The 48,734-nt window shown below is 66.5% G+C and carries 30 protein-coding genes, 1 tRNA gene and 1 pseudogene; 12 read left to right on the plus strand and 20 right to left on the minus strand.

Features of this window, described 5'->3' with window-relative positions:
* The coding region (locus ACK4S9_RS18700; protein ID WP_409728766.1) for a glucoamylase family protein at positions 1 to 7,666 on the minus strand (7,666 nt) is incomplete at its 3' end.
* Between the two features lie 157 nt (positions 7,667 to 7,823).
* Complete coding sequence (locus ACK4S9_RS18705; RefSeq protein WP_409728769.1) at positions 7,824 to 9,788, minus strand: aminotransferase class V-fold PLP-dependent enzyme; 1,965 nt, start codon at positions 9,786 to 9,788, stop codon at positions 7,824 to 7,826.
* Positions 9,789 to 9,934: 146 nt separating this feature from the next.
* Here ACK4S9_RS18705 and ACK4S9_RS18710 point away from each other — a divergent pair, with 146 nt between their 5' ends.
* From ACK4S9_RS18710 to ACK4S9_RS18740, 7 genes are all read left to right on the plus strand, one after another.
* Positions 9,935 to 10,420 (plus strand): Lrp/AsnC family transcriptional regulator, encoded by a 486-nt coding sequence (locus ACK4S9_RS18710; RefSeq protein WP_409728772.1) that lies wholly within the window; start codon positions 9,935 to 9,937, stop codon positions 10,418 to 10,420.
* Between the two features lie 87 nt (positions 10,421 to 10,507).
* Complete coding sequence (locus tag ACK4S9_RS18715) at positions 10,508 to 11,644, plus strand: branched-chain amino acid ABC transporter substrate-binding protein (protein ID WP_409728775.1); 1,137 nt, start codon at positions 10,508 to 10,510, stop codon at positions 11,642 to 11,644.
* 39 nt (positions 11,645 to 11,683) lie between these two features.
* On the plus strand, positions 11,684 to 13,474 hold the full coding sequence (locus ACK4S9_RS18720) for a DUF885 domain-containing protein (protein WP_409728778.1): 1,791 nt from the start codon (positions 11,684 to 11,686) through the stop codon (positions 13,472 to 13,474).
* 443 nt (positions 13,475 to 13,917) lie between these two features.
* The gene (gene wecB / locus ACK4S9_RS18725) at positions 13,918 to 15,054 is read left to right on the plus strand and encodes a non-hydrolyzing UDP-N-acetylglucosamine 2-epimerase (RefSeq protein ID WP_409728781.1); all 1,137 of its coding nucleotides are present in this window, start codon (positions 13,918 to 13,920) and stop codon (positions 15,052 to 15,054) included.
* Complete coding sequence (wecC, locus tag ACK4S9_RS18730; RefSeq protein WP_409728784.1) at positions 15,038 to 16,315, plus strand: UDP-N-acetyl-D-mannosamine dehydrogenase; 1,278 nt, start codon at positions 15,038 to 15,040, stop codon at positions 16,313 to 16,315. Before wecB ends, wecC begins: the two co-directional genes overlap by 17 nt.
* 17 nt (positions 16,316 to 16,332) lie before the next feature.
* Complete coding sequence (locus tag ACK4S9_RS18735) at positions 16,333 to 17,544, plus strand: TIGR04063 family PEP-CTERM/XrtA system glycosyltransferase (protein ID WP_409728787.1); 1,212 nt, start codon at positions 16,333 to 16,335, stop codon at positions 17,542 to 17,544.
* A 258-nt stretch (positions 17,545 to 17,802) separates the two neighbouring features.
* Complete coding sequence (locus ACK4S9_RS18740) at positions 17,803 to 18,525, plus strand: choice-of-anchor K domain-containing protein (RefSeq protein ID WP_409728790.1); 723 nt, start codon at positions 17,803 to 17,805, stop codon at positions 18,523 to 18,525.
* A gap of 49 nt (positions 18,526 to 18,574) precedes the next feature.
* Here the strand turns inward: ACK4S9_RS18740 and ACK4S9_RS18745 are convergent, their stop codons facing one another.
* Genes ACK4S9_RS18745 through ACK4S9_RS18760 form a run of 4 tightly spaced genes read right to left on the minus strand, consistent with a single transcriptional unit; the run spans position 18,575 to position 23,386 of the window.
* On the minus strand, positions 18,575 to 20,263 hold the full coding sequence (locus ACK4S9_RS18745; protein WP_409728793.1) for a M14 family zinc carboxypeptidase: 1,689 nt from the start codon (positions 20,261 to 20,263) through the stop codon (positions 18,575 to 18,577).
* Between the two features lie 17 nt (positions 20,264 to 20,280).
* Positions 20,281 to 21,795: an ATP-binding protein gene (locus ACK4S9_RS18750; RefSeq protein WP_409728795.1), complete on the minus strand. Its 1,515-nt coding sequence runs from the start codon at positions 21,793 to 21,795 to the stop codon at positions 20,281 to 20,283.
* The gene (locus ACK4S9_RS18755; protein WP_409728797.1) at positions 21,792 to 22,724 is read right to left on the minus strand and encodes a hypothetical protein; all 933 of its coding nucleotides are present in this window, start codon (positions 22,722 to 22,724) and stop codon (positions 21,792 to 21,794) included. Before ACK4S9_RS18755 ends, ACK4S9_RS18750 begins: the two co-directional genes overlap by 4 nt.
* 8 nt (positions 22,725 to 22,732) lie before the next feature.
* Entirely contained in the window at positions 22,733 to 23,386 is a 654-nt protein-coding gene (locus ACK4S9_RS18760; RefSeq protein WP_027867316.1) for a response regulator transcription factor, read from the minus strand.
* Positions 23,387 to 23,716: 330 nt separating this feature from the next.
* Between ACK4S9_RS18760 and ACK4S9_RS18765 the strand changes: the two genes are divergently transcribed.
* The 3 genes from ACK4S9_RS18765 to ACK4S9_RS18775 all read left to right on the plus strand — a co-directional run bounded on the left by ACK4S9_RS18765 (position 23,717) and on the right by ACK4S9_RS18775 (position 28,528).
* The gene (locus ACK4S9_RS18765) at positions 23,717 to 24,382 is read left to right on the plus strand and encodes an energy transducer TonB (RefSeq protein WP_409728799.1); all 666 of its coding nucleotides are present in this window, start codon (positions 23,717 to 23,719) and stop codon (positions 24,380 to 24,382) included.
* Positions 24,383 to 24,486: 104 nt separating this feature from the next.
* A complete protein-coding gene (locus ACK4S9_RS18770; protein ID WP_409728801.1) occupies positions 24,487 to 26,814 on the plus strand; it encodes a M28 family peptidase in 2,328 nt (775 codons plus the stop codon).
* 64 nt (positions 26,815 to 26,878) lie between these two features.
* Positions 26,879 to 28,528: a M28 family peptidase gene (locus ACK4S9_RS18775; protein ID WP_409728803.1), complete on the plus strand. Its 1,650-nt coding sequence runs from the start codon at positions 26,879 to 26,881 to the stop codon at positions 28,526 to 28,528.
* A 125-nt stretch (positions 28,529 to 28,653) separates the two neighbouring features.
* Here the strand turns inward: ACK4S9_RS18775 and ACK4S9_RS18780 are convergent, their stop codons facing one another.
* Both ACK4S9_RS18780 and ACK4S9_RS18785 read right to left on the minus strand, forming a co-directional pair.
* Positions 28,654 to 30,165: an acetyl-CoA hydrolase/transferase family protein gene (locus tag ACK4S9_RS18780; protein ID WP_409728805.1), complete on the minus strand. Its 1,512-nt coding sequence runs from the start codon at positions 30,163 to 30,165 to the stop codon at positions 28,654 to 28,656.
* Positions 30,166 to 30,189: 24 nt separating this feature from the next.
* The gene (locus ACK4S9_RS18785) at positions 30,190 to 31,131 is read right to left on the minus strand and encodes a bestrophin family protein (protein ID WP_409728807.1); all 942 of its coding nucleotides are present in this window, start codon (positions 31,129 to 31,131) and stop codon (positions 30,190 to 30,192) included.
* Between the two features lie 144 nt (positions 31,132 to 31,275).
* On the opposite strand from ACK4S9_RS18785, the gene hpaR reads away from it, so the two are divergent.
* Positions 31,276 to 31,728, plus strand: a complete 453-nt coding sequence (gene hpaR / locus ACK4S9_RS18790) for a homoprotocatechuate degradation operon regulator HpaR (protein ID WP_409728809.1) — start codon at positions 31,276 to 31,278, stop codon at positions 31,726 to 31,728.
* 107 nt (positions 31,729 to 31,835) lie between these two features.
* Here the strand turns inward: hpaR and sodC are convergent, their stop codons facing one another.
* Both sodC and ACK4S9_RS18800 read right to left on the minus strand, forming a co-directional pair.
* Positions 31,836 to 32,357 carry a superoxide dismutase [Cu-Zn] SodC gene (gene sodC, locus ACK4S9_RS18795; RefSeq protein ID WP_409728811.1) on the minus strand — a complete coding sequence of 174 codons (522 nt, stop codon included), beginning with the start codon at positions 32,355 to 32,357 and terminating at the stop codon, positions 31,836 to 31,838.
* A gap of 112 nt (positions 32,358 to 32,469) precedes the next feature.
* Positions 32,470 to 35,154, minus strand: coding sequence for an ATP-binding protein (locus ACK4S9_RS18800; protein WP_409728813.1), 2,685 nt, complete (start codon positions 35,152 to 35,154; stop codon positions 32,470 to 32,472).
* 320 nt (positions 35,155 to 35,474) lie between these two features.
* Here ACK4S9_RS18800 and ACK4S9_RS18805 point away from each other — a divergent pair, with 320 nt between their 5' ends.
* A complete protein-coding gene (locus tag ACK4S9_RS18805; RefSeq protein ID WP_409728815.1) occupies positions 35,475 to 35,858 on the plus strand; it encodes a hypothetical protein in 384 nt (127 codons plus the stop codon).
* A 116-nt stretch (positions 35,859 to 35,974) separates the two neighbouring features.
* On the opposite strand, the gene rpoC is transcribed toward ACK4S9_RS18805, so the two are convergent.
* The 10 genes and pseudogenes from rpoC to ACK4S9_RS18855 all read right to left on the minus strand — a co-directional run.
* A complete protein-coding gene (rpoC, locus tag ACK4S9_RS18810; protein ID WP_409728817.1) occupies positions 35,975 to 40,222 on the minus strand; it encodes a DNA-directed RNA polymerase subunit beta' in 4,248 nt (1,415 codons plus the stop codon).
* Between the two features lie 226 nt (positions 40,223 to 40,448).
* Positions 40,449 to 44,558 (minus strand): DNA-directed RNA polymerase subunit beta, encoded by a 4,110-nt coding sequence (gene rpoB, locus ACK4S9_RS18815; RefSeq protein ID WP_409728819.1) that lies wholly within the window; start codon positions 44,556 to 44,558, stop codon positions 40,449 to 40,451.
* A 299-nt stretch (positions 44,559 to 44,857) separates the two neighbouring features.
* On the minus strand, positions 44,858 to 45,235 hold the full coding sequence (gene rplL / locus ACK4S9_RS18820; protein WP_027868024.1) for a 50S ribosomal protein L7/L12: 378 nt from the start codon (positions 45,233 to 45,235) through the stop codon (positions 44,858 to 44,860).
* A gap of 69 nt (positions 45,236 to 45,304) precedes the next feature.
* Positions 45,305 to 45,829: a 50S ribosomal protein L10 gene (gene rplJ, locus ACK4S9_RS18825; protein ID WP_312550424.1), complete on the minus strand. Its 525-nt coding sequence runs from the start codon at positions 45,827 to 45,829 to the stop codon at positions 45,305 to 45,307.
* A gap of 329 nt (positions 45,830 to 46,158) precedes the next feature.
* On the minus strand, positions 46,159 to 46,857 hold the full coding sequence (gene rplA / locus ACK4S9_RS18830) for a 50S ribosomal protein L1 (RefSeq protein WP_409728822.1): 699 nt from the start codon (positions 46,855 to 46,857) through the stop codon (positions 46,159 to 46,161).
* Positions 46,857 to 47,288 (minus strand): 50S ribosomal protein L11, encoded by a 432-nt coding sequence (rplK, locus tag ACK4S9_RS18835; RefSeq protein ID WP_281912150.1) that lies wholly within the window; start codon positions 47,286 to 47,288, stop codon positions 46,857 to 46,859. The genes rplA and rplK overlap by 1 nt, the downstream gene beginning before the upstream one ends.
* A gap of 110 nt (positions 47,289 to 47,398) precedes the next feature.
* Positions 47,399 to 48,013, minus strand: coding sequence for a transcription termination/antitermination protein NusG (gene nusG, locus ACK4S9_RS18840; protein WP_277485774.1), 615 nt, complete (start codon positions 48,011 to 48,013; stop codon positions 47,399 to 47,401).
* Positions 48,013 to 48,402 carry a preprotein translocase subunit SecE gene (secE, locus tag ACK4S9_RS18845; protein ID WP_409728824.1) on the minus strand — a complete coding sequence of 130 codons (390 nt, stop codon included), beginning with the start codon at positions 48,400 to 48,402 and terminating at the stop codon, positions 48,013 to 48,015. Before secE ends, nusG begins: the two co-directional genes overlap by 1 nt.
* A 36-nt stretch (positions 48,403 to 48,438) precedes the next feature.
* Positions 48,439 to 48,514 (minus strand) — tRNA-Trp (locus ACK4S9_RS18850).
* A 100-nt stretch (positions 48,515 to 48,614) separates the two neighbouring features.
* A pseudogene (locus tag ACK4S9_RS18855) lies at positions 48,615 to 48,734 on the minus strand (elongation factor Tu); the annotation flags it as partial.

A 48,734-nucleotide genomic window follows, 5' to 3' on the forward strand; every position in this document is an offset into this window, starting at 1 on the left:
CCTGCCCGGCCAGGGCCAGCGCCGCCCAGGCCAGCGTGCGCCCGTCCTGCTCGGCGCCGGCGTCGAGCGCGGCCAGCACCGCCTTGACGCGCGCCGGGGCGGCGCCGGCCATGGCGGCCCAGGCCTGGGTGGCGGCGCCGCCGTCGCCATAGGCGGCGCCGTTCCAGCCGTATTCCTCGGCCTGCGCCTTGAGCGCCAGCGCCGCGCCGCGGCAGGTGGTGGCGAAACCGAAATCGGCGCGCCGGTCGGCCACCTCGGCAAAGCGCTGCAGCACCGCGGCCAGCTGGAAGGCCAGCAGCACGCTTTCGGGCCGGGCGTCCAGCTCCTCTTCGCCCTCGTGCATGCGCGCCTGCCGCAGCGGCATGCCGTGCACCCCGAAGCGCAGGCAGCCACGCAGGCCGTGCACGCACACCTGGTACAGGTCGTCGCGCGCCAGGCGGGTGCCACTGGACGGGTCGCCGCCGGCCGGCTCGCGCAGGATGCCGTAGTCGCCCGTGATGCCGGCGTAGCGGTGCAGCGCATAGGGCAGCCACAGGAAGTCTTCCACCGGCCTGCCTGCGGCGCCGATGTCGGCGCGCGCGGCGCGCAGCAGCGCCTCGCGCAGCACCGCCGGGCTGCCGTGCGCCGCCGCCAGCGCGCCCTGCAGCTGCTGCGCCGGGGTGCCGCCCATGGCGCCGGCCACCGCCGCATAGGGCAGCCAGGCGTTGGCGTACAGGTCGAAGGCGGCATCCGGCGTGGACACGCGCTGGCTGCCGAGCAGCTCGTCCCAGAAGGCGTGCACCTGGCGCAGCGCCAGCGCCGCCGCCTTGGAGCCGCCGTACTGCTGCACCGCGCGGCTCGCCGCCAACGCGTCCGGTCCGGCGACGCCGAGCAGGAACACGAGTTCCAGCGCGGCGCCCGGCGCCAGTTCCACCTGCGCCTGCAGGGCCGCGCAGGGGTCGAGCGCGGCACCATGCGCGCCGGACAGTCCCTTGCGCTCCAGCGCCGCCGGCCGCGCCAGGCTGCGGTGGCGGCCGACGAATTCGCGCCGGTCGCAGGTCGACGCCACCTGGGGCGCATCCAGGTGGAAGAAGCCGAGCCGCTGTTCGCCCGCCCCGCCGAAGCCCTCGCCGAAGGCGTTGCGCGCCACCACCGCGCCGCTGGCCACGTCCACGCTGGTGACGACCTGCTGGGCGGAGCCGGCGGCGGCATCGTCCATCCACCACCGCACATAGCCGGTGACCGACAGGCGGCGCGGCGCGCTGGAGGCGTTGTGCAGCTTGATGACCGCGTACTTCAGCGGCGCACCGGGCGCCACGAAGCAGCGCAGCTCGGAACGGATGCCGTGCGCCACGTGCTCGAACAGCGTATAGCCGAACCCGTGGCGCGTGCGGTAGGGCGCGCCGGACGGCATCGGCCAGGGCGTGGGCGACCAGGCCGCGCCGCTGTCCTCGTCGCGCAGGTAGAAGGCTTCGCCTTGCGGTGCGCTCAAGAGGAGCGTGCGCCGGCCGCACCAGGTGCTGCCGGGACCGCCGTGCGGCACGACGGCGCCGAACCCGCCGTTGGCGAGCGCGTTTTCCCATGGCGCGCCGGCGCCCCCCTCGCTTCCGATGAGCAGTTCGCGCCCGTCCTGGGTGAAGCCGCCGCCGTCCTGGCCGGGCGGAAGCGCCTCGTCATCGCCAAGACGCGCCTCGCTAGTCCAGGCTTGCGGCTGTTCGCGCGGCGCGAAGGGCGCCGGCAGCGCGGGCAGGCCCGGCGCCGCGCGGCGCAGCTGGTCGAGCAGGCTGCCGCGCTCTTCGAGCAGCAGCACCTGCGCCGCCGCGCGCAGCAGGATGCGGTCTTCCTGCGGCACTTCAGGCAGCAGGTGCAGGTGGATGCCCGGCGCGTCGCCTGGCGCCAGCGCCGCCACCTGGTCGAGCACGGCGCGGTCCTCGCACAGCACCAGCACGTCCGCGTCGAAGCCGCGCGCACGCCAGTAGCCGTGCGCCTGCAGGACCTCGCGCGCCAGGGCGCTGTCCGGGCCGGGCTGCAGCACCAGCAGCGGGCGGCTGCCGTCCACGCCGTAGGGGCGCAGGGCGGCGCGCCCGCGCACGTTGCGCTCGATCACGCCGGCCTCGGCCCGCAGGCCGGGCACCGGGTCGAGCAGGCAGCCGGCCAGGCGGTTGTAGAGCTGGGCCTGCGCTTCGCCGATGCCGGCCGCGCGCAGGAAGGCCTGGCCGTGGGTCCATGCCGCCTCCAGCGCCTGCCCCACCGCCTGGGTGCCCGCATAACGCGCGGCCAGCTCGCGCGCGGCGGCGGGGGTCGGGGCCACGCCCAGCATCAGGTCGATGCGCACTTCCTGGCCCGGCGCCAGGGTGATGCCGCGGCGGATCGCCAGCGCCGGCTCGGCCGGCTGCGCCGCTTCGTCGAACGGCGGCAGCGCGGCAAGCGGGTCGCGGCATTCGGCGCTGTATTGCGGCGCGCCCGCCTCGGCGCGCACCGCCATCAGGTGCAGGACGGTCGGCGCGCCCGGTCCCAGGCTGCAGAGCAGGGCCTGGGTCGGCGCATCGATACGCAGCTGCGCCCCCTGCCCCGCGGACGTGCACAGCGCGACCTGGCTCGTCACTTCCAGCGTGCGCGGCGCCGCGCCCGTGTTGTGGATGCGGATGCAGCGCAGCTCGATGTCGTCCTCGGGCGCCACCACCACCTCGCTCACGATCGCCAGCCCGCGCTCTTCGCGGCGGAAGCTGGCGCGCCCCTCCGCGAACACCGCCTCGTAGCGCTGCGGTTCGCCGTGGATGGGCGCCAGCGTGGGCGAGAACAGTTCGCCGGATGCGCTGTCGCGCAGCACGCAGGCCAGGCCGCCCCTGGCGCCGAGCGGGTCCGGCTGCCAGCGGCTCAGGAGCTGTTCGCCCCAGCGGCTGTAGCCGGCACCAATGCTGTCCACCAGCACGTGGTAGCTGCCGTTCGACAGCAGTTGCACATCCGGCGTCGACGCATCCGCGCGGTCGATCACCCGGCCCCGGGCGGACCCCGGGTGCGGCTGCGCGCCGTCCTGGGCCGCCCCGAGGGAGGCGCCGCAAGCGGGCACCGGCTCCTGCAGCAGCGGCAGGGCCGCGCGCAGTTCGGGATCGAGGCTGAAGCGGCGCTGCATCGGCGCCCCGTGCAGCACTTGCAGCAGCGCGAGCAGGCCCATGCCCTGGTGGCGCGCGACGACCGTGCGCACCACGTGGCGGCGCTCGCCGTGCGGCAGCCTGCCCGGGGTATGGTCGACCGCATCGTAAAAGCCGTAGTCGCCGGCCAGGCCCTCGTTCGCCATGCGCTCCAGGTTGCCGAGGGCCAGGGCCGGCGCCACCGGCAAGGCCAGCATGGCGGCATGGGGCGCCGCCACCAGGCCCGCATCCTGGCTGCGCTCCAGGCTGGCTGCGGGAATGCCGAAGCGGCCGGACTGGAACAGCAGCTGGGCGTCCACCGCGTTGCAGCTCGACTCGGAAAAGCCCCAGGGCATGTCGTGACGCGCGCCATGCGCCGCCTGGGCGCGCACGGCGGCGCGGCCGGCGTGGTCGAGCAGGGTCTCGCGCCACGTGGGCATCAGGAGCTGCGGCGCCAGATAGTCCGACAGGCTGCCCGTGCGCGACAGCAGCAGCTGCTCCGCCCCGGCGATGCGCAGCGGCCGCCCCAGTGCCCACCAGTGGCGCTGCCCGAGCTGGCCCTGCGCCACCGCCAGGAAGCTGGCCATGCGGCCCTCGGCAGCCAGGAGGTCGCAGCTGGCGCCGTCCAGGCGCCCGTCGCGCACGTGGCAGGCGGCCGCCAGCAGGCCGGTCTCGGGCGAAAGCAGCGCGCCGAAATCCATGTCGGAGAACTCGCGCGCCTGGCCGGCGAGGCGGGCGCACTCGGCCAGCAGCTTCTGCGCGTGCTGGCGCCCTTCGCGCACCAGCCTCACCAGGCCGTGGTGGCTGCCGGCAGGCGCTTCCAGCGTGGCCAGTTCGCGCAGCGTCGGGATACGCGTCAGGCTGGCCTCGAGCACGTATTCCTGCTCGGCGCGCATCCACGGCGCCAGCGCCAGCAACTCGTCCTGCTGCGCATGGCATTGCGCGGCCAGGCGCGCCGCCCAGCCGCGCAGCGCGGCATCAGCGGTTTCCGGCAGGCCGGCTTCCAGCGCATCGGCGGCGGCGGCCACGTGGCGCAGGCACTCGGACAGCCCCGGCAAGGTGTCGGCCGCGCGGCAACGCTGCGGGTCGAGCGCGCCCCAGACCTCGGCCACCATCGCGCGCACGCCGTGCGCCTGGTGCTGGACCAGTTCGTCCACCACGTGCACGGTCGCGCGGATCCCGTCCAGGACCGGCGGCCCGGCAAGCTTCGCATCCGGCAGTTCGTCCAGCCCGACGGCGAGAACGCGCAGGCCGAGCGCCAGCCAGCCGCTGTCCCGGGTCGACACGCAGGCCGGCTCGACCGGCGCCAGGGTGGCGTTGTCGTAGGCGGCCAGGAAGTGGCCCTGCCAGCGCTCGAGCAGGGCCATCGAGGCCAGCGAGGCATCCAGGCGCCGCAGCAGCTCGCCCGGGGCGATGAAACCGAGATCGCGCGCCGCCAGCGTGGACAGCAGGAAGATCGAGATGCCGCCCGGGGTGGTGCGGGCATCGACCAGCGGATGGGGATGCTCCTGCACGCTTTCCGGCGGCAGCCAGTTGCCGGCCGGGCCAGCGTGGTCCTCGAAGAAGCTCCAGCTGCGCCGCGCGAGGCGCTGCAGGCCGGCCAGGCGCGCCGCCGGCAGGCGCACCTGCGCGCGTTGCGGCAGGCTGGTCCACCAGGCCAGCAGCGGCGACAGGAACCACACCAGCAGGACCGGCGCCGCCGTGAACAGGGAATACGGGTTGGCGAAGGTCAGCAGCAGGCTGGTCGCCACCGCCAGCGCCGGCGCGAACCACATGGTGAGCCAGTTGTTGGCCACCACCCGGGCGGGCCGCGCCAGCGCCGCAGGGCGCCATTCCAGCTGGCGCCGGCGCGACACCCGGCTGCGCCACAGCGCGCGCACCACGGCGTCGAGCTGGCACCAGGCCGCATGCGGCAGGAAGCTGGTGGCCAGCGCCGCGCGCACCAGCGGCACGCGCGCGCCGCGCGCCCAGCTGTCGAGGTGCTGGCGCCAGGGCGCATCGTGGGAACGGTCGACCAGCGCCACCAAGCTGCCCAGCAGGGCCGGCAGGAAGAACACCGACAGCACCACGGCGGTCCAGAACGCGGGCGCCGCCAGCCGGCTCCAGCACAGGACCAGCAGCGCCGCCAGCGCTGGCGCCACCAGGCTGTCGCGCAGGGTATCGAACAGCTGCCAGCGGGCGCCGGCGGTCATCGGGTTGGCTTCGCGCTCGCCCCTGGCCTTGCCGATGCGCGGGCGTATCCAGCCCGCCGCCTGCCAGGCCGTCCGCACCGCGCGGTGGCGGCGCACGGCATGTTCGCCGTAGCTGCCGGGGAGCGCTTCGGCGAGCCTGGTCTCGCAATCGCGCTGCGCATGCAGGCAGCCTTCGTCGACGATGCCCGGCGCCGGCAAGGCGTCGTCGGGCAGGCGGCCGCGCAGCACCCGTTCGTAGGCATCCACCTCGTAGATCGCGGACCAGCCGAACATGCCCTGCGCTTCGCCTTCACGTACGGCCAGGCCGGCGGCCCAGGTGCCGGGGGCTTCGAGCCACATGCGCTGGTAGCGGCAGGCCTGCGGGCCGGGCAAGGCGCCGCCGACCGCCGGACGCAGCATGGCATGCCCTTCGGCCACGCGGGTGCCGCCGGCATCCAGGGCGGGCTGGTTGAGCGGATGGGCCATGGCGCCGACCAGGCGGCGCGCCGCGTCGCGTGGCAGGTCGGTGGCGGCGTCGAGCGTGATCACGTAGCGCATCTCGGCCAGCCCGGCCGCGTTGCCGGCCACTGTCGCGAAGCGCTCGCGCCCGGTACCGGCCAGGAAGGCGTTCAGGTCGGCCAATTGGCCACGGCGCCGCGCGCGTCCGATCCATGCGTGCTCGCCCTCGCTCCAGGTCCGTGGACGCTGCAGCAGCAGGAAGGGTTCGACCCGCACCCGGCTTGTCGCGGGCTGGCCGTCTTCGTCGAGCGTGGGAAAGGCATGGTCGCGCGCATGCTTGCGGTTGAGTGCGTCGATGGCGGCGGCGGCATGCGCCACCAGCGCCTCGTCGCCCGCCATGGCCTCGAGCCGGGCGTCGTACAGGTCGGCCAGCAGGCAGAAGCGCAGGCGCGGATCGCGGTTGGCCAGGTAGCGCACTTCGAGGTCGCGGCACAGGGTATCGACCTGGGCGCTGTTGACCAGGTGCGCCGACACGGCCACCAGGGCCTGTTCGCCGGCCGGGATGCCGTCGCCGAAGTCCATGCGCGGCGTCGGGCTTGGGTTGGCCAGCCAGGCCGCCATCATGTCGACCAGCGAGCGCGCCAGGCCGCTCGCGCCGACCAGCGCGAGCAGTCCGATCAGCACCTGCAGCCCCGCGCCGGCGCCCTGCTGGCGTGCGGCGACGACGACCGCCGCCGCGAACAGCAATGTAAACAGGCTCACGCCGGCGATGCGGGCCGCCAGCGGGGCGTGGCGCAGGCGCTGTCCCAGGCCCGCGGCCAGGCCGGGTTGTGGCTGCAGCCGCGCTTCCAGCGCCGGCAGGCCCGGACCGGCCAGGTAGTAGCCGATGTGGCGGCGGCGTGCGTCCAGCCCGCCCTCGCCCGGCGTCAGGTTCCGGCCCGCAAGCGCCAGCGCCTCCTGCGCCACCTCGGCCTCGCTGCGTCCGCTGCGGCGCGCCAGCTTTTCGACGGCGAGGCGGTACAGGTCGCGGGTGGCGCCGTCCATGCGCGGATAGCTGCCGTCCGGGTCGGCACGCAGGATGGGTTCGACGCTGCTGGCACCCTCGAGCAGCTCGCGCCAGTCGATCCCGCCGAGCAGGCGCAGGCTGGCCAGGGTGTTCGCCACCCGCGTGCCGTCCGCCGCCATGGCGTCGCGCTCGGCCGCGACCATCTGGCCGATGCCGGACCCCTGGTCCGCCAGGCGCGCATCGATCCAGGCCAGCGCTTGGGCGACCACCGGCCCCTGCCCTTGCAGGCGGCGCGCCAGTTCCGCCACGAAGCTGCCGCCCAGCGGCTCCACCTCGCGCGCCATGTCCGCCACCAGCAGGACCAGGTCGCCGGAGCGGTGCGCGGCGCTGTCGAGCAGCCTGCCGGCCCAGGCGGCGGCGAGGATGCGTTCCTCGCAGGCGCGGGCGGCGCGCACGGCCACCTGGCGCAAGCCGTCGAGCAGCGCCAGGCGCAAGGCGGCGGGAAACAGGCGCAGCTCGGCCAGTCGCAAGGGAGCCTTGTGCTGGAAGGTGGCGAGCAGGCTTGCCAGGCTGGCGCGTTCGAGGCGGCCGTCGTCGCGGCCCGCCGCGTCGCGCGCCAGCGCCAGGATGCGGACCTGGCCGGCATGGACCGGCAGCGCGCCGCGGTCGTGCAGGCCGAAGGCGGCCTGCACCTGGCGCAGCTGGGCGTCGATCAGGGGGCTGTTGTCGAGGATGACGCCGGCGGCGGGCGGCAATTCGCTGCCCTCGCGGCGAGCGCGCTCGAGCGCGTCGCAGGCGGCGTCGAGTGCGCCGGCCAGTTCGGCCAGCTGCGCCCGCAGGCCGAGCGCGCCGTCATCGCGCGCATTGCTCGTGACTGCGGCGGCGCCGGATTCAGCCTTCGGGTTCTTCTCTTGCTTCAACAGGGACCTCGACACAGAGGCGCGCGCTGTCGACCGCTGGCGCGCAGCGCGCCTGAAGCAGGTCGATGGGAAGGGAAACGCAGGGCGCGCACGGCCACCGCCATGCTAGAAGAAGCCAGCGGTAGCTACTGTGCGGTGGCGTACACAGGCGCGGGTTTCAACCCGCCAGTGCCAGCCCGCCAGCCACGTGCCAGGACTGGGCATGGCCGAGGCGGCGCAGCAGGCGCGCGGCGCGGGCGCTGCGGTTGCCGCTGCGGCACAGGAACACCAGCGGCCGCGGTTCGCGCAGCCAGTGCGCCGCCTGGCCGGCCAGTTGCGACAGCGGCACGTGCTGCGCGCTGCGTCCATGCAGCTGCGCACAGGCCGCCGCGTGCTCCGGCAGCTCGCGCACGTCGACCAGCAGGGCGTCGGGGTGGGCCGCGAGATAGGCGGCGGCGGTGGTCGGGTCGAGGTCGATGCCCTCGTCCGGCAGCGCAGCGGCGCCGGGGCGCGACACCGCGGGTTCGCCGATCCGGTGGCAGCACAGGGCATCGAGGCCCTCATGCGCGGGTGCCGCGCCGAACACGAAGCGCACCGCGCCAGGGTCCAGCACGCCGCTTTCCGGACGCCCCAGCAGGTAGCCGTCGCCGGCTTTCGCCAGCACGTCCCGGCCCAGCGCGATGGCGTCGAGCATCCGGCCGCCGAACCGCACCTGCTGCGCCCCGCCCGGCCAGCCCGGACGCGCGCCGAGGATGTCGCACAGCGCATCGGCGCCGGCGGCGCCGTGGCCGGTGGCGAAACAGGCCAGCAGGCGGCAATCGCGCGTGCCCAGGTCGGCGGCGATCCGCGCCGCCAGCGCTTCCGGCGGGTCGATCGCGATGCAGTGGCGGCCCTCGTCGTCGAACAGCAGCCAGCCGCTGGCGCCGCCCGCCTCCAGCTGCTGCAGGCGCGCCGCCGGCCTTGCCTGCGCCAGCGCGCGGCCGCAGTGCACGATCCGGGCGCAGGCCGCATCGATGAAGGCGTCGTCCGCCAGCGGGCCGAAGGACAAGCGCACGGCCGACGCGCTGCGCGCCGGGGGCACGCCCATCGCATCGAGCACGTAGCTGGGCGCCGCCTTGGCGGCCGAACAGGCCGACCCCGCGCTGACGCGCACGCCGGCGGCGTCGAACAGGTCGAGCAGTTCCTTGCTGCCCAGGCCCGGCACCGAGAAGTTCAGCGTGGTCGGCAGCGCGTGCTCGAGCGGGGCGTTGAACACCAGGCCGGGGAAGGCTTGGCGCAGGGCCGCCACCAGACGGTCGCGGTAGCCGCGCATCTGCGCGTGGCTGCAAAAGCGCGTGCCCTCCTCCAGCGCGCCGAGCACCGCCCCGAGGGCGGCGATGCCGGCCATGTTCTCGGTGCCGGAGCGCTGCCCGGCTTCCTGGCCGCCGCCGCACATCAACGGCGTGTAGGGCGCGCCTTCGCGCACGTACAGCAGGCCCACGCCCTTCGGCGCATACAGCTTGTGGCCCGAGAAGGGCGCATAGTCGATGCGGGTGGCGTCGAGCGCCAGCGGGAGTTTGCCGAGCGCCTGCACGCAGTCGACCATCCACAGCGCCGGGCTGTCGGTGTCAAGCAGCACGCGCGCGATGCCGCCCAGGTCGGAGACGACCCCGGTTTCGTTGTTGGCGGCCATGGTGCAGACAAAAGCGGCGCGCGGCGCCAGTTCGCGCAGCACCTCCAGGCGATGGTGGCCGTCGCCGTCGACCGGCAGCGCGCGCAATTCCAGCCCGGTGCCGAGCAGGCGGTTCCAGTGCGCCAGGCTTTCCGGCACCGCCTTGTGTTCGGTGGCGCCGTAGAGCAGCAGGTCGCCGCAGGCTTCGCCGCGCGCACGCCGCTCGCGCACGGCGCACAGGGCCGACAGCACCGCGGTCTGGATGCCCTCGGTGGCGCCGCTGGTGAACATCACCCTCCCCTCGGCGGCGCCCAGCACCCGGCGCGCGCGCGCGCGCGTGGCTTCGAGCAGGGCCTTGGCGCGCAGGCCGCAGGCGTGGCTGCTGCTCGGGTTCCCGAAACAGGCCTGCATGCTGCCGAGCGCCGCTTCGATGGCTTCCGGGAGGACCGGCGAGGTGGCGTTGGCGTCGAGGTAGACTTCGTTGTTCATCATCACATTACAAAAAAGTAATTAGTTGCTGCGGATCGTGTTATTGTTGATGAGTATGTTACGGAGTCGCGCCGGTAAACATATACTAATTTATCCGCGTCATGGCGCGAAATTGGCATATACGTTCTTGATATACCGATATAGTGAAAATGAACTCACTCGACAAGTTTGATTGCGCCATTCTTGCCGCATTGCAGGCGGATGCCACCCTCTCCATTTCCGGCCTCAGCGAAAAGGTCGGCCTCTCCAGCACGCCCTGCTGGAAACGCGTCAAGCGCCTGGAGGAAGAGGGCTATATCGAAAGCCGGGTCAGCATCGTCAACCGCGAGAAGGTCGGGCTGCCGGTAACGGTATTCGTCAGCGTGCGCACCACCGAACACGACGAAAAATGGCTGGCGCGCTTCGCCGCGGCCGTGGTCGCGCTGCCGGAAGTGCTCGAATTCCACCGCATGAGCGGCGACGTCGACTACCTGCTCAAGGTCGTCACCACCGACATCGCGGGCTACGACCGCTTCTACAAGAAGCTGATCAAGACGGCGCGCCTGACCGGCGTGTCCTCGGCCTTCTCGATGGAGCAGATCAAGTGCACCACGGCGCTGCCGCTGGAATTGATCTCGCACGGGCTGGCGGCGTAAGCTTGTAAGCACACGTTGCGCTGCTTAACCGGCGCCGGGTTTCATGTCATGATGGCGTCCGTTTCGAACATAACGGAGACCCAGGGAATGCCATCCAAACTGCACATGGCGCCGCTCGCGCTGGTCGCGCTGCTCGCCATCGACGTCAATACCGCCAACGCCGCCGAACAGGTCGTCAAGATCGGCGTCAGCGGCCCGCTGTCCGGTTCCAACGCCTTTGCCGGCAAGGACAACGAAAACGGCGTGCGCCTCGCCATCGAAGAACTCAACGCGCAAAAGCTCCAGGTCGGCGGCAAGACGATTCGCTTCGAGCTGCAGTCCGAAGACGACCAGGGCGACCCCAAGCAGGGTGTCAACGTGGCGCAGAAATTCGCCGACGCCAAGGTGAAGTTCGTGCTCGGCCCGTACAACTCGGGCGTGGCCATTCCCGCCTCGCGCGTCTACAACGACAACGGCATCCTGATGTCGACCGTCGGCACCAATCCCAAGATCACGCAAGCCGGCTACCCGACCGTGTTCCGCATCGTCGCCAGCGACACCCAGGTGGGCGGCTCGGTGGCGGCCTACGCGGCCAAGGAGCTGAAGGTCAAGAACGTCGGCGTCATCGACGACCGCACCGCCTTCGGCCAGGGCGTCGCCATGGAGTTCAAGCGCCAGGCGACGGCCAACGGCATGAAGGTCGCCGGCCACGAATACACCACCGACAAGGCGACCGACTTTGCCGCCATCCTCACCTCGCTCAAGGCCAAGCGCGTGGATGCCGTCTTCTTCGGCGGCTACGCCCCGCAGGCCGCGCCGATGGCGCGCCAGATGAAGGCGCTCGGCCTGAACGTGCCGCTGCTGGGCGGCGACACCCTGTGCAGCCCCGAAATGGCCAAGCTGGGCGGCCCGGCGGTCGGCGAGAACGTGCGCTGCGCCCAGGCCGGCGCCATCGTCGCCAAGCAGCCGGGCGGCCCGGCCTTCATCAATGCGTACAAGGCGCGCTTCAAGCGCGATCCGGACGTGTATGCGCCTTCGTTCTATGACCAGACCAAGTTCATCGCCCAGGCCATGAAGTCGGCCAATTCGATCGACGCGGCCAAGGTCGGCGCGGCCATGCACAGCATCAGCTACCAGGGCGTGGTCGGCACCTACGGCTATGACCCGAAGGGCAACCTGAAGAAGACGGCCGTCACGGTCTACACTTTCAAGAACGGCGCCTTGACGCCGCTGGCCAGCTACTGATTCGCAAGGAAACACCATGAACGCACGCTTCAAGCCGGCATGGCCCGCCACTGCGGCCGTGGCCGCGCTGCTGGCCTGCGGGCCGGCGGCAGCGGCCCAGGTCGACGCACCCAAGCCCGCCGCTGCCGCCGCGACCCAGGAAAGCCGCCAGCTCAATACCCTGGCCGACGAGTACTACAATCGCTGGCACGTTTCGAGCCGGTATGGGCCACCGAGAACGGCGACAGCCGCTTCAACGACAAGCTCGGCCTGTCGATCTCGCCCAAGCTGCGCGAGCAGCAGTTCGCGCTCTACCGCGGCTACCTCAAACGCTTGTCGAACATCCCGCGCGAGCGCCTGGGAGGGCGCGACCAGACCAGCTACGACATCCTCAAGTTCGAGCTCGACAGCGCGCTGCGCCTGGCCGCCTTCCCGGAACACCTGATCCCGATCGACCAGATGATCAGCATGCCGGTGATCCTGGCGAACTACGCCGGCGGCCAGGGCGCCCAGCCCCTGAATACCGTGCGCGACTACCGCGCCTACCTGAGCCGGCTGGCCCAGCTGGTGCCGCACATCGACCAGTCGATCACGAACATGCGCGAAGGGGTCAAGCGCGGCGTGGTGCAGCCGCGCGAGCCGATGCAGTCCGCCCTGCCGCAATTCAAACAGCTGGTGGCGGGCAAGACCGAAGATAGCATCTTCTACACGCCGATCAAGAACATGCCGGCCAGCTTCACGGCCGCCGAGAAGCGCAGCCTGACGCAGGCCTACCGCAAGACGATCGCCAACAAACTGAATCCCGCGCTCAAGCGCCTGGCGACCTACCTGGAAAAGGACTACCTGCCGAAGACGCGCACCAGCGCCGGCTGGAACGCCCTGCCGGATGGCGCCGCCTGGTACGCCGCGCGCGTGGCGGCGATGACCACCACCAGCCTCACGCCCGACCAGATCCACGAGATCGGCCTGAAGGAAGTGGCGCGCATCCAGGGCGAATACGCCGTGACCGGCCCGAAGATGGGCTATACCGGCCCGGCGGCCGGCCTGCCGCGCTGGGTGGCCCAGCAGCCGAAGTACAAGCCCTTCACCTCGGACCAGCAGGTCATCGACGTGTACCGCGAGCTGGACACCAAGGTGCGCGCCAAGCTGCCGGCGCTGTTCACCCTGATGCCGAAGGCGCCGCTCGACCTGAAACTGGAGCCGGAACTGTCGCGCGCCACCGCCTCGGACCATTACACCCCGCCGGCCGCGGACGGCTCGCGCCCGGGCGTGTTCTGGTCGGTGGTGAACGATCCGAAGCAGTACGGCAGCACCGGCATGGTCACGCTCTACCTGCACGAAGGCCAGCCGGGCCACCACTTCCACATCGCGCTGGTGCAGGAACTGGGCCTGCCGAACTTCCGCAAGTTCGGCGGCAACAACGCCTTCACCGAAGGCTGGGCGCTGTATGCCGAGACCCTGGGCAAGGAGATGGGCCTGTTCGAGAAGCCGGAGGATTACTTCGGCCACCTGAACGACGAGATGCTGCGCGCGGCGCGCCTGGTGGTGGATACCGGCCTGCACGCCAAGGGCTGGAGCCGCGAGCGGGCCATCCAGTATTTCCAGGACACGCTGGGCTACTCGGAGCACGAGGCGCGCGCGCAGATCGAGCGCTACATGGTGTGGCCGGGCCAGGCGCTGGGCTACAAGATCGGCTCGCTGAAGATCATGGAGCTGAGGAAGCGCGCACAAAGCGCCTTGGGCGAGAAATTCAGCCTGCCGAAGTTCCACGAGATCGTGCTGGGCGAAGGCACGCTGCCGCTGGCGGTGCTGGAGGCGAAAGTGGATCGCTGGATTGCGGAGTCGAAGTAAATACCGCTTGAACAGTAATGAAACCGGGGCTCGCCCCGGTTTTTTTTTGCCCGCTCGAGTACGGTCCTCTGTGGAACAACTAACATCTCCGGGTCGAAGCAGGTGCGAAGACGCCACAGCCGCGCACGCGATGGAAACGAAATACGCCTGCTTGTGCTGCAAAAACCTTATAGTGTTGAGATGCAATTCAACTAATGGACTGTTCTGGCTTCTCAGGTCAAACGTGTGCGTCCTTGCGTGGAAAACAGTGTAGGCTACACCGATATTATTGCCGCACGGAAATGGAGTGGTGCTTTTGACAAATTGCATATTTGTAAGGGACAATGTTGCAGTAACTTGACATAAATGCACGAAACGCAACATTTTTAGGCAGTTGAACTGTGACCCAAGCTTCCAAGCACCTGCACCCATCCGGAACGCACAACAGTAAGAAGTAAGAGCAGATGACCCTCAAGATCCTTACCGTCTTCGGCACCCGGCCGGAGGCGATCAAAATGGTGTCGGTGGTGCGCGAACTTGCCGCCGCAACCGATTTCGACGTTAAAGTCTGTGTCACCGCCCAGCACCGGTCCATGCTGGACCAGGTACTCGAGCTGTTTGCGATCAAGCCTGATTTCGATCTCGACATCATGACACCCGGGCAAGACCTGTCCGATATCACAAGCAAAGTCCTGGCCGGGATGCGCACGGTGCTGCGGGAGTGGCGACCGGATTACGTGCTCGTGCATGGCGATACCACCACGACCATGGCCACCAGCCTGGCGGCGTATTACGAACGGATCGCTGTCGGCCACGTCGAAGCGGGCCTGCGCACCGGGAATATCTATTCGCCCTGGCCGGAAGAAATCAACCGCAAGCTGACCGGGGCGATCGCCAAGGTGCATTTCGCGCCGACCGAGCATGCGAAACAGAACCTGCTCAAGGAAGGTGTTCCCGCCAAAAATATTTGCGTGACCGGCAATACCGTCGTCGACGCCCTGCTCGACGTGGTCCGGCGCCTGGAAACCGACGGGGCGCTCCGGCGCCAGATGGAATCGCAGTTCAGCTTCCTCGACAGCAAGAAAAAACTGGTGCTGGTCACCGGCCACCGCCGCGAAAACTTCGGCAGCGGCTTCGAAAACATCTGCCATGCCTTGAACGAGATCAGCCAGCTCGACGACGTCGAGGTGCTGTACCCGGTACACCTGAATCCGAACGTGCAGGAACCGGTACAGCGCATCCTGAAGGGCAATCCCCACATCCACCTGATCGATCCGGTCGGCTACCTGCCTTTCGTCTACCTGATGAACCGCGCCTCGATCCTGCTGACCGACTCCGGCGGCATCCAGGAAGAAGCGCCGTCCCTGGGCAAGCCGGTGCTGGTCATGCGCGACACCACCGAGCGTCCCGAGGCCGTGGCCGCGGGCACCGTGCGCCTGGTCGGCACCTCGGTCCGTTCGATCGTCGACGGCACCCGCATCCTGCTGAGCGACGCCGCCGAATACTCCCGGATGAGCAACGCCGCCAATCCCTACGGCGACGGCACGTCCGCTTTGCAAATCGTAAACTTTTTGAGGGAAAATCATGAGCAGCTCGTTTGATACTATCGCAATGATCGGCTTGGGATACATCGGTCTCCCAACGGCTGCCATGTTTGCTTCACGCAAGAAGAACGTCATCGGCGTCGACATCAACCAGCACGCGGTCGACACCATCAACGGCGGCCACACCCATATCGTCGAACCCGACCTCGACATGATCGTCAGCGCCGCGGTCAACCAGGGCTACCTCAGGGCCACGACCACGGTGCAGGCTGCCGATGCCTTCCTGATCGCGGTGCCGACGCCGTTCCACGACGATCACGAGCCGGACCTGACCTATGTCGAGGCGGCGGCGCGCTCGATCGCGCCGGTGCTGAAAAAAGGCGACCTGGTCATCCTCGAATCGACCTCGCCGGTCGGCACGACCGAAAAGCTGGCAGGCTGGCTGGCCGAAGAGCGTCCCGACCTGAAGATTCCCCAGGGCCCGAACGACACGGCCGACATCAACCTCGCCTATTGCCCCGAGCGCGTGCTGCCCGGCAAGGTCATTCACGAACTGGTCTCGAACGACCGCATCATCGGCGGCATCACCAGGCAGTGCTCGCAGCGCGCCATCGAGCTGTACCAGACCTTCGTGCAGGGCGAGTGCATCGAGACCAATTCGCGCACCGCGGAAATGTGCAAGCTGACCGAAAACTCCTTCCGCGACGTGAACATCGCCTTCGCGAACGAACTGTCGATCATCTGCGGCAAGCTGGGCATCGACGTGTGGGAACTGATCGCGCTGGCCAACCGCCACCCGCGCGTCAACGTGCTGCGTCCGGGTCCGGGCGTGGGCGGACACTGCATCGCCGTGGACCCGTGGTTCATCGTGCACAGCGCGCCGGAAGAGGCGAAGCTGATCAAGTCGGCGCGCGAGGTCAACGACCACAAGCCGCACTGGGTGCTGGAGAACGTCAAGCAGGAAATCGACCGCTTCCTGGCCGCCCATCCGGGCCGCCAGGAATCCGATGTGACGATCGCCTGCTTCGGCCTGGCCTTCAAGCCGGACATCGACGACCTGCGCGAAAGCCCGGCACTGGACATCGTGGCGGCCATCACGTCGGCGCACAGCTGCCGCGTCATCGTGGTCGAACCGAACATCTCGGCGCTGCCGGCCAGCCTCGACAAGGGCGAACTGCGCACGCCGCAGGATGCGCTGGCGCGCTCGCAGATCGCCGTCATGCTGGTCAACCACAAGCCTTTCCTGGCCCTCAAGCCGGAACTGTTCGAAGGCAAGGTCGTCATCGATACCTGCGGGTTCGCCAGCACCCGCAAGTAAGTCAAAGGGAACAAAACATGCGTGTCCTCCACGTCCTGGATCACTCGATTCCGCTGCATAGCGGCTATACCTTCCGTACCCGTTCGATCCTGCGCGAGCAGCGCGCGATGGGCTGGGAAACCTTCCACGTCACCGGGTCGAAGCAGAATTCCGGCGACGCGCTGGAAGACACCGTGGATGGCCTGCACTTCTACCGCACCCCGGTCGAGGACGGCTTCCTGGGCAAGCTGCCGGTGCTGAACCAGAAACAGGTCATCGACGGCCTGGAGCGCCGCCTCGCGGAAATCATCCCGACGGTCCGCCCGGACGTGCTGCACGCGCATTCCCCATCGCTGAATGCGATTGCCGCGCTTCGTGCCGGCAAGAAATTCGGCATCCCGGTGGTGTATGAAGTGCGCGCCTTCTGGGAGGACGCCGCGGTCGACCATGGCACGGCCACCGAGAACGGCGTGCGCTATCGCCTGACCCGGGCGCTGGAGAGCTACGCCCTGAAGCGCGCCGACGCCGTGACCACGATCTGCGAAGGCCTGCGCCGCGACATCGTCGCGCGCGGCATCCCGGCCGACAAGATCACGGTGATTCCGAACGCCGTCGATATCGACAAGTTCGCCGTCGGCGGCGTGGCCGACCAGGCCCTGAAGACGAAGCTGGGCCTGGCGGACGCGCGCCTGATCGGCTTCATCGGCTCCTTCTACGCCTACGAAGGCCTGGACATCCTGCTGCGCGCGGTGCCGGCGCTCACCGCCGAGCGGCCGGACCTGCGCGTGCTGCTGGTCGGCGGCGGCCCGGAAGACGCGCGCCTGCGCCAGCTGGCCAAGGATCTCGGCATCGCCGACAAGGTCGTCTTCACCGGCCGCGTGCCGCACGACCAGGTGCAGATGTACTACGACCTGCTCGACGTGCTGGTCTATCCGCGCCTGTCGATGCGCCTGACCGACCTGGTCACGCCGCTCAAGCCGCTCGAAGCGATGGCCCAGGGCCGCGTGCTGGCCGCGTCCGACGTGGGCGGCCACCTCGAACTAATCGTCGACGGCAAGACCGGCGTGCTGTTCAAGGCGGACGATCCCCAGGCACTGGCCGACAAGGTCGGCCAGCTGGTGGACGCCCAGACCGAGTGGCCGAAGCTGCGCGCCGCCGGCCGCCAGTACGTCGAAACCGAGCGCAACTGGAAAGCCAGCGTCAGCCGTTACAAGAGCATTTATGGCCGCCTGACCGGAGCCGCCGCCTGATATAGATCCTGACGTTCTCCACACTGTTCCGAACGGCGCAAGGCCGGGCAAGGGTATGTTCTTCCGGACGCGGACGTGCTTCGGCTTGCGGGCCGGGCACCCGTCCTGGGCTTCCATTGCACAAGCTGATCATAAATTCTGTCGGAAAACTTTACATTCCTCCTGGCTACAAAAATTCTTGTTGTGATTAATCAATGACTTATTTCTCTGGCACGGTTTTAGCTTATAAAATGATAAGTCTAATTAACCGGGGGAAATATGAGTTTCTTGCGATCCATATTGCTGGCTTCTACTTGCGCTATTCCAATGGTGCTCGGTATGGGCACTGCGAATGCGGCCCTCATCCAGGGCAGTTCCACGGGTAGTTTCTCTAACATTTCGAATTGCTGGGGCACCTGCTATGTATTCGATGGCGTCAAGCAGCCAGACACGGTGCTCGAATGGGGTTTCGGTTTCTTTACCAATGGATCGACCTTGGTGGCGCAGCAAAGGCAGTGGAATGTCGACGTGCAGGACGCGAATGACGTGGTCCTGGCCGAACTGGTGTGGACGAACCGTGCCACCCTGGACTTGCTGACCCCGGATATGTTCGCGGTCGATTACTCGCTGAACATCAAATTCAGCCAACCGAACGCCGTCAGCGACGCCGAAGTCTTCAATTTTTCGATCTTCAATACCAAAAACCCGGCCGGCGACAAGTTGCTGGGGCTGACAATGGCCGACCTCGCCGGACTGTCGTTTGCCCTGAACGGCATTGAAATGTCCGACATCAAGTACCAGCTCGCAGGGGCCGGCAGCTTCGACGGAAACTACTGGACCACCCCGGAAGGCAAGACCTCGAAGATGTACATCACCGCCGACTTCAAGGCAAGTGCGCCACCGGACAGCGATCCGGTGCAGGTGCCGGAGCCCGCCTCCCTGGCACTGCTCGGCGCCGGCCTGGTCGGCATTGGTTTCCTGCGCCGCCGCAGAACCGCCTGACAACAGCGAGGCAGGACGGGGGCACGCCTGTCCTGCCGGTGTCGCGATCTCAGCGCATCATGAACACGGGATAACGCCTCCACTCCGGTTCACGATACCGCTCGCAATTCGCGAAGATGAAGTCCAGCACCGCCTCCTGGTTCGACAGCAGCGCCGGATTGGCTTCCTTCCACGCTTCGAACTTCGCCGCCAGCGCCGGTTCGTCGTTGAGCAACTCGGCTGCGTGGTCCTCGAACACGTAATCCGAATACGCTTCCTTCTTCTCCAGCACGCTGTTGAAGAAGCCCCAGCGGAAGAAGCTGTCGTGTCCCAGCGGCTCGAGCGTCTCGACCGCATAGCGCGCATTGTCCTGGTCGAGCGGCACGATGTAGTCGCCGGCGCGCAGCTGGACCTGGGCACGGCGCCGTTCCAGCACCATGTCGTCGTGGAACATGTGGCCCTCGTAGGCGTTCGGGCGCGAGGACACCGAGACGATGTGGTAATAGTCCACCTCTTCCATGCGATCGGCGTCGACGCGTTCCATCCGCACGCCATTCCACTGCAGGCGCTCGACGACTTCGCGCCACTGCTGCGGCAGCACGTAGGCGCGCGGCGCCGGCACGTGGATGTCGGCCGGGAAGCGGTTGTACCAGGCGATGTCGCGCTCCCAGGGCTTGCTGCGGTCGTACCACAGGCGCGAATAGGTGCCCAGCACGCTCGGCTTGTACCCGGCCTCGTAGCCCTTGAAGCGGAAAGTATCCGGGTTCGCCTCGTCCATCGCCCAGTGGATCGGCCATTCGGCGCGGGTGCGCCCGAGCTGCTTGGCGGCGCGGCGCAGCGCCTGGATCTGTTCCGCGTTCCTGATCGTGAAATCGAGCGCGCACTCGACCAGCGCGCGCATCGACGCGTAGCGGTCCTTGAAGGGCTTGAGCATGTGCGTCTCGGGCATGAAGCCGATGGTGTGGTGCAGGGCCGCGTAGCCGGTCGAGAAGCGCGCCGTCTCGAGGAAGTCGGCGATGCCGTGGTCCGGGCTGTCCTTGACCGGGTTCACGTAGGGGCAGGTCGGCCAGCCGCGCGCTTCCATGTCGGCATACATGGCCGGCAGCATGGTCGAGCGCAGGAACTCGCCCAAATCTCCGCCCAGCTTGTCCGGCTGGGTGTGGATCAGGGTCATGGTGTAGCTGTAGTCGGCGCCGTTGGAGGTGTGGGTGTCGACCATCACGTCCGGGTCCCAGGCCGTGAACAGCTTGTTGAACACCTGCGCCGTCAGGCTGTCGCACTTGATGAAGTCGCGGTTCAGGTCGAGGTGGCGGCTCATGCCGCGGAAACCGAACTGCTCCGGGCCGTCCTGGTTCACGCGCGAGGTGTCGGCGCGATTCAGGCTGCCGTCCACGTTGTACAGCGGGACGAACAGGAACACGGTCCTACCCAGCGCTGCGAGGCGCTCGGGCTGGGCGCAGAAGTCGCGCACCAGCGCCATGCAGGCGTCCACGCCTTCCGGTTCGCCCGGATGGATGCCGTTGTTGTTGAAGAAGACCGGGCGGGAGGCGGCCTTGATCGCCTCCAGGTCGAACACGCCGTCGCTGCTCACCACGCCCGCGTGGATCGGCACGCCGGCGTCGGACACGCCCACCTGGTGGAAGCGCAGCACGTTCGGATAACGGCGCGCGAGGTCTTGGTACCAGGCGATGCACTCGGCATGCGTGGTGGTCTGGTTCAGGTTGCCCTTCTCGAAGGGCGTGAGCAGTTCAGTGGACATAATGACTTTACAGGGAGTTAAACCGTTGGGGCCGGCACGACGGTGGCCGGCGCATGCAGCGGCAGCGTGATCGCCACCACGGTGCCGCCGCCGACGCTGGAGCGCACGTCCATCACGCCGTGCACGGCGTACACGCGCTCGCGCATGCCGATGATGCCGATGCCTTCCGAGGCGCTGGCAGGGTCGAAGCCGTTGCCGTCGTCGGCGACCACGATGCGCAGGGTCTGCGCGCCTTCGTCCAGCACCAGGCGCACCTGGGCCGAGGTCGCGTGGGCGTGCTTCATCACGTTCGACAGCGCTTCCTGCACGATGCGGTAGGCGGAAATCGCCAGTTCGTTCGACAGGCGCGAAAAATCGCCCTCGCCGTGGAATTCGAAGCTGCAGCCCGAGCTGCCGTCGTAGTGGCGCACCATCTCTTCCACCGCGCCGTGCAGGCCCAGCATGTCGAGCACTTCGGGGCGCAGGCGCCGCACCAGGCGGCGGCCGTTGGCATACAGGTCGAGGGCGAGCTTGGTGATGGCCTGCGACTTGCGCCCGATCTCCTCGACTTCCGAACTCGGCGGCGCCTTGGCGGCCAGCGCGCCGATCGACTGCGCCTCCAGGCGCGCGGCGATCAGGGACGCGTTCAGTTCGTCGTGGATCTCGACCGCGATGCTCTTGCGCTCGTCCTCGATGATCGAGTTCACCTTCTGGATCAGCTTGCGCTTGTCGGCGTCGGCGCGCAGCGCCTCGTTGCGCGAGGCGAGCAGGTCGCGGGTGCGCTCGGCCACCTTGTTCTCGAGGTCGCGCTTGGATTCGTCCAGGGCCAGCGACATCTCGCCGATCGAGGCTTGCAGCTCACCCACCTCGCCGCCGGTCGTGACCGGCAGGTGAACGCGGAAATCGCCGTTGCGGATGCGGCTCAGGGCGCCGATCGCCTCGCGCAGCGGCACCGTCAGCGAGCGCGCCAGCACCCAGGCCAGCACGCCGCTGACCACCAGCGCCAGCGCGGCCATGCCGACCTCGAAGCGGAAGCGCCGGGTCTGCTTGGCCATCATGTTGGAGGGCGACATCGTCACCCGCACCCAACCGACGATCTCGGTGGTGAGGGTGGGCGGACGCAGGTCGCTGGAGGCCGACACGTGCGGCGTGCCGTTGTCGGTAAACAGGTTGATCCACACCACCTGCTTCTTGATCGGCGCCTCGTAATGGTGCGCCTGGGCGTCGATGGCCGATTCGGAATCGACGCGCACGGCCTGGATGCCGTCCGTGCCCACCACTTCGATGCGGTAGATGCTGCTGTCGGATTGCACCAGGCCGTTGATGGTCAGGCGCAGGTCGGACAGGTTGCCCGAGATGACGTTGTATTCGCTGGTCTCGGCCAGCGCGCGCGCCAGGGTGCGCCCGCGCTCGGCCAGCTCGTCGGCCACCTGGGCGCGGTGCGAATAATAGGAGTACCACACGAAGGCGGTGAACAGGAAGGTCACCGGCAGCATGGTGATGAAGGCCATGCGCCGGCCGATGCTCCAGCCGCGCCAGAAGCGCAGCTTCATGGCTTGGCCGCCTGTCGTGCGGCCAGCTTCGCAGGCAGGTTCGAGAAGCGGCGCGCGGTGTCGGTCACGCGCACGTCGAGCGAGCGCGCCACGCCCTCGTTGACCACGGTGCGGAAGTAGCGCGGGAATTGCGGCGGCGGCAGGTCGCCGGTGACAACGAAGGCGGCCGCGATCTCGGCCACCTGGGTGTTGATGTCCTCGATCTCGGAATACGTGGTGGCCAGCGCGCCGACCTTCACCATGTCGGCCGAGAAGCCGATCACGCCCTGCTTGCGGCGGTAGGTCGAGAGCAGGATGTTGCGCACGTTCTCCGGGTTGTAGACGTCGCCGTCGGGCATGGCCAGCAGCACCTCGGAGCGCGTCATGCGGTTGAGGGTGTGGTTGATGTCGTCCCCCAGGGCGAAGGGCTGCACCTCGACGTCCGGCTCCAGCGCCGGACGCAGGAAGGTGGTGTCTTCGCCCAGGATGGCGCCGACCCGCACCGGGCGGCCGTACAGCAGCGTGGCCAGGCGCAGCTGGTCGGCCGGCGCCGGCTCGGCATACACGGCGGTGGTCAAGCCGGCGCGCGCGGCCGGGGTCTTGGCGGTGAGCACGCGCCACACCTGGCTGGAGGTGAAGGCGGAGATGATCACGCAATCGCAGCGGCGCGCCACGGCGTCGCGCAGCGCGGCCGGGCCGATGGCCACGTAGAGCATGCGGCGGCGCTGGCCCAGTTCGGTGCGAAAGCCCGCGAAGGTGGGCACCAGGCGCTTGTACAGGTCTTCGGCGATGCGGCGCGTGACCTCGCTGTCGTCGCCGGTGAGGATCTGGAAGCGAAAGCCGGTGATCTCCTCGTCCTTGCGGACCGGTTCGGCAAGCTGCGCCTGCGCCGCGCCGGCAAGGAGCGCCAGCGCAGCCACGGCCGCGCGCAGGGACGTCGGGAGGCGCATCGCTTCTCTTAAGGTTCGATCAGGCCGTGCTTCACGGCCAGCAGGGTGATGTTGGCCTGGCGGTGCACGCCCAGCTTTTCCTTGATCGACTGGCTGATGTTGCTGATGGTCTTGGTCGACAGGTCGAGCTTCTCGGCGATTTCGGCATTGGTCAGGCCTTCGGCCATCAGCTTGAAGATCTCCAGCCCGCGCTCGTCCAGTTGCGATTGCGGCGTCACGTCGCCGCGCACCGCCATGCTGGCCAGGCGCGAGGCGATCTGCGGCAGGAAGTACAGCTTGCCGTCGTGCGCATGGCGCACCGCGGTCACCAGGTCGGACGGGTCGCAATCCTTGGTGACGAAGGCATGGGCGCCCATGCGGTAGGTTTCCTTGATCAGGCTGTCCTGGTCAAACTGGCTCAGGAAGATGATCTTGGCGCGCGGGTCGTCCTTCAGGATGCTCTGCGCGGCATCGAGGCCGGTGAGCTCGGTCCCGAAACGCATGTCGAGGATGACGACGTCGGGCTGCTGCGACGCATACAGCGCCACCGCTTCGCTCGGGGTCTTGGCCTGCCCCACCACCTGCATGCCGGCCGCCTCCAGCGACATGGCAAAGCCGGTCATGACGATCGGGTGGTCGTCCGCAAGCATCACACGGATCGGTTTTTTCTGTTCGGACACCATTTCACTCCTGTTGATCACCCGCTTGTTGGCGCACGCAATATGACGCTGTCATTCGCTTACCAATCGCTGGCAGGGCTGTGTGCCAAGGAACAGAAAGCTTACGGGTATGAGGAGGATTATTTCATACAACGGGCCATGACGCGAGTCCCAGCCATTCCACGACTTTTCACCAAACGGACTTACAACTGGAAGCAAAATTACCAAGAAATAGCTTTACATACTACCAAGCCCTAGCATATATTTATTCCATCAGCTGTCAGATGCATATCCTTCCTTAAGCAAAAAGTTCTGCGATGCAATTGCCGAGCCCAACAAGAAGAGGAGAACGCCATGCACTTCACGCAACTCAACGATGGAACCGGCGGCAAAGCCGGGAAATTCGCAGCCGTCGCCGGCCTGCACGTATTGGTAGGCATGGGCCTGATCAATGTGATGAATTCCAAGACCATCACCCTGCCGAAGCTGATCGAAGACGCGACGGTCTGGATCCAGCCCGACGTGCCGCCTCCCCCGCCGCCGCAGCCGCCGCAGCCGGTGGTGAAGGCGGTCAAGCCGCCGATCGTGGTGCCGGCGCCGGAAGTCGACGTGCCGCCGCCGCCGGTCGAGCAAACCATCCAGGCCAGCACCGAACCGGAGCCGGCCGTCGAACAGGCGCTGCCTTCCACCAGCGACACGGCGCCCGCCCAGCAGGCAACTTCGAACAGCAACCCGGGCCAGATGGGCAGCGCCGTGCTGGCCAATGCCGACGGCTGCGCCAAGCCGGACTACCCGGTGAACGCGGCGCGCAACGGCGACACCGGCACCGTGACCCTGGCGCTGCTGGTCGGCCCGGACGGCCGGGTGCAGGATGCGCGGGTCCAGAGGACCAGCGGCCACCGCGAACTGGACCGCGCCGCGCTGAACGCCCTGAGCCTGTGCCAGTTCAAGCCGGCCATGAGCAACGGCGTCGCCCAGGCCGGATGGGGGCAGATCGCCTACGTCTGGACGCTCGAATAAACCATTTCCGTTCCCTTCTTCGCCCGCTTTTCATCGCGGGCTTTTTTTCGCTCTACGCAAGACCAGGCAGGCAGCACCAATACAAACAACGAGGAGAGAGAAGCATGCTTACCGCTGGATCACCGATGGCGCCAGCGCGCGCCTTTGCCGGAACCAGGCTGGCCGCGCTGGCGGCCGGCCTGCTCGGCGCCGCCGTGCTGGCCGTACTGGCCTGGGCCGCCAGCCACCCCGCCGCGCCACCTGCGCCACCTGCCCAAGCCGCCGGGCCGGCGCTGGAGCGGATGATGCGCCACGTGTCGGTGCTGGCCGCGCAGCCGCGCCCGATCGCCACCGCCGCCAATGCCCGGGCGCGCGCCTACATCGTCGAGCAGTTGCGCGCCATCGGCCTGCAGCCGCAGGTAGCGACCGCCACCGTGCAGAAGACCAGCATCCGCTTCTGGGGCGGCACCGACGTGACCCTCGGCGTCGTCCACAACATCGTGGTGCGCCTGCCCGGCAGCGCACCGGACCGGATGCGCCGCCCGGTGCTGCTGCTGGCGGCGCACTACGACAGCGGCAATGCCACGCTCGGCGCGGCGCGCGGCGCGGCCCAGGTGGCGGCCATGATCGAGACCGCGCGCGCGCTGCATCTCGGTCCGGCACACCCGAACGCGCACCTGAACGACATCGTGATGCTGTTCCTCGATGGCGAGGAGGTCGGCGCGCTGGGCGCCAAGGGCTTCGCCGAACAGCATCCGGTGGCGGGCGAGGTCGGCCTGACGCTGAAATTCGATGCCACCGGCAGCGCCGGGCCTTTGCGGCTCTATGGGGCAAGCAACGCCGGCAGCGGCGCGCTGGGCGGCGTGGCGCAAGCGGCGCCCGGCATGGGCGGTTCGTCCCTGATGGCGCGCTTCTACTCGCTGCTGCCGGACACGCCGCGCATCGGCCCCCTGGCCGCCATCGACGCTCCCGCCCTGCTGTTCGCCAATACCGGACGGCCCTTCGGCGGCCAGCGCACGCTCGACTCCGTGGAGCGCCTCGACCCGGCCCTGCTGGCCCACCTGGGCGACACCATGCTGCGCCTGTCCAGGCACTTCGGCGCGCAGACGCTTGCGCGCGGCAGCTACGGGCCGCACGCCTGGTTCACCCTGCCCCCGTTCGGCAGCGTCCAGCATTCCGCCGTCCTGTGCTGGGGCCTGGCGGCGCTGGCCGTCCTGATGCTGGCGCGCGGCTACCGCCGGGCCGCGCTCGACAGCGCCGCCACGGTGGCGCCGCTGGTGCAGGGCTTCTTCGGCGTGGCGCTGCTCCTGCTGGCGGCCCGGATGCTGTTGTGGGAGCGGCGCTACGAACTGGCCGCGCTGGCGCAAGGGCAGCAAACCGGACCCGCGGTGGTGTTCCTGGTGTCGGGCGCCTGCCTGTTCGTCGGCGCGCTCTACCTGCTGCGCCGCCTGATCGGCGCGGTACCCGTGTTCCTGGGATCGATGGCGTGGCTGGCGCTGGCGCTGCTGCTGCTGCTCCTGTGGGCGCCGGAGACCGCCTGGCTGCTGGCATGGCCGCTGGCCGCGGCGCTGGCGGCCTTCACGGCGCTGGAGGCGCCGCGGCCCTTGCCGCTGCGCGCGGCGATCCTTGCCGCCGGCCTGCTTCCCGCGCCGCTTGTCATCCTGCCGGTATTGCGCGAGGTCTGGGTCGAGGTCGGCCCGCAGGGACTGTACGTGCTGGCGGTGCTGATCGCCGCCGCGCTGCTGTGCTTCGCCAGCCTGCTCCTGCTGCTGCCCCTCGGGCGCGTGGTCTGCGCCGGAGCAGCCGCGGCGTTCGCCGCCTGCCTGGCGTTGCCGGGGCAGGCGTCCGGCCCGGCGCCGGCGGAGCGGCCCGGCATCGAGCCGAACCGCCTGGTCTACTTCAAGGACATGAACAGCTGGCGCGCCTACTGGCTGCTGCCGCCGGAGCCGCTCGACGCCTGGTCGAAACAGTTGTTCCCGAACCTGGACAAGCCGTTGATCCACGTCGACGTGTTCGGCTGGCGCAGCCCGCGCCAGTGGCTCGCGGTCGCGCCGCGCGAGGACCGCATCGCCTTCCCCGACGCCACTATGCTGCGCAACCCGCGGCTGGCTCCGCCGTCGCCGAATCCGCCGCTGCGCCGGGTGGAGTTCACGCTGCGCTCGAAGAACCGCGCCCCGCACGTCGAGATGTGGGTGGCCGGCACCAAGCCGCGCCGCTCCACCCTCAATGGCCGGGTGCTGACGTCAAGCGAGAGCCCATGGTCGCTGTCGCTGTACGGGATGGAAGACCAGCTGCTGCGCTTTACCCTCGACGCGCCGAACGACGACCCGCTGGCGGTGATGATCGAGGAACGCATCCCGGGGCTGCCGGAACACCTCCTGCCGCCCGGCGCACCGCCGCGGATGCCGGGAACCGGCATGACGGTTTCAAGGGACGTGTTGCGGTTCTACTGAACAGTTGGCATACAATGTTCGACGCACAGCGTGCACACCCCGATTAACCAAGCAGCAGGAAGCCATGCACAAGATCGTCTCCTCCGTTGTCCTCACCGTCCTCGCAAGCAGCCTGGCGCTGGCCTATCCGGCCCACGCCGCCGCGCCCAAGGCACCGCAGTCCGCACAGGCTGCCACCGTCAAGGAAGCGCCCCTGCGCGCCCACCTCGCCTTCCTGGCGTCCGACGCCGTCGAAGGCCGCGGCACCGGCCAGCGCGGCGGCGAGCTGACCGTCACCTACCTCGAAACCCAGAGTGCCGCGATCGGCCTGCAGCCCGCGAACAAGGGCAGCTACCGCCAGCCGGTGAAGATCGCCGGCGTACGCTCGCTGCCGGAGAAGAGCAGCATCGGCCTGTTCGCCGGCGGCCAGCAGCTGGCTGCGCAATTCGGCCCCGACTGGGTCTGGGGTCCGGGCGATGCCAAGGCCGACCACACGCTCGACGCCGAGCTGGTCTTCGTCGGCTACGGCATCAATGCGCCGGAAGAAGGCTGGGACGACTTCAAGGGCCAGGACTTGAAGGGCAAGGTGCTGGTGATGATGGTGAACGATCCCAAGCCGACCGCCGCCGAACCGAAGCGTTTCAACGGCGAGGGCCTGACCTACTACGGCCGCTGGACCTATAAACTGGAAGAAGCGGCGCGCCAGGGCGCGGCCGGCGTCCTGCTGATCCACACCGACGCCTCGGCCTCGTACGGCTGGAGCGTGGTGCAGAACAGCTGGGCCAACGCCGAGCGCTTCCAGCTGGCCGAGGGCAAGCTGGGCACCGGCCTGCAAGGCTGGATGACCGACGCCACCGCGCGCAAGCTGTTCGCAGCAAGCGGCCAGGACCTCGACAAGCTGCGTGCGGCCGCCGAAGACAAGGGCTTCCAGCCGGTCGTGCTGAACGCCCGCGTCAAGGGCGAGGCGCGCGCCGCGGTGCGCACCCTGAACGAATTCAACGTGGCCGGCATCGTGCCGGGCACCGATCCGAAGCTGAAGGACGAGCTGGTGGTCTACAGCGCGCACTGGGACCACATGGGCAAGCAGGGAACCGAGGGCGACACCATCTTCAACGGCGCGGTCGACAATGCCTCCGGCACCGCCGCCCTGCTGGCGATGGCGCAGGAAGCCGTGCGCAGCCCGGCCAAGCGCAGCCAGATGTTCCTGTGGGTCGCGGCCGAGGAACAGGGCCTGCTGGGCAGCGCGGCCTATGCCGCCGCACCGCTGTGGCCGATCGAGAAGACGGTGGCCAACCTGAACCTGGACAGCCTGAACTTCGTGGGACTGGTGAAGGACGTGAGCACCCCGGGCAGCGAGCGCAGCGACCTGGGCGCGATGGCGGCCGCCACCGCCAAGAGCATGGGCATGAGCATCGCCCCGAGCCGGCCCGACCTGGGCGGCGGCTACTTCCGCAGCGACCACTTCAGCTTCGCCAAGGCCGGCGTGCCGGCGTTCTCGGTGGGCGCGGGCAGCAGCTGGGTGAAGGACGTGGAAGCGAGCAACGCCAAGCGCAAAGCCTACGGCGCGCGCTACCACCAGGCAAACGACGAATACGATCCGAGCTGGGACCTGTCGGGCATGGTGCAGCAGGCGCAGTTCACGCTGAACCTGGGCCGCATGGTGGCGGATTCGCCGAAGGCGCCGCAGTGGAAGGCGGGGGATCCGTTCGGTAAAGCCCGTACCGCGGCCAAGTAATCTGGCTGTACGACTTCGGATGTGAAATTGGGTTCCCGCCTGCGCGGGAACGACGTGCCGGGAGCACCATTGCTCTTGAGTCGTCGTACCCGCGAAGGCGGGTACCCAAGTTATATGCGTCGCGTTTACGCCGGCAGCATCGACCCCGTCTCGCGGTAGCGCACGTGCCACGAGAACGCCTTCTCCAGCACGTGCGGCGTCTGTCCCCCGCCCCGGTTGGCCTCTTCCACATACTCGCGCAGCATCGCCTTGTAGGGCTCGGCCACGCAGTTGTCGATGATGCGTTGCGCCCGTTCGCGCGGCGCCAGCCCGCGCAGGTCGGCCAGGCCGACTTCGGTGACGACGATGTCGACGTCGTGCTCGTTATGGTCCACGTGCGAGACCATCGGCACGATGCTCGAGATCTTGCCGCCCTTGGCCACCGACTTGGTGGCGAATACCGACAGATAGGCGTTGCGTGCGAAGTCGCCCGAGCCGCCGATCCCGTTCATCATGTGCGTGCCCGACACGTGGGTCGAGTTGACGTTGCCGTAGATGTCGAACTCGAGCGCCGTGTTGATGGCGATGATGCCCAGGCGGCGCACGACTTCGGGATGGTTGCTCACCTCTTGCGGGCGCAGCACCAGGCGGTCCTTGTAGCGTTCGATGTTGCCGAACACTTCGCGGGCCTTGGCTTCGGACACGGTGATCGAGGAGCCCGAGGCGAAATCCAGCTTGCCGGAGTCGAACAGCTCGAAGGTCGAATCCTGCAGCACTTCCGAATACATGGTCAGGTGCTTGAACGGCCCCTCGTTCAGGCCCGACACCACCGCGTTGGCGATGGTGCCGATGCCGGCCTGGATCGGCATCAGGCTTTCGGTCAGGCGGCCCTGGGCGATCTCCGCGCCGAAGAAGTCGATCAGGTGGCCGGCGATGGCGGCGGTCTCGGCGTCCGGCGGCAGGATGGTCGAGGCGCTGTCGTGCTTCTCGGTGAAGACGATGGCGACGATCTTCTCCGGCGGGATCTCGATGGCGGTGGTGCCGATGCGGTCGCTCACGTTCATGAGCGGCATCGGCTCGCGGCTGGGGCGGCGCTTGGGGATGAAGATGTCGTGCAGGCCTTCCAGCGCAGGCGACACGCTCATGTTGATCTCGACGATCACCTTCTCGGCCAGGATCGCGAAGCTGGCGCTGTTGCCGACCGAGGTCGTGGGAATGATGCCGCCGGCCTCGGTGATGGCCACCGCTTCGATCACGGCCACGTCGACCGGCGCGATCTGGCGCGTACGCAGCAATTCGACGGTCTCGGACAGGTGCTGGTCCATGAACATCACTTCGCCGCTGTTGATGGCCGCGCGCAGCGCCGGGTCGGTCTGGAAGGGCATGCGGCGCGCCAGGGCGCCGGACTCGGTGAGCTGCCTGTCGGTGTCGCCGCCGAGCGAGGCGCCGGTGATCAGGGTGATCTTCAGGGGCTCCTGGCGGGCGCGCTCGGCCAGCGCCAGCGGCACCGCCTTGGCGTCGCCGGCGCGGGTGAAGCCGCTCATGCCGACGGTCATGCCGTCGCTGATCCAGGCGGCCGCCCGGGCGGCGCTGGTGATGCGTTCGCGCAGCTGCGGCAGGCGGATGCGGTCGTGTAGAACGTGTTCGTCGTGGTGCATGTGGTCCTCGAAGGGGCTACGGAATTACATCAAACGGAAGTCGACCGCCTGCAGGGGCGGCGGGATGTCCTCGTCCTCCAGCGCGCTGCGCAGGTCGATCTCGATCGCGCGGCAGATGGCGTCCAGCGGCAGGTCGTTCGGCTCCATGCCGAAGGGCTCCTCGAGCTCGTCGCCGAGGGCGTCGAGGCCGAAGAAGGTGTAGGCCACGATCGCCACCACCACCGGCGTCATGAACTCGAGGGTGTCGACCAGGCCGAAGGGCAGCAGGAAGCAGTACATGTACGCGGTGCGGTGCAGCAGCACCGAGTACGAGAAGGGAATCGGGGTATTCTTGATGCGCTCGCACGAGGCGGCTGCCGCCGTCATCGCGGACAGCGTGGCGTCGATGTTGGCGGCCAGGCAGGCCTCGATGCGGCCCGCCTGCACGCACTGGCCGAGGTCCTGGCCCATCTGCCGCATCAGGTAGTCCGGTTTGTTGGGCGCGCCCTGCATCCGTTCGAATTCGCGTGGCGCGAGGAAGCGGGCCAGCCGCGGGTCGGGCGGGTGCTGGCGCAGCAGGTCGCGCAGGCAGGCGCAGAAGGCGACGGCGCGCAGGACCATGCGCACCCGCACGTCCTGCAGGCCGTTGCGGGCCAGGGCCGGGCCCTCGCCCCCGATCAGGCCGGTGCACTGGCGCGCCAGGTTGCGGCTGCGCAGCACCAGCTCGCCCCACAGCTTGCGCCCTTCCCAAAAACGGTCGTAGGCCGAATTGTTGCGAAAACCGAGGAAGATCGCGAGCGGCAGGCCGATCAGGGTGAAGGGAATCGGGGTGACGGTGATCTTCAGGCCGCCGAGCACCCCGTGCGTCCAGGTGACCGCGATGGCGATCGCCACGTTCACGGCGAGCACGGGCATGATGCGTTGCAGGACAGAGCCGCGCACCAGCAGGAACAGCTTGAGGCCGGAGGGCCTGTCTCGGATAATCACGATCTTTGCCGCTTGAAAAAAGATACCGGCAGGCGCCGGTATTCGCTAATATGTTCGTAAGTTAATCACTAATATGTTAGCCAGTCAAGCTCATCGAACCGCAGATTGGAGTAAACCGTGTCCCGCCGCATAAGCAACCGAGACTTGCCGCAGCAGCTGTTGAAGGCGCGCGACGCGCTGATGTCGCACTTCCGCCCAGTGCTGAACCACTTCGGGGTGACCGAGCAGCAGTGGCGCATCCTGCGCGCGCTGGACGAGCACGAACAGCTCGAGCCGCGCGAGCTGTGCGAGCTGTGCCAGATCCTGAGTCCGAGCATGGCCGGGGTGCTGGCGCGCATGGAAGAGATCGGCCTGGTGCAGCGCCGCCGCGTGGCGGCCGATGCACGCCGGGTGATGGTGAGCCTGGCGCCGAAGGGCGACGCGCTGTTCGACGAGATCGCGCCGCTGATCGAACGTCAGTACCGCTTGATGGAAAAGGCGTGGGGAAAGGGTGTGCTGGACGGCCTGTCGAGCGCGCTGGCCGGCTTCATCGCGGCGCAGGCCACGCAGGTGGAACAAGTGGAATTGCCGAAGCGTGAAGCGTTGACGGACGAGTGAATCCTGCCCCGGCTGCAACATGCCGGAGCGCTGGCTGGGCGTGAAATATTATTTCAATTTTTTAACAAAATTGACATGTAATTTCACACCCTGAGTTGACCCGGGGCTTACTGGATCACGCCGCAGGCGATCCGCGCGCCGCCGCCGCCCAGCGGCGCCGGATGGTCGGCGTGGTTGTCGCCACCCGCGTGGACCATCAGGGCCTTGCCCTTGACGTCCGCCATCTTCAGGCGCGGCGCCAGCACCGGGTTGGTGGCGTTGCCCTTGTCGTCCACCGTCAGGGCCGGCAGGTCGCCCAGGTGGCCGTCGCCCCAGGGCAGGCCGTGCTTGCCGGTCTTGGCCGGATCCAGGTGGCCGCCGGCGGCGCCCGCGGGCACCGGCTTGCCGTCCTTCTGATTCGGGCCGCAGCTGCCGTTTTCGTGCACATGGAAGCCGTGCAGGCCGGCCGGCAGGCTCTTCAATGCCGGGGTGAACACGAGGCCATGCTTCGTTTCGCTGATGGTCACGGTGCCGACCTCGGCGCCTTCTCCTTTGTCGGTCGCCATCTTCATGGTGACCTTCATGTCGGCGGCATTGGCAAGGGCACAGGTGGCGCCCAGCATGACGGCGCACATCCATCGAATGTTCATACACACCTCCTTCGAGATCCGGTTGAGATAATAAAAAGCCATGCAAGTGTATTCCATCCGCGTGGATGGGGGATGTTCCGGAGAGCGTCCCGCCAGCGCGGCGGCTTGCATCTCAGCTGACGCCCGCGACATCCGGTTCCGGCGCCATGGCCGCCGGCGGCTGGCACTGGGGCAGCCGGGCCAGGATGTCGGCCAGCGCCCGGAACTCCACCGGCTTGACCAGGTGGTGGTCGAAGCCGGCCTGTTTCGACAGGTCGCGATCGCGCGCCTGGCCGTAGCCGGTGAGCGCGATGAAGCTGGCGTCCGGATGGTCGCGGCGCAGGCGGCGCGCCAGCTCGTAGCCGGTCATGTCGGGCAGGCCGATGTCGAGGATGAAGGCGTGGGTGTCGGCGATCTCGCCGGAGGCGAGCGTGCGCATGGCGCCGTCGAACACGTGCACGGTATGCCCCTGCTCGCGCAGCAGCACCGCCAGCGACTGGGCCGCGTCGACGTTGTCGTCGACGATGGTGAGCGTGCACGGCGCAACCGGCAGCGCCCCGGGCGCCGCGCGCGGCGGCGCCGGCGCCACCAGGCCGGCGGCTTCCTGGGCCAGGGGCAGCAGCACCGATACCGCCGAACCCAGGTTCGGCCCGTCGCTGTGCGCCTCCACCTGCCCGCCGTGCATCTGCACGATGGTCTTGACCAGCGCCAGGCCGATCCCGAGGCCGCCCTGCGAGCGGTCCGGGGTGCGCTCGGCCTGGGTGAACAGGTCGAACACGTGGGGCAGCAGCTTGGCGTCCATGCCGGCGCCATTGTCGATCACGGTCATGCGCGCCTGTTCGGGCCCGGCCTCCAGGCGCAGCGTGATCCTGCCGCCCTGGGGCGTGTACTTGGCCGCGTTGTTCAGGAGGTTCACCAGCACCTGCACCAGGCGCGTGCGGTCGCCGGCGACGAGCACCGGGTGCATGGGCGCTTCCACCGCCAGCGCGTGCTTGCGTTCCTCGATGTGCGGGCGGGCCTGCTCGACGGCGGCGCGCAGCACGCCGGTCAGTTCGAGCGTCTCGGTCTCGAGCTTGACCAGGCCGCGCGTGACCCGCGACACGTCCAGCAGGTCGTCCACCAGGTCCGTCATGTGACGCACCTGGCGCGAGATGATGCTGCTGGCCTTCAGGCGCAGGCTCTCGTCGACGCTGGGCATGCGCAGCAGCTGGGCCGCGTTGGTGATCGGCGCCAGCGGGTTGCGCAGCTCGTGCGCCAGCATGGCGAGGAATTCGTCCTTCATCTTGCTGTGGCGCTCGGCCTCGGCTCTAGCCGCGCGCTCGCTGGCCAGGATGCCTTCGCGTTCCTTCGCGGCGCGCTGCGCCAGTTCGTACAGGCGCGCATTGTCGATCGCCACCGCGGCCTGGGCCACGAAGCCGGCGATCAGCTGCTCGGTGCGCTCGTCGAACATCTTCGGTTGCGAGTGGCCGAAGAACAGGCCGCCCAGCACCTCGCCCGAGCGCGAACCGACCGCGGCGGCCAGGTAGCTGCGCACCGGCAGGTGTCCTTTCGGCATGCCGTGGTGCGGCCCCATGCTGCCGTAGCGCGGGTCCTTGGTGATGTCGTCGCTGCGCACCGGCGGGCCGCCGCTGAAGGTGGGCGCGAAGACCGCGGTCGGGCGCGGATGGCCGAAGCCTTCGAAGGCTGCGCGCGGGGCGCCACTGAGCGTGTACAGCTGATAGGCGTCGCCGTTGGCATCCTTGTCGTTGTAGAAGAAGGCGCCGAACTCGGCCCCGGTCAGTTCGGTGGCGGCGTCGGTGACCGATTGCAGCAGGGTGTCCATGTCGAGGGTGGACGCCAGCACGCTGCCGGCGCGGTTGAGCAGCTCGAGCATGCGCGTCTCTTCGCGCAGCGCTTCCTCGGCGCGGATGCGGCGCAAGGCCTCCCAGGTGCGGCGCGCCAGGTCTTCGGCCAGGCTGCGCTCATCGATGGTCCAGCGGTAGGCGTGGTCCTTGTACAGGAAGCCGGCGCCGTGCAGGCGGTCGCCATCCTTCAGCGGGATGACCACCACCGAATGGATGCCGAGCATGAGGCAGGGCTTGGCGACGGCCGCGCATTCGGCGTCGGTCGAGACGTCGTTGATGCAGATGGTGGCGCCGGCGTGCAGCGCGGCGAGCTGGTTCGGCGACAGCATGTCCACCGGCAGCGTGCCCTGCGCCCCGCCGGTCTCGACGCCGTCTTTCCACTCTTCCTTGACGGTGAAGGTGCGCTTGTCCTCGTCGAGCTCGACGTAGGCGACGTTCGCATTGGCGAAGTACTCGCTGGTGAGGGCGATGGTGGCCTTGAGCATCGGGCCGAATTCGGTTTCGCGGCTCAGGGTGTCGGCCAGCTTGACCTGGTAGGCGTGGCGGCGCTCGCCCAACACGGCCTTGGTGATGTCGGCGAAGGTGGTCAGCACGCCTTCGACCTTGCCGCTATCGCCGTAGATCGGGCTGTACGAATAGCTGAAGTAGCAGGTTTCGTAGTAGCCGTAGCGGTTGATCGTCAGCGGCAGGTCGCCGGAGCCGAGCGCCTCTCCTTGCCGCACCTGCTCCCACATCGGGCCGATGGTCGACCAGATCTCGGGCCAGGTGAGGCGCACGTCGTTGCCCAGGGCGGCGTCCTGCTTGTCGCCGAGGACCGGCAGGTAGGCGTCGTTGAAGAACTGGACGTAGGAGTCGCCCCAGGCGAGATGCGCCGGCAGGCGCAGGTCGAGGACGGTGCGGACGGCGCTTTTCAGGCTCTGGGGCCAGCCGTCGACGGGACCGACAGGGGTGGTCTCCCAGGGATGGGCGCGCATACGGCGCTCCATCTCGGACATGGTCGTCGATGCGCTTGCAGGGTCGGAAGCCGCGTCAAAAGGCCAAGGCATGGTGCTCGCTGGGAAAGGATATGGATGGATCGCTAACTCAGCTGTGCATCATAGCAGTCATTACAGGGGACGGGCGTACGGATGAGTTAAATGGATCACATAGCGTAAAACGGATGTCTGGGCAGCTGCGATTTACCCCGCCCGGGTAAGTTGGCGCGGCATGCGCTGGACTTGCCGCCTTCGCGCGGGAAGTCGATTTAGAATGGTTTTGCTTATTGTGTGCTGTCTCTTCAGCGAAAGGAAACCAGATGAACCCGTCCATCCTGCTCATCGTCCTGTCTGCCCTGATGGCGGCTCCACTGGCGCATGCCGACGAGCCTTCGGTGTGCACATCGGTGTGTGCATCCGAAAAGCAGCAATGCACGAGCCGCGCAGGCAGGCTGACCGGACTCGACAAGCTGCCCGCGGCAGAGGAAAAGAACCAGTTCGCGCGGACGGCGAACCATGGCCAGGTGCAGTCGGTGCCGGCACGCGCGGCGGAGCAGTCCGATTTCCACAAGCGCAAACGCGAGCGCCTCGATGCTTGCGATGCGAGCTACCTGAGATGCACCCGTGCATGCGCGCCCGCGGCCTCTCCTGTCGTCGGCACAGCCTTGCCGGTAAAGTCAACCAGGCTATCCCACGCGCAGTAATCAACGCTCAGCCAGGTTTGCGCGTAAAAATGGATGCATGGGCAAAGTTAGATTCCGAAAGTCAAAAAAAACGGCACCCCTCAAGGTGCCGTCTTCATTTCAGCTAGCTACAGCGATCACTCGCCATCGCCCTGATGCTGCTCGACCGAAGCCGCAGCATTCTGCTGGTCTTCCATCGCCTGCAACTCGGCGGCCATGTTGGCCTTTTCCTGCTGCAGCAGTGCCTGGCGCTCTTCCGCCTCCCACACTTCCTTCTCCTTGCGGGCGCGGTGGAATGCCAGGCCGGTACCGCCAGGGATCAGGCGGCCGACGATGACGTTTTCCTTCAGGCCGCGCAGACCGTCGCGCTTGCCCATGATCGCCGCTTCGGTGAGGACGCGGGTGGTTTCCTGGAACGATGCGGCCGAGATGAACGAGTCGGTCGACAGCGATGCCTTGGTAATACCCAGCAGCACGTTTTCGTACTGCGCCGGCAGCTTGCCGACGGCGTTGACCTTGTCGTTCTCTTCCAGCAGCTCCGAACGCTCCACCTGCTCGCCGACGATGTAGTCGGTGTCGCCGGCGTCGGTGATCTGGACACGGCGCAGCATCTGGCGAACGATCACCTCGATGTGCTTGTCGTTGATCTTCACGCCCTGCAGACGGTACACGTCCTGCACCTCGTCCACGATGTAGCGGGCCAGCGCTTCGATACCCAGCAGGCGCAGGATGTCCTGCGGATCGGCCGGACCGTCGACGATCATCTCGCCCTTGTTCACCACCTGGCCGTCGTGCACCAGCACTTGCTTGTCCTTGGTGATCAGGAACTCGTGCTTGTTGCCGTCCATGTCGGTGATTTCCAGACGCTGCTTGCCCTTGGTCTCCTTACCGAATGCGACGGTACCGGTGACTTCGGCCAGCATGCCCGCGTCTTTCGGCGAACGTGCTTCGAACAGTTCGGCAACGCGCGGCAGACCACCGGTAATGTCACGGGTCTTCTGCGATTCGGTCGGGATACGTGCCAGCACTTCACCCACCGAGACTTGCTGACCGTCCTTGACCATGATCAGCGCGCCGACCTGGAAGCCGATCGTCACGGCGTGTTCGGTGCCGGCGATCTTGACTTCCTGGCCTTCGTCGTTCAGCAGCTTGACCTGCGGACGCAGGACCTTGCCCGAACCACGGCGCTTCGGATCGATCGCCACCAGGGTCGACAGGCCGGTCACTTCGTCCACCTGGCGAGCGACGGTGACGCCCTCTTCCACGTTTTCGAACTTGATGGTGCCTGCGTACTCGGTGATGATCGGACGGGTCAGCGGATCCCAGGTCGACAGCGCGGTGCCGGCCTTGACTGCCTGGCCGTCCTTGACGATCAGGGTCGCGCCGTACGGCACCTTGTGGCGCTCGCGCTCACGGCCGTGGTCGTCGGTGATCAGGACTTCGCCCGAACGCGAGATGACGATCTGCGCGCCCTTGCCGTTGGTGACGTAACGCATCGTGGCGGTGAAGCGCACGGTGCCGTTCGACTTGGCTTCGACCGACGATGCCACTGCAGCGCGCGATGCCGCACCACCGATGTGGAAGGTACGCATGGTCAGCTGGGTACCCGGCTCACCGATCGACTGTGCCGCAACCACACCGACTGCTTCGCCGGCGTTGACCAGCAGGCCGCGGCCCAGGTCACGGCCGTAGCACTTCGCGCACAGGCCGAAACGGGTGTCGCAGTTCAGCGGGGTGCGGACCTTCACTTCGTCGATGCCGACGCGTTCGATCTCTTCCACCATGTCTTCGTCCAGCAGCGTGCCGGCCTCGAACAGGGTTTCCTGGGTTTCCGGATTCACGATGTCGGTACCGGCGACGCGGCCGAGGATACGGTCGCGCAGCGGCTCGATGACTTCACCGCCTTCGACCATCGCCTTCATGTGCGTGCCGTTGTTGGTGCCGCAATCGTCCTCGATCACCACCAGGTCCTGGGTCACGTCGACCAGGCGGCGGGTCAGGTAACCCGAGTTCGCGGTCTTCAGTGCCGTATCCGCCAGACCTTTACGAGCGCCGTGGGTCGAGATGAAGTACTGCAGAACGTTCAGGCCTTCGCGGAAGTTCGCGGTAATCGGCGTTTCGATAATCGAACCGTCCGGCTTGGCCATCAGGCCTCGCATACCGGCCAGCTGGCGGATCTGGGCTGCCGAACCGCGGGCGCCCGAGTCGGCCATCATGTAAATCGCGTTGAACGATTCCTGGGTGCCTTCGGTGCCGTCACGCTTGGTGACCGGTTCCACTTTCAGCTGGTCCATCATCGCCTTGCCGACTTCGTCCGAGGTCTTGCCCCAGATGTCGACGACCTTGTTGTAACGCTCGCCGGCGGTGACCAGACCCGAGGCGTACTGCTGCTCGATCTGCTTCACTTCGGCTTCGGCGGTCGCGATCATGCCCTTCTTGACGTCCGGGATCAGCATGTCGTCGACGGCGATCGAGATGCCGGCGCGGGTCGCCAGGCGGAAGCCCGACTGCATCAGCTTGTCCGCGAAGACGACGGTCGCACGCAGGCCGCACTTGCGGAACGACGTGTTGATCAGCTTCGAGATTTCCTTCTTCTTCAGCGCGCGGTTCAGCACCGAGAACGGCAGGCCTTTCGGCAGGATCTCGGACAGGATGGCGCGGCCGACGGTGGTCTCGTAGCGGGTCACGGTGCGGTCGAATTCACCCTCGGCGTTCTTCGGGTGCTCGACGATACGCACGGTGATGCGGGTCGCCAGTTCGACTTCCTTGTTGTCGTACGCGCGGATGACTTCCGACACGTCCGGGAACATCATGCCTTCGCCCTTGGCGTTGATCGCCTCGCGGGTCGCGTAGTACAGACCCAGCACGATATCCTGCGACGGGACGATCGACGGTTCGCCGTTCGACGGGAACAGGATGTTGTTCGAAGCCAGCATCAGGGTGCGGGCTTCCATCTGCGCTTCGATCGACAGCGGCACGTGGACTGCCATCTGGTCACCGTCGAAGTCGGCGTTGAACGCCGCGCAGACCAGCGGGTGCAGCTGGATCGCCTTGCCTTCGATCAGGACCGGCTCGAACGCCTGGATACCGAGACGGTGCAGGGTCGGCGCGCGGTTCAGCATGACCGGGTGCTCTTTGATGACCTCTTCCAGGATGTCCCAGACCACCGGTTCCTGAATCTCGACCAGCTTCTTGGCAGCCTTGATGGTGGTCGCGAGACCCATCAGTTCCAGCTTGTTGAAGATGAAGGGCTTGAACAGTTCCAGGGCCATCAGCTTCGGCAGACCGCACTGGTGCAGTTTCAGCTGCGGACCCACCACGATGACCGAACGGCCCGAGTAGTCGACGCGCTTGCCCAGCAGGTTCTGACGGAAGCGGCCGCCCTTACCCTTGATCATTTCAGCCAGCGACTTCAGCGGACGCTTGTTGGCGCCGGTCATCGCCTTGCCGCGACGGCCGTTGTCCAGCAGCGAGTCCACTGCTTCCTGCAGCATGCGCTTTTCGTTACGCGTAATGATTTCCGGAGCGCGCAGTTCCATCAGGCGCTTCAGGCGATTATTACGGTTGATGACGCGGCGGTACAGGTCGTTCAGGTCGGAGGTCGCGAAACGGCCGCCGTCCAGCGGGACGAGCGGACGCAGCTCCGGCGGCAGGACCGGGAGCACTTCCATGATCATCCACTCGGGCTTGATGCCCGAGCGCTGGAACGCCTCGAGCACCTTCAGGCGCTTGGCGTATTTCTTGATCTTCGCTTCGGACTTCGATTCCTTCAGCTCGACGCGCAGGGCTTCGGCATCGCGGTGGATGTCGATCGAGCGCAGCAGTTCACGGATGCCTTCGGCGCCCATGAATGCGGTGAAGTCGTCGCCGTACTCTTCGTACTTGGCGGCGTAGTCGTCTTCCGACATGATCTGGCACTTCTTCAGCGGGGTCATGCCAGGATCGGTCACGACGTATGCTTCGAAGTACAGCACGCGTTCGATATCGCGCAGGGTCATGTCCAGGACCATGCCCAGACGCGACGGCAGCGACTTCAGGAACCAGATGTGGGCGGTCGGCGAGGCCAGCTCGATGTGGCCCATGCGCTCACGGCGCACCTTGGCCAGCGTGACTTCGACGCCGCACTTCTCGCAGATGACGCCGCGGTGCTTCAGGCGCTTGTACTTGCCGCACAGGCATTCGTAGTCCTTGATCGGGCCAAAGATCTTGGCGCAGAACAGGCCGTCGCGCTCAGGCTTGAAGGTGCGGTAGTTGATGGTTTCCGGCTTCTTGACTTCGCCGTAGGACCACGAACGGATTTTCTCGGGCGACGCCAGGCCGATCTTGATGGCGTCGAAGCTCTCGTTTTGCTGAACTTGCTTGAATAGATCGAGCAGTGCTTTCATGTATCACTCCAGGTGATTGAATTCTTTACTGAATACTACTACCGCCAGTTCTCACCGATTTTCGCCGGTGCTTGCTGACCCGCCTACCCCTGAAAACGTCATCCCGGCGCAGGCCGGGATCCAATTTTTTCGGCTTACCAACCGAACTTGGGCCCCGGCCTGCGCCGGGGCGACGATTCAGGGGCGGCAGGCCGAGCCCGAAGGCTGGCGGCCATGCCGGCCCTGCTTAGTTGCGCTCGAGATCGATGTCGATACCCAGCGAACGGATTTCCTTCACCAGCACGTTGAACGATTCCGGCATGCCGGCATCGATCACGTGATCGCCCTTGACCAGGTTCTCGTACACCTTGGTACGGCCATTCACGTCGTCCGACTTCACAGTCAGCATTTCCTGCAGCACGTAGGACGCGCCGTAGGCTTCCAGTGCCCACACCTCCATCTCACCGAAGCGCTGGCCACCGAACTGGGCCTTACCGCCCAGCGGCTGCTGCGTCACCAGCGAGTACGGACCGGTCGAGCGGGCGTGCATCTTGTCGTCGACCAGGTGGTGCAGCTTCAGCATGTGCATGAAGCCGACGGTGACCTTGCGCTCGAATGCTTCGCCGGTGCGGCCATCGAACATGGTGACCTGGTTCTTCGACGGGGTCATGCCCAGGTGGGTCGCGATCTCGTCCGGGAACGCCAGGTCCAGCATGCGGCGGATTTCGGTCTCGTGCGCACCGTCGAACACCGGCGTCGCGAACGGCACGCCGTTCTTGAGGTTGTTCGCCAGGGTCAGGATCTCTTCATCGCTGAAGCTGTCCAGGTCTTCCTTGCGGCCGGTCTCGTTGTAAATTTTGCCCAGGAAGCCGCGGATCTCTTCCGCTTTCGCTTGCGCGCGCAGCATGTCGCCGATACGCAGGCCCAGGCCCTTCGCCGCCCAACCGAGGTGGGTTTCGAGGATCTGACCGACGTTCATACGCGACGGAACGCCCAGCGGGTTCAGCACGACGTCGGCCGGGGTACCATCGGCCATGAACGGCATGTCTTCCACCGGCACGATACGCGAAACCACACCCTTGTTACCGTGGCGGCCCGCCATCTTGTCGCCCGACTGCAGGCGGCGCTTGACGGCCAGGTAGACCTTGACCATCTTCTGCACGCCAGGCTGCAGCTCGTCGCCTTGCGTCAGCTTCTTGCGCTTCTCTTCGAAGGCCAGGTCGAACTGGTGGCGCTTCTCGTTGATCGATTCCTTGATCGCTTCGAGTGCGTTGGCGGTGTCGTCGTCGGCCGGGCGGATGTCGAACCAGTGGAAGCGGTCGAGGTCAGCCAGGTATTCCTGGGTGATCGCCGCGCCCTTGGCCAGCTTCTTCGGACCGCCGTTGACCACTTTACCGATCAGCATGCGCTCCAGACGCTGGAAGGCGTCGCCTTCCACGATACGCATCTGGTCGTTCAGGTCCAGGCGGTAGCGCTTCAGCTCGTCGTCGATGATCTGCTGGGCGCGCTTGTCGCGCTGGATGCCTTCGCGGGTGAACACCTGCACGTCGATGACGGTGCCGACCATGCCCGACGGCACGCGCAGCGAGGTGTCTTTCACGTCCGAGGCCTTTTCGCCGAAGATCGCGCGCAGCAGCTTCTCTTCCGGGGTCAGCTGGGTCTCGCCCTTCGGGGTGACCTTACCGACCAGCACGTCGCCGGCTTGCACTTCTGCGCCGATGTACACGATGCCCGATTCGTCCAGGCGGGCCAGCTGGTTCTCGGCCAGGTTCGAGATGTCGCGGGTGATTTCTTCCGCGCCCAGCTTGGTGTCACGGGCGACCACCGACAGTTCCTCGATGTGGATCGAGGTGTAGCGGTCGTCCTTGACCACGTTTTCCGAGATCAGGATCGAGTCTTCGAAGTTCAGGCCGTTCCACGGCATGAAGGCCACCAGCATGTTCTGGCCCAGTGCCAGTTCGCCCAGGTCGGTCGAGGCGCCGTCGGCGATGACGTCGCCGCGTGCCACGCGATCGCCCACTTGCACGATCGGACGCTGGTTGATGTTGGTGTTCTGGTTCGAACGGGTGTACTTGATCAGGTTGTAGATGTCCACACCGACTTCGCCGGCTTGCGCCTCGTCGTCGTTGACGCGGATGACCACACGGCCCGCGTCGATGTAGTCCACCACGCCGCCGCGCAGGGCCTGCACGGTGGTGCCCGAGTCGACCGCCACGGTGCGCTCGATGCCGGTGCCGACGAAGGCTTTTTCCGGACGCAGGCACGGCACGGCCTGGCGCTGCATGTTGGCGCCCATCAGTGCACGGTTCGCGTCATCGTGCTCGAGGAACGGAATCAGCGAAGCTGCCACCGACACGATCTGGCCCGGGGCCACGTCCATGTACTGGATGCGCTCTGGCGAGACCAGGATGGTTTCGCCGGCTTCACGCGCCGACACCAGTTCGTCGACCAGCTGGCCTTCTTCATTGATCGCGGCGTTTGCCTGCGCAATGATGTAGCGGCCTTCTTCGATCGCCGACAGGTATTCGATCTTGTCGGTCACCTTCGAACCTTCGACCTTGCGGTACGGGGTTTCCAGGAAGCCGTATTCGTTCAGGCGGGCGTACAGTGCCAGCGAGTTGATCAGGCCGATGTTCGGGCCTTCAGGCGTTTCGATCGGGCACACGCGGCCGTAGTGGGTCGGGTGCACGTCGCGCACCTCGAAACCGGCGCGTTCGCGGGTCAGGCCGCCCGGGCCCAGGGCCGAGACGCGGCGCTTGTGGGTGACTTCCGACAGCGGGTTGGTCTGGTCCATGAACTGCGACAGCTGCGACGAACCGAAGAACTCACGGATCGCTGCCGAGATCGGCTTGCTGTTGATCAGGTCGTGCGGCATCAGGTTGTCCGCTTCGGCCTGGCCGAGGCGTTCCTTGACGGCGCGTTCCACGCGCACCAGGCCGGCACGGAACTGGTTCTCGGCCAGTTCGCCGACGCAACGCACGCGGCGGTTGCCCAGGTGGTCGATGTCGTCGACTTCGCCGCGGCCATTGCGCAGCTCGACCAGGATCTTGATCACGGCCAGGATGTCGTCGTTCGACAGGGTCATGTCGCCCACGAGTTCGTCACGGCCGATGCGGCGGTTGAACTTCATGCGGCCGACAGCCGACAGGTCGTAGCGTTCCGGGCTGTAGAACAGGCCGTTGAACAGGGCTTCCACCGATTCTTCGGTCGGCGGTTCGCCAGGACGCATCATGCGGTAGATCGCCACGCGCGCGGCGGTCTGGTCGGCGGTGTCGTCGGTGCGCAGGGTCTGCGAGATGTAGCCGCCCTGGTCCAGGTCGTTGGTGTACAGCGTCTGGATGTCGGTCACGCTAGCGTCGCGCAGCTTGCCCAGCAGTTCTTCGGTCAGCTCGTCGTTGGCCACGGCGATGACTTCGCCGGTGTCCTGGTCGACGATGTTCTTGGCCAGCACGCGGCCCAGCAGGTAGTCTTCCGGAACCGAGATCGACTTGATGCCGGCGGCTTCGATGTCACGGACGTGCTTGGCGTTGATACGCTTGTCCTTGGTGACGATGGTCTTGCCCGACTTCGGATCGACGATGTCGAAGCGCGCGACTTCGCCGCGCAGGCGTTCGGACACGAACTCCAGCTCGCCGCCTTCCTGGCGCAGGGTGAAATTGTCGAAGACGAAGAAGTTCGCCAGGATCTGCTCCGGCGTCATGCCGATGGCCTTCAGCAGGATCGTGACCGGCATCTTGCGGCGACGGTCGACGCGGAAGAACAGGATGTCCTTCGGGTCGAATTCGAAGTCCAGCCAGGAGCCGCGGTAAGGAATGATACGGGCCGAGAACAGCAGCTTGCCCGACGAATGGGTCTTGCCGCGGTCGTGTTCGAAGAACACGCCCGGCGAGCGGTGCAGCTGCGAGACGATGACGCGCTCGGTACCGTTGATGACGAACGAACCGTTCGTGGTCATCAGCGGCAGTTCGCCCATGTACACTTCCTGCTCTTTCATTTCCTTCACGACCGGCTTGGTCGGCGATTCCTTGTCCAGGATCACCAGACGCACCTTGGCGCGCAGCGGCGAAGCGAAGGTCAGGCCACGTTGCTGGCACTCTTTCACGTCAAACGCAGGGTCGCCCAGCACATAGGACAGGAACTCGAGGCGCGCAAAACCATTGTGCGACACGATCGGGAAGATGGAGCTGAAGGCGGACTGCAGGCCTTCGTTCTTGCGGACGGACGGAGCGGCGTCGGCCTGCAAGAAATTCTCGTAGGATTCGAGCTGGGTAGCCAGAAGATAAGGAACGTTGTGAACGTTGGCGCGCTTCGCGAACGACTTGCGAATGCGCTTCTTCTCAGTAAATGAGTAGTGCATGGACACTCCGTGAGTGACAGAAAGGATGAGAATTCAGGAATTGCCAGTGGTGGTCGCACCACACGCAAGGCCTGAAGCCTCTGCTTTCCCGCCAGGTGATTAAGACAGCCGTACTGCTGTGTTACGATATTTCTGAAGCCGGTGATGCTGGGTGCTGCTGGTGCTGCTGAAACGGGTGTCGCTTGTGTTTGATGCAGGGACGACAAAAGAGCCAAAGCCGCATCCCCTCCCTTTCGGCAGGTTCCGCAAGCTTTGACTCCCGCGCTGGGCACCCGGAACGAGTGCCCAATGCATATGTATTACTTCAGCTCGGCCTTGGCGCCAGCTTCTTCCAGCTTCTTCTTAGCGGCTTCAGCGTCAGCTTTCGGCAGGGCTTCTTTCACGGTCTTCGGTGCGCCGTCGACGACGTCTTTGGCTTCCTTCAGGCCCAGGCCGGTGATTTCGCGGACTGCCTTGATGACGCCGACTTTGTTCGCGCCGACTTCGGTCAGGACAACGTTGAACTCGGTCTGCTCTTCAGCAGCAGCTGCGCCGCCAGCGGCACCGCCAGCTGCCGGTGCTGCCATTGCAGCTGCCGACACGCCGAACTTCTCTTCGAAAGCCTTGACCAGGTCGTTCAGTTCCATGACCGACATTGCGCCAACTGCGTCCAGGAACTCTTCTTTGCTAATTGCCATTTGAAACTCCAAATATTGTGTGTGTGTAGTACAGGTTTGGTTCTACTTGAACAGAAAGACGCGAAGCGATTACGCTTCGGTGGCTTCCGCTGCCGGAGCAGCGGCGCCTTCGCCTTTTTGTGCTGCGACTGCAGCCAGAACTCGTGCGAAGCCCGACACCGGTGCCTGCATGACGCCCAGCAGCTGGGCGATGAGGACTTCACGGCTCGGGATGCTTGCCAGGGCGGTCACGCCGGCGACATCCAGTGCCTTACCAGCGTAGTTACCAGCTTTCACAACCAGCTTGTCGTTGGTTTTAGCGAAGTCGTTGATGACTTTAGCTGCTGCAACGGCGTCGTCCGAGATCGAGTAGATCAGCGGGCCGGTCATGGAATCTGCCAGCGAGGCAAACTGCGTGCCCTCAACCGAGCGACGAGCCAGCGTGTTCTTCAGAACACGCAGGTAGACGCCCTGGGCACGTGCGGCTGCACGGAGTTTGGTCAAGTGAGCAACCTGGATGCCACGGTACTCAGCCACGACGATGGTTTGCGCGGTTGCAACTTTAGCGCTTACCTCTTCGACGACGGCCTTTTTGTCATTCAGATTAAGACCCACGGTCAATCTCCTTAAATGATGCGAACAACATGTTCACATCGGTTCGAACACGGCGTCCGAAGTTAAGAAGTCAATCTAACGCGGATGAACTCACGCAGCGTGGACTACAAAACTTGTTCGGGTACACCATCTGCGTTGGGTGGTCTATTAACCTCTGGCTCAACCTCTGCCTTCGGCCCAACGGTCTTTGACTGCCTGCCGGAGCGGTGATTTGCTCCGACAGCCCAAAGATCTGCCCTGTGATACAACTACAAGGACTTAATTCTTTAACAGCAACTTGGATCCCCGCCTGCGCGGGGACGACGACCGCGCTTTCGCGCAGTCATCGATTAAGCAGCAGCGATCGAAGCGTGGTCGACGCGGACGCCGGCGCCCATGGTCGACGAGATCGCGACCTTGCGCAGGTACACGCCCTTCGAGCTTGCCGGCTTGGCCTTGTTCAGGGCTTCGATCAGCGCGACCAGGTTGGTCTTCAGCTGCTCGTCCGAGAACGATTTGCGGCCGATGGTGGCGTGCACGATACCAGCCTTGTCGGTACGGTACTGGACCTGACCGGCCTTGGCGTTCTTGACGGCGCCAGCCACGTCCGGGGTCACGGTGCCGACCTTCGGGTTCGGCATCAGGCCGCGCGGGCCCAGGATCTGGCCCAGGGTACCGACGATACGCATGGTGTCCGGCGAAGCGATCACGATGTCGAACGGCATGTTGCCGGCCTTGACCATCTCTGCCAGGTCTTCCATACCGACGATGTCGGCGCCGGCTGCCTTGGCAGCTTCAGCCTTGTCGCCCGAAGCGAAGACAGCGACGCGCACGGTCTTGCCGGTGCCTGCTGGCAGGACGACCGAACCGCGGACCACCTGGTCCGACTTCTTCGGGTCCACGCCCAGTTGCACGGCGACGTCGATCGACTCGTTGAACTTGGCGGTGGCGAATTCCTTGACGATCGACACTGCGTTGTCGAACGCGTAGACCTTGTTACGGTCCACTTTTTCTTTCATTGCTTTAACGCGCTTGGACAGCTTAGCCATTACACACCCTCCACCGTGATGCCCATCGAACGTGCCGAGCCAGCGATGATACGCACTGCTGCGTCCATGTCGGCGGCGGTCAGGTCCGGCTGCTTGGTTTTTGCGATTTCTTCAGCCTGGGCACGGGTCAGCGAGCCAACCTTGTCGGTATGTGGCTTCGGCGAACCCTTGGTGATGCCAGCGGCTTTCTTGATCAGGTAGGTTGCCGGCGGGGTCTTCATCACGAAGGTGAAGGACTTGTCGGCGAACGCGGTGATCACGACCGGAATCGGCATGCCCGGCTCGAAACCCTGGGTCTGCGCGTTGAACGCCTTGCAGAATTCCATGATGTTCAGGCCACGCTGGCCCAGTGCCGGGCCGATCGGTGGGGAGGGGTTTGCCTTACCGGCTGCGACTTGCAGCTTGATAAAGCCAATAATCTTCTTTGCCATGTCTGGCTCCTAAGTTGGCATTGAGTAGTAGCGCCCCACCGCTACCACTCTTCGGCGGGGCTCCTCTTACCGGATTCCGCCTTGCTGCTGCGACGCTCCGATTAAGCGCTTTAGACTTTCTCTACCTGCCCGAACTCCAGCTCCACCGGAGTTGCGCGGCCGAAGATGGTGACAGAGACACGCACCTTCGATTTTTCGTAGTTGACTTCTTCGACGTTGCCGTTGAAGTCGGTGAACGGGCCTTCCTTGATCCGGACCTGCTCGCCCACTTCGTACAGGACTTTCGGACGCGGCTTTTCGACGCCTTCCTGGACCTGCTGCATGATCTTGTCGATCTCGCGCGCCGGGATCGGCGTCGGCTTGTTCGACTTGCCACCGATGAAGCCGGTGACCTTGCTGGTGTTCTTGACCAGGTGCCAGGTCTCGTCCGTCATTTCCATCTCGACCAGGACATAGCCTGGGAAGAAACGACGCTCGGAGACGGCCTTGGTGCCGTTGCGCATCTCGACGACTTCTTCAGTCGGGACCAGGATGCGGCCGAACTGCTCTTGCATGCCGGCGCGCTCGATGCGCTCGGTGAGGGCGCGCATGACGCTCTTTTCCATGCCGGAGTAGACGTGGACGACGTACCAGCGCTTGTTGCTGACCGGGACACTCACGGGAGCCGCACCAGCGTCTTGCGCCGGGTCTTGGCCCGGCGCGTTGTCTTGCACGTTTTCGCTCATCAGTTTTTCCATCCCAGGACCAGGTCGTACAACAGGAATTCCAGAACCTTATCCGTGCCCCACAGGAAGATCGCGGTGACGACCACGAAGGCGAACACGATACCGGTGATCTGAGTTGCTTCCCGACGGGTCGGCCAAACAACTTTCTTGGTCTCGCGCACCGATTCTTTGGCGAAGCCCAGGAAATCACGACCGGTGGTCGAGGTCCACAAAAGCAGGACAGCAAAAACTAAACCAGCCACGAGGGCGCCGGCGGCGACCAAGGCTGGTTTGTTCTGGCCTTTCAGGTAAAAGAACCCGACAACGCCTGCAATCGTGGCAACTACCGCCAGTGCGACCTTGAACTTGTCATTCGAGGTGCTGACAGTTTGCACGGATTGATTAGACATTCTTTTTTACTTTCGGTGCTGCGCACCAGAATTCGGTGGCAGGGGCGGAGGGAATCGAACCCGCGACCTTCGGTTTTGGAGACCGACGCTCTGCCAATTGAGCTACACCCCTACGAAAACTTCTCGCTGAATCCAGCATTATACATGGTACGCGCGCACCAGACAATGCTGTTCGAGGGAGGCGTTGTTCTGCCTCCCCCTAGCATCGCTTATTAGGCGATGATCTTGGCAACCACGCCGGCGCCGACGGTACGGCCGCCTTCGCGGATTGCGAAGCGCAGACCTTCTTCCATCGCGATCGGAGCGATCAGCTTGACGGTGATCGACACGTT

This window comes from Massilia sp., from assembly GCF_046293535.1.
In the GTDB taxonomy this organism is placed as follows: Bacteria; Pseudomonadota; Gammaproteobacteria; order Burkholderiales; family Burkholderiaceae_D; genus Telluria.

Excerpts from the sequence above, each read along its gene's own strand:
- ACK4S9_RS18705 (WP_409728769.1), bottom strand. The coding sequence starts at position 9,788 with ATGATGAACAACGAAGTCTACCTCGACGCCAACGCCACCTCGCCGGTC.
- ACK4S9_RS18710 (WP_409728772.1), top strand. The coding sequence starts at position 9,935 with ATGAACTCACTCGACAAGTTTGATTGCGCCATTCTTGCCGCATTGCAG.
- ACK4S9_RS18715 (WP_409728775.1), top strand. The coding sequence starts at position 10,508 with ATGCCATCCAAACTGCACATGGCGCCGCTCGCGCTGGTCGCGCTGCTC.
- ACK4S9_RS18720 (WP_409728778.1), top strand. The coding sequence starts at position 11,684 with ATGGCCCGCCACTGCGGCCGTGGCCGCGCTGCTGGCCTGCGGGCCGGC.
- wecB (WP_409728781.1), top strand. The coding sequence starts at position 13,918 with ATGACCCTCAAGATCCTTACCGTCTTCGGCACCCGGCCGGAGGCGATC.
- wecC (WP_409728784.1), top strand. The coding sequence starts at position 15,038 with ATGAGCAGCTCGTTTGATACTATCGCAATGATCGGCTTGGGATACATC.
- ACK4S9_RS18735 (WP_409728787.1), top strand. The coding sequence starts at position 16,333 with ATGCGTGTCCTCCACGTCCTGGATCACTCGATTCCGCTGCATAGCGGC.
- ACK4S9_RS18740 (WP_409728790.1), top strand. The coding sequence starts at position 17,803 with ATGAGTTTCTTGCGATCCATATTGCTGGCTTCTACTTGCGCTATTCCA.
- ACK4S9_RS18745 (WP_409728793.1), bottom strand. The coding sequence starts at position 20,263 with ATGTCCACTGAACTGCTCACGCCCTTCGAGAAGGGCAACCTGAACCAG.
- ACK4S9_RS18750 (WP_409728795.1), bottom strand. The coding sequence starts at position 21,795 with ATGAAGCTGCGCTTCTGGCGCGGCTGGAGCATCGGCCGGCGCATGGCC.
- ACK4S9_RS18755 (WP_409728797.1), bottom strand. The coding sequence starts at position 22,724 with ATGCGCCTCCCGACGTCCCTGCGCGCGGCCGTGGCTGCGCTGGCGCTC.
- ACK4S9_RS18760 (WP_027867316.1), bottom strand. The coding sequence starts at position 23,386 with ATGGTGTCCGAACAGAAAAAACCGATCCGTGTGATGCTTGCGGACGAC.
- ACK4S9_RS18765 (WP_409728799.1), top strand. The coding sequence starts at position 23,717 with ATGCACTTCACGCAACTCAACGATGGAACCGGCGGCAAAGCCGGGAAA.
- ACK4S9_RS18770 (WP_409728801.1), top strand. The coding sequence starts at position 24,487 with ATGCTTACCGCTGGATCACCGATGGCGCCAGCGCGCGCCTTTGCCGGA.
- ACK4S9_RS18775 (WP_409728803.1), top strand. The coding sequence starts at position 26,879 with ATGCACAAGATCGTCTCCTCCGTTGTCCTCACCGTCCTCGCAAGCAGC.
- ACK4S9_RS18780 (WP_409728805.1), bottom strand. The coding sequence starts at position 30,165 with ATGCACCACGACGAACACGTTCTACACGACCGCATCCGCCTGCCGCAG.
- sodC (WP_409728811.1), bottom strand. The coding sequence starts at position 32,357 with ATGAACATTCGATGGATGTGCGCCGTCATGCTGGGCGCCACCTGTGCC.
- ACK4S9_RS18800 (WP_409728813.1), bottom strand. The coding sequence starts at position 35,154 with ATGCGCGCCCATCCCTGGGAGACCACCCCTGTCGGTCCCGTCGACGGC.
- ACK4S9_RS18805 (WP_409728815.1), top strand. The coding sequence starts at position 35,475 with ATGAACCCGTCCATCCTGCTCATCGTCCTGTCTGCCCTGATGGCGGCT.
- rpoC (WP_409728817.1), bottom strand. The coding sequence starts at position 40,222 with ATGAAAGCACTGCTCGATCTATTCAAGCAAGTTCAGCAAAACGAGAGC.
- rpoB (WP_409728819.1), bottom strand. The coding sequence starts at position 44,558 with ATGCACTACTCATTTACTGAGAAGAAGCGCATTCGCAAGTCGTTCGCG.
- rplL (WP_027868024.1), bottom strand. The coding sequence starts at position 45,235 with ATGGCAATTAGCAAAGAAGAGTTCCTGGACGCAGTTGGCGCAATGTCG.
- rplA (WP_409728822.1), bottom strand. The coding sequence starts at position 46,857 with ATGGCTAAGCTGTCCAAGCGCGTTAAAGCAATGAAAGAAAAAGTGGAC.
- rplK (WP_281912150.1), bottom strand. The coding sequence starts at position 47,288 with ATGGCAAAGAAGATTATTGGCTTTATCAAGCTGCAAGTCGCAGCCGGT.
- nusG (WP_277485774.1), bottom strand. The coding sequence starts at position 48,013 with ATGAGCGAAAACGTGCAAGACAACGCGCCGGGCCAAGACCCGGCGCAA.
- secE (WP_409728824.1), bottom strand. The coding sequence starts at position 48,402 with ATGTCTAATCAATCCGTGCAAACTGTCAGCACCTCGAATGACAAGTTC.